This window comes from Anaerostipes stercorihominis, assembly GCF_057535655.1.
Genome location: NZ_BAAJCL010000002.1, coordinates 1 through 53,696, shown reverse-complemented (window position 1 = coordinate 53,696; position 53,696 = coordinate 1). Strand labels below are relative to the sequence as shown.

62 protein-coding genes, 7 tRNA genes, 1 pseudogene and 1 other annotated feature are annotated in these 53,696 nt (G+C 40.3%); of the genes and pseudogenes, 11 read left to right on the top strand and 59 right to left on the bottom strand.

The features are described from left to right. The 11 genes from AC27EF_RS02340 to AC27EF_RS02290 form a co-directional block, all read right to left on the bottom strand. On the bottom strand, window positions 1-334 hold a 334-nt coding region (locus AC27EF_RS02340), incomplete at its 3' end, for a DUF7666 domain-containing protein (RefSeq protein ID WP_487108593.1). Window positions 335-384: 50 nt separating this feature from the next. Beyond that, complete coding sequence (locus tag AC27EF_RS02335) at window positions 385-777, bottom strand: transposase (protein WP_487108591.1); 393 nt, start codon at window positions 775-777, stop codon at window positions 385-387. 67 nt (window positions 778-844) lie between these two features. Continuing rightward, window positions 845-1,291: a VRR-NUC domain-containing protein gene (locus AC27EF_RS02330; protein ID WP_487108589.1), complete on the bottom strand. Its 447-nt coding sequence runs from the start codon at window positions 1,289-1,291 to the stop codon at window positions 845-847. Further along, window positions 1,288-2,040: a rolling circle replication-associated protein gene (locus tag AC27EF_RS02325; protein ID WP_487108588.1), complete on the bottom strand. Its 753-nt coding sequence runs from the start codon at window positions 2,038-2,040 to the stop codon at window positions 1,288-1,290. The genes AC27EF_RS02330 and AC27EF_RS02325 overlap by 4 nt, the downstream gene beginning before the upstream one ends. Before the next feature lie 194 nt (window positions 2,041-2,234). Next, a complete protein-coding gene (locus tag AC27EF_RS02320; RefSeq protein ID WP_487108586.1) occupies window positions 2,235-2,396 on the bottom strand; it encodes a hypothetical protein in 162 nt (53 codons plus the stop codon). A 26-nt stretch (window positions 2,397-2,422) separates the two neighbouring features. After that, a complete protein-coding gene (locus AC27EF_RS02315) occupies window positions 2,423-2,572 on the bottom strand; it encodes a hypothetical protein (protein WP_487108585.1) in 150 nt (49 codons plus the stop codon). Between the two features lie 24 nt (window positions 2,573-2,596). Further along, complete coding sequence (locus AC27EF_RS02310) at window positions 2,597-2,728, bottom strand: hypothetical protein (protein ID WP_487108584.1); 132 nt, start codon at window positions 2,726-2,728, stop codon at window positions 2,597-2,599. A 65-nt stretch (window positions 2,729-2,793) separates the two neighbouring features. Next, the gene (locus AC27EF_RS02305) at window positions 2,794-3,003 is read right to left on the bottom strand and encodes a hypothetical protein (protein ID WP_487108583.1); all 210 of its coding nucleotides are present in this window, start codon (window positions 3,001-3,003) and stop codon (window positions 2,794-2,796) included. Next, window positions 2,996-3,313, bottom strand: coding sequence for a sporulation initiation factor Spo0A C-terminal domain-containing protein (locus tag AC27EF_RS02300; protein ID WP_487108581.1), 318 nt, complete (start codon window positions 3,311-3,313; stop codon window positions 2,996-2,998). The genes AC27EF_RS02305 and AC27EF_RS02300 overlap by 8 nt, the downstream gene beginning before the upstream one ends. A 46-nt stretch (window positions 3,314-3,359) precedes the next feature. Then, window positions 3,360-3,851, bottom strand: coding sequence for a phage baseplate protein (locus AC27EF_RS02295; RefSeq protein WP_487108580.1), 492 nt, complete (start codon window positions 3,849-3,851; stop codon window positions 3,360-3,362). Window positions 3,852-3,879: 28 nt separating this feature from the next. Further along, the gene (locus AC27EF_RS02290; protein ID WP_487108579.1) at window positions 3,880-4,089 is read right to left on the bottom strand and encodes a hypothetical protein; all 210 of its coding nucleotides are present in this window, start codon (window positions 4,087-4,089) and stop codon (window positions 3,880-3,882) included. 97 nt (window positions 4,090-4,186) lie between these two features. Between AC27EF_RS02290 and AC27EF_RS02285 the strand changes: the two genes are divergently transcribed. Then, window positions 4,187-4,348, top strand: coding sequence for a hypothetical protein (locus tag AC27EF_RS02285; protein WP_487108577.1), 162 nt, complete (start codon window positions 4,187-4,189; stop codon window positions 4,346-4,348). A gap of 3 nt (window positions 4,349-4,351) precedes the next feature. Here AC27EF_RS02285 and AC27EF_RS02280 read toward each other — a convergent pair whose 3' ends face one another. The 3 genes from AC27EF_RS02280 to AC27EF_RS02270 all read right to left on the bottom strand — a co-directional run bounded on the left by AC27EF_RS02280 (window position 4,352) and on the right by AC27EF_RS02270 (window position 5,274). Next, window positions 4,352-4,489 carry a hypothetical protein gene (locus AC27EF_RS02280; RefSeq protein ID WP_487108576.1) on the bottom strand — a complete coding sequence of 46 codons (138 nt, stop codon included), beginning with the start codon at window positions 4,487-4,489 and terminating at the stop codon, window positions 4,352-4,354. A 288-nt stretch (window positions 4,490-4,777) separates the two neighbouring features. Next, a complete protein-coding gene (locus AC27EF_RS02275; RefSeq protein ID WP_487108574.1) occupies window positions 4,778-4,972 on the bottom strand; it encodes a helix-turn-helix domain-containing protein in 195 nt (64 codons plus the stop codon). Between the two features lie 176 nt (window positions 4,973-5,148). Continuing rightward, window positions 5,149-5,274, bottom strand: a complete 126-nt coding sequence (locus AC27EF_RS02270) for a hypothetical protein (RefSeq protein WP_487108573.1) — start codon at window positions 5,272-5,274, stop codon at window positions 5,149-5,151. Between the two features lie 141 nt (window positions 5,275-5,415). On the opposite strand from AC27EF_RS02270, the gene AC27EF_RS02265 reads away from it, so the two are divergent. Together AC27EF_RS02265 and AC27EF_RS02260 are read left to right on the top strand one after the other, a co-directional pair. Then, the gene (locus tag AC27EF_RS02265) at window positions 5,416-5,643 is read left to right on the top strand and encodes a helix-turn-helix domain-containing protein (RefSeq protein WP_487108572.1); all 228 of its coding nucleotides are present in this window, start codon (window positions 5,416-5,418) and stop codon (window positions 5,641-5,643) included. 13 nt (window positions 5,644-5,656) lie between these two features. Further along, a complete protein-coding gene (locus tag AC27EF_RS02260; RefSeq protein WP_487108571.1) occupies window positions 5,657-6,028 on the top strand; it encodes a PBECR3 domain-containing polyvalent protein in 372 nt (123 codons plus the stop codon). Window positions 6,029-6,201: 173 nt separating this feature from the next. Here AC27EF_RS02260 and AC27EF_RS02255 read toward each other — a convergent pair whose 3' ends face one another. Together AC27EF_RS02255 and AC27EF_RS02250 are read right to left on the bottom strand one after the other, a co-directional pair. Further along, window positions 6,202-6,363: a hypothetical protein gene (locus tag AC27EF_RS02255; protein ID WP_487108569.1), complete on the bottom strand. Its 162-nt coding sequence runs from the start codon at window positions 6,361-6,363 to the stop codon at window positions 6,202-6,204. 173 nt (window positions 6,364-6,536) lie between these two features. Beyond that, window positions 6,537-6,665: a hypothetical protein gene (locus AC27EF_RS02250; RefSeq protein ID WP_487108567.1), complete on the bottom strand. Its 129-nt coding sequence runs from the start codon at window positions 6,663-6,665 to the stop codon at window positions 6,537-6,539. Window positions 6,666-6,793: 128 nt separating this feature from the next. On the opposite strand from AC27EF_RS02250, the gene AC27EF_RS02245 reads away from it, so the two are divergent. Continuing rightward, window positions 6,794-7,165, top strand: coding sequence for a helix-turn-helix domain-containing protein (locus AC27EF_RS02245; RefSeq protein WP_487108566.1), 372 nt, complete (start codon window positions 6,794-6,796; stop codon window positions 7,163-7,165). A gap of 85 nt (window positions 7,166-7,250) precedes the next feature. Further along, window positions 7,251-7,634 (top strand): helix-turn-helix domain-containing protein, encoded by a 384-nt coding sequence (locus AC27EF_RS02240; protein ID WP_487108565.1) that lies wholly within the window; start codon window positions 7,251-7,253, stop codon window positions 7,632-7,634. Window positions 7,635-7,887: 253 nt separating this feature from the next. Here the strand turns inward: AC27EF_RS02240 and AC27EF_RS02235 are convergent, their stop codons facing one another. Continuing rightward, entirely contained in the window at window positions 7,888-8,100 is a 213-nt protein-coding gene (locus tag AC27EF_RS02235) for a helix-turn-helix transcriptional regulator (RefSeq protein WP_487108563.1), read from the bottom strand. Between the two features lie 82 nt (window positions 8,101-8,182). On the opposite strand from AC27EF_RS02235, the gene AC27EF_RS02230 reads away from it, so the two are divergent. From AC27EF_RS02230 to AC27EF_RS02215, 4 genes and pseudogenes are all read left to right on the top strand, one after another. Then, a complete protein-coding gene (locus AC27EF_RS02230; protein WP_487108562.1) occupies window positions 8,183-8,452 on the top strand; it encodes a hypothetical protein in 270 nt (89 codons plus the stop codon). A 420-nt stretch (window positions 8,453-8,872) separates the two neighbouring features. Then, on the top strand, window positions 8,873-9,712 hold the full coding sequence (locus AC27EF_RS02225) for an HNH endonuclease signature motif containing protein (RefSeq protein ID WP_487108561.1): 840 nt from the start codon (window positions 8,873-8,875) through the stop codon (window positions 9,710-9,712). Window positions 9,713-9,763: 51 nt separating this feature from the next. Then, entirely contained in the window at window positions 9,764-11,179 is a 1,416-nt protein-coding gene (locus AC27EF_RS02220) for a recombinase family protein (protein WP_487108560.1), read from the top strand. 51 nt (window positions 11,180-11,230) lie between these two features. Beyond that, window positions 11,231-11,617, top strand: a pseudogene (locus AC27EF_RS02215) (peptidoglycan-binding domain-containing protein); the annotation flags it as partial. Window positions 11,618-11,676: 59 nt separating this feature from the next. Here the strand turns inward: AC27EF_RS02215 and AC27EF_RS02210 are convergent. From AC27EF_RS02210 to AC27EF_RS02115, 20 genes are all read right to left on the bottom strand, one after another. Beyond that, window positions 11,677-12,375, bottom strand: a complete 699-nt coding sequence (locus AC27EF_RS02210; RefSeq protein WP_487108558.1) for a M15 family metallopeptidase — start codon at window positions 12,373-12,375, stop codon at window positions 11,677-11,679. A gap of 115 nt (window positions 12,376-12,490) precedes the next feature. Next, the gene (locus AC27EF_RS02205; protein WP_487108976.1) at window positions 12,491-13,561 is read right to left on the bottom strand and encodes a branched-chain amino acid aminotransferase; all 1,071 of its coding nucleotides are present in this window, start codon (window positions 13,559-13,561) and stop codon (window positions 12,491-12,493) included. A gap of 77 nt (window positions 13,562-13,638) precedes the next feature. Then, entirely contained in the window at window positions 13,639-14,127 is a 489-nt protein-coding gene (locus AC27EF_RS02200) for a dihydrofolate reductase (protein WP_487108556.1), read from the bottom strand. 9 nt (window positions 14,128-14,136) lie between these two features. After that, entirely contained in the window at window positions 14,137-14,985 is an 849-nt protein-coding gene (thyA, locus tag AC27EF_RS02195) for a thymidylate synthase (RefSeq protein ID WP_487108555.1), read from the bottom strand. Then, window positions 14,986-16,125: a sporulation integral membrane protein YtvI gene (gene ytvI / locus AC27EF_RS02190; RefSeq protein WP_487108554.1), complete on the bottom strand. Its 1,140-nt coding sequence runs from the start codon at window positions 16,123-16,125 to the stop codon at window positions 14,986-14,988. A gap of 90 nt (window positions 16,126-16,215) precedes the next feature. Then, on the bottom strand, window positions 16,216-17,094 hold the full coding sequence (locus AC27EF_RS02185; RefSeq protein ID WP_487108553.1) for a DUF5688 family protein: 879 nt from the start codon (window positions 17,092-17,094) through the stop codon (window positions 16,216-16,218). Between the two features lie 248 nt (window positions 17,095-17,342). Beyond that, a complete protein-coding gene (gene hisC / locus AC27EF_RS02180; RefSeq protein WP_487108552.1) occupies window positions 17,343-18,392 on the bottom strand; it encodes a histidinol-phosphate transaminase in 1,050 nt (349 codons plus the stop codon). Between the two features lie 12 nt (window positions 18,393-18,404). Continuing rightward, entirely contained in the window at window positions 18,405-19,592 is a 1,188-nt protein-coding gene (locus tag AC27EF_RS02175; RefSeq protein ID WP_487108551.1) for a pyridoxal phosphate-dependent aminotransferase, read from the bottom strand. 85 nt (window positions 19,593-19,677) lie between these two features. After that, on the bottom strand, window positions 19,678-20,466 hold the full coding sequence (trpA, locus tag AC27EF_RS02170; protein ID WP_487108550.1) for a tryptophan synthase subunit alpha: 789 nt from the start codon (window positions 20,464-20,466) through the stop codon (window positions 19,678-19,680). After that, window positions 20,456-21,646 (bottom strand): tryptophan synthase subunit beta, encoded by a 1,191-nt coding sequence (gene trpB, locus AC27EF_RS02165; RefSeq protein WP_487108549.1) that lies wholly within the window; start codon window positions 21,644-21,646, stop codon window positions 20,456-20,458. Before trpB ends, trpA begins: the two co-directional genes overlap by 11 nt. Then, entirely contained in the window at window positions 21,643-22,260 is a 618-nt protein-coding gene (locus tag AC27EF_RS02160) for a phosphoribosylanthranilate isomerase (protein WP_487108548.1), read from the bottom strand. The genes trpB and AC27EF_RS02160 overlap by 4 nt, the downstream gene beginning before the upstream one ends. Next, complete coding sequence (trpC, locus tag AC27EF_RS02155; protein ID WP_487108546.1) at window positions 22,257-23,036, bottom strand: indole-3-glycerol phosphate synthase TrpC; 780 nt, start codon at window positions 23,034-23,036, stop codon at window positions 22,257-22,259. The genes AC27EF_RS02160 and trpC overlap by 4 nt, the downstream gene beginning before the upstream one ends. Before the next feature lie 9 nt (window positions 23,037-23,045). After that, on the bottom strand, window positions 23,046-24,686 hold the full coding sequence (locus AC27EF_RS02150; protein ID WP_487108544.1) for a bifunctional anthranilate synthase component II/anthranilate phosphoribosyltransferase: 1,641 nt from the start codon (window positions 24,684-24,686) through the stop codon (window positions 23,046-23,048). Then, window positions 24,683-26,140, bottom strand: coding sequence for an anthranilate synthase component I (gene trpE / locus AC27EF_RS02145; RefSeq protein ID WP_487108542.1), 1,458 nt, complete (start codon window positions 26,138-26,140; stop codon window positions 24,683-24,685). Before trpE ends, AC27EF_RS02150 begins: the two co-directional genes overlap by 4 nt. Window positions 26,141-26,314: 174 nt before the next feature. After that, window positions 26,315-26,588 (bottom strand) — a binding site (T-box leader). Window positions 26,589-26,647: 59 nt separating this feature from the next. After that, a complete protein-coding gene (locus AC27EF_RS02140) occupies window positions 26,648-27,253 on the bottom strand; it encodes a TetR/AcrR family transcriptional regulator (protein WP_487108541.1) in 606 nt (201 codons plus the stop codon). 98 nt (window positions 27,254-27,351) lie between these two features. Continuing rightward, the gene (locus tag AC27EF_RS02135) at window positions 27,352-28,638 is read right to left on the bottom strand and encodes a homoserine dehydrogenase (protein ID WP_487108540.1); all 1,287 of its coding nucleotides are present in this window, start codon (window positions 28,636-28,638) and stop codon (window positions 27,352-27,354) included. Window positions 28,639-28,875: 237 nt separating this feature from the next. Further along, window positions 28,876-30,960, bottom strand: coding sequence for a BglG family transcription antiterminator (locus tag AC27EF_RS02130; protein WP_487108538.1), 2,085 nt, complete (start codon window positions 30,958-30,960; stop codon window positions 28,876-28,878). A gap of 34 nt (window positions 30,961-30,994) precedes the next feature. Beyond that, window positions 30,995-32,407, bottom strand: coding sequence for a PTS transporter subunit EIIC (locus AC27EF_RS02125; RefSeq protein WP_487108537.1), 1,413 nt, complete (start codon window positions 32,405-32,407; stop codon window positions 30,995-30,997). A 359-nt stretch (window positions 32,408-32,766) separates the two neighbouring features. Beyond that, window positions 32,767-33,531 carry a DeoR/GlpR family DNA-binding transcription regulator gene (locus AC27EF_RS02120; protein WP_487108536.1) on the bottom strand — a complete coding sequence of 255 codons (765 nt, stop codon included), beginning with the start codon at window positions 33,529-33,531 and terminating at the stop codon, window positions 32,767-32,769. Between the two features lie 9 nt (window positions 33,532-33,540). Further along, window positions 33,541-34,800, bottom strand: a complete 1,260-nt coding sequence (locus tag AC27EF_RS02115) for a zinc-binding dehydrogenase (protein WP_487108974.1) — start codon at window positions 34,798-34,800, stop codon at window positions 33,541-33,543. 210 nt (window positions 34,801-35,010) lie between these two features. On the opposite strand from AC27EF_RS02115, the gene AC27EF_RS02110 reads away from it, so the two are divergent. Beyond that, entirely contained in the window at window positions 35,011-35,403 is a 393-nt protein-coding gene (locus AC27EF_RS02110; protein WP_487108535.1) for an ArsR/SmtB family transcription factor, read from the top strand. Continuing rightward, complete coding sequence (locus tag AC27EF_RS02105; RefSeq protein ID WP_487108533.1) at window positions 35,387-37,930, top strand: heavy metal translocating P-type ATPase; 2,544 nt, start codon at window positions 35,387-35,389, stop codon at window positions 37,928-37,930. Before AC27EF_RS02110 ends, AC27EF_RS02105 begins: the two co-directional genes overlap by 17 nt. Before the next feature lie 97 nt (window positions 37,931-38,027). Here the strand turns inward: AC27EF_RS02105 and AC27EF_RS02100 are convergent, their stop codons facing one another. From AC27EF_RS02100 to AC27EF_RS01995, 22 genes are all read right to left on the bottom strand, one after another. Further along, window positions 38,028-39,284, bottom strand: coding sequence for an alcohol dehydrogenase catalytic domain-containing protein (locus AC27EF_RS02100; RefSeq protein WP_487108531.1), 1,257 nt, complete (start codon window positions 39,282-39,284; stop codon window positions 38,028-38,030). Window positions 39,285-39,492: 208 nt separating this feature from the next. Further along, on the bottom strand, window positions 39,493-41,097 hold the full coding sequence (gene pyrG / locus AC27EF_RS02095; RefSeq protein WP_487108530.1) for a CTP synthase: 1,605 nt from the start codon (window positions 41,095-41,097) through the stop codon (window positions 39,493-39,495). A gap of 317 nt (window positions 41,098-41,414) precedes the next feature. Beyond that, entirely contained in the window at window positions 41,415-41,660 is a 246-nt protein-coding gene (locus AC27EF_RS02090; protein ID WP_487108529.1) for a hypothetical protein, read from the bottom strand. A 409-nt stretch (window positions 41,661-42,069) separates the two neighbouring features. Beyond that, window positions 42,070-42,708 carry a dihydroxyacetone kinase subunit DhaL gene (dhaL, locus tag AC27EF_RS02085; protein WP_487108527.1) on the bottom strand — a complete coding sequence of 213 codons (639 nt, stop codon included), beginning with the start codon at window positions 42,706-42,708 and terminating at the stop codon, window positions 42,070-42,072. A gap of 121 nt (window positions 42,709-42,829) precedes the next feature. Further along, window positions 42,830-43,828, bottom strand: coding sequence for a dihydroxyacetone kinase subunit DhaK (locus tag AC27EF_RS02080; protein WP_487108525.1), 999 nt, complete (start codon window positions 43,826-43,828; stop codon window positions 42,830-42,832). Between the two features lie 13 nt (window positions 43,829-43,841). Continuing rightward, window positions 43,842-44,699 carry a sugar phosphate isomerase/epimerase family protein gene (locus AC27EF_RS02075; RefSeq protein ID WP_487108523.1) on the bottom strand — a complete coding sequence of 286 codons (858 nt, stop codon included), beginning with the start codon at window positions 44,697-44,699 and terminating at the stop codon, window positions 43,842-43,844. Between the two features lie 12 nt (window positions 44,700-44,711). Continuing rightward, window positions 44,712-45,164 carry a ribose 5-phosphate isomerase B gene (gene rpiB, locus AC27EF_RS02070; protein WP_487108522.1) on the bottom strand — a complete coding sequence of 151 codons (453 nt, stop codon included), beginning with the start codon at window positions 45,162-45,164 and terminating at the stop codon, window positions 44,712-44,714. Window positions 45,165-45,209: 45 nt separating this feature from the next. Further along, entirely contained in the window at window positions 45,210-45,872 is a 663-nt protein-coding gene (locus AC27EF_RS02065; protein ID WP_487108520.1) for an HAD family hydrolase, read from the bottom strand. A gap of 76 nt (window positions 45,873-45,948) precedes the next feature. Continuing rightward, entirely contained in the window at window positions 45,949-46,863 is a 915-nt protein-coding gene (locus AC27EF_RS02060; RefSeq protein WP_487108519.1) for a cupin domain-containing protein, read from the bottom strand. Window positions 46,864-46,900: 37 nt separating this feature from the next. Further along, window positions 46,901-47,938, bottom strand: coding sequence for a PTS fructose transporter subunit IIC (locus AC27EF_RS02055; RefSeq protein WP_487108518.1), 1,038 nt, complete (start codon window positions 47,936-47,938; stop codon window positions 46,901-46,903). Window positions 47,939-47,979: 41 nt separating this feature from the next. Then, window positions 47,980-48,279 (bottom strand): PTS fructose transporter subunit IIB, encoded by a 300-nt coding sequence (locus AC27EF_RS02050; RefSeq protein ID WP_487108517.1) that lies wholly within the window; start codon window positions 48,277-48,279, stop codon window positions 47,980-47,982. Between the two features lie 22 nt (window positions 48,280-48,301). Beyond that, window positions 48,302-48,769: a PTS sugar transporter subunit IIA gene (locus tag AC27EF_RS02045; RefSeq protein ID WP_487108516.1), complete on the bottom strand. Its 468-nt coding sequence runs from the start codon at window positions 48,767-48,769 to the stop codon at window positions 48,302-48,304. A 50-nt stretch (window positions 48,770-48,819) separates the two neighbouring features. After that, complete coding sequence (locus AC27EF_RS02040) at window positions 48,820-49,698, bottom strand: class II fructose-bisphosphate aldolase (RefSeq protein WP_487108514.1); 879 nt, start codon at window positions 49,696-49,698, stop codon at window positions 48,820-48,822. Window positions 49,699-49,735: 37 nt separating this feature from the next. Next, window positions 49,736-51,691: a BglG family transcription antiterminator gene (locus tag AC27EF_RS02035; protein WP_487108512.1), complete on the bottom strand. Its 1,956-nt coding sequence runs from the start codon at window positions 51,689-51,691 to the stop codon at window positions 49,736-49,738. A 367-nt stretch (window positions 51,692-52,058) separates the two neighbouring features. Continuing rightward, the gene (locus AC27EF_RS02030; RefSeq protein WP_487108511.1) at window positions 52,059-52,730 is read right to left on the bottom strand and encodes a C40 family peptidase; all 672 of its coding nucleotides are present in this window, start codon (window positions 52,728-52,730) and stop codon (window positions 52,059-52,061) included. Window positions 52,731-52,887: 157 nt separating this feature from the next. Beyond that, window positions 52,888-52,961, bottom strand: a tRNA-Arg gene (locus AC27EF_RS02025). A 74-nt stretch (window positions 52,962-53,035) separates the two neighbouring features. Beyond that, window positions 53,036-53,121 (bottom strand) — tRNA-Leu (locus AC27EF_RS02020). A 27-nt stretch (window positions 53,122-53,148) separates the two neighbouring features. Continuing rightward, window positions 53,149-53,221 (bottom strand) — tRNA-Val (locus tag AC27EF_RS02015). Window positions 53,222-53,249: 28 nt separating this feature from the next. Continuing rightward, window positions 53,250-53,323, bottom strand: a tRNA-Asp gene (locus AC27EF_RS02010). A gap of 27 nt (window positions 53,324-53,350) precedes the next feature. Then, window positions 53,351-53,424: transfer RNA gene (locus AC27EF_RS02005), tRNA-Ile, on the bottom strand. A 5-nt stretch (window positions 53,425-53,429) separates the two neighbouring features. Beyond that, window positions 53,430-53,502, bottom strand: a tRNA-Thr gene (locus AC27EF_RS02000). A 24-nt stretch (window positions 53,503-53,526) separates the two neighbouring features. Beyond that, window positions 53,527-53,598 (bottom strand) — tRNA-Glu (locus tag AC27EF_RS01995). Window positions 53,599-53,696 lie beyond the last annotated feature (98 nt).

Sequence of the window (53,696 nt, the reverse complement as noted above, 5' to 3'; positions counted from 1 at the left end):
TTCCGTTTTCTTTTCTATTTTCTTTTTTAACCCTGTCCATCGTAAAATCAATTGCAGCCTGAACCAAACCGGAAATTCCTATCTCTGCTCCAATTTTAATTTTTGTCGAGGCAATTTTTGAATCGTCCTTACTCTTACTTATTTCTCCATCTTGTTCGACTTCATGATAGACGCTATCCGTAGGTTTGTAATATCTAAATACATCCAACGGATATTCACACGCATGGAAACCTTTGTTGCATACATCCGCTTCTTTTTCTTCGTATTCTTTTCCCTCTTCGTACTGAAATCCTCTACAAGTCATGTCTTTGTTAAATCCTTTATAACTTTTCATCGTTGTATCTCCTTCTATCAATTCGTAAGTCCCTACGACTTCCTCCGTTATCATTTCCAATATCCTGATCCGGCTCCCGCCCGAACCCATTTCAATGTTTTCTGCTCCGGCTGGTTTTCCGTCTTTTCCTGTTCTTTCTCTTCTTTCAGTTCCTCCATGACTTCCTCAAGCAAACTGCTTTCCCATATTTCCAACGTTTGTTCCCGAATACCGTACTTTTCTTTGACCTCTTTTATCGTTGCGCCGGATAAATGATATTTTACGATTTCTTTTTTCTCTTCCCTGCTGCGCAGTGTTTTGCTTCGTCTTGGTTTTCTCCCATTGACCCAATTACTGACTGCTTTCCCCGATATCCCGTATTTTCTTCCTACAGCTTCATAGCTTTGTTTCGATTCCCGCCAATACTTCACCACTTCTTCACGAAATTCCTTCGTGTAGTTCATGTACGCTCTCCTTTCCATTTTTCCTCCTTTTTTATCTAACATATGTTCGTTTTTTCATTATCTCTATCTAACGTACGTTCGATTTTTGTTTCAACACTGTGTTATTCTTGATGCTCATCTGCTGCCCCGGCTCTAAATTCAGATATTCTCCAATCACCTCCAAGGCAAGCTCCTGCCCATAACACGTCACTGCAAAATTTTTATGTTCTGCCACTAATTGCAACCATTTCTTCTGCGTCTCCTGCAACCTCCCATTTCCATATTTCATTTCAATAAACAGACCGGCATAGATTCCTTTCGGAACCGGCAAATGTAAATCCGGCACTCCTGCTTTGACCCCCTGCCGTTTTAAATTCGCCGCTTCGATTCGGTTTCTGCTGCCGCCATTCGGACAATGATACAACAGCTTCAATTCCGGGTGCTTTCTCTCCATCAGCGTGCAAATTTGAATCACTGCCTCCTGTTCGCTGGCTTCGGTCCGTTTCATGTACTGCATTCTTGTGGCTTTTTTCATTCTCTCTTTACCTCCCTGCCGTCTATTTTTACCTGGATATATTCCATAAACGGGTATCCTGTCATGGTGTATCCTTTCCTGATTCCACCGTTTTCTTCATCGTGGCGCTTATCTATGTAGTAGCCTTTCCTTGATCTGGCGTCTTCCCGGAAAAAGTCCCTGTTCCAGATCACTTGCTTTTTTATGATTGGCTTCTTTAAATTTCTGGAAGCTGAATAAGTTTTTCCTCCGCATTGTTCCATTTTTCTTCGTCCTTTTTCTTTCACAAGGTATGAAGCCAGGTCACCATATTGTCCAGTACTGTCTAATAAATTTATGTGGATGTATCCGCGATCCCAGCACTTTTTTAATGCTCTGGTGTCTATGCTTTTTAAAACCATATGAATATGCGCAGCTCCTCTTTTCCCAATCTCTATCACATATACAAACTTTAACTCTCTTCCTTTGCTTCGGTATGCTTTTCTTAGTTCTCTGATTAGCTTATCTTTGCATTTTATCAACTCCTCGTAAGTGTCTGGTCGTTCTTCTTTTTTGAAAGAAAAGGTTACAAAGAAATCTCCCTCTTCAAAATTACAATTTAAAGTCCATCTCAACTGCTCTATCTGCTTTCTGATATTTACATTGATCTGCTCCGCTCTGGATGGTTTCCCTCTTTTGATTCTCTTGGTCTTTGGCTGGTGTTTCCTGCTGTAGTATTTTTTTGTTTCTTCTGTTTTTCCCGCAATTACAACCCTCTTATAAAATGGCATACTTCCCTCTCCTAAACTTGTAACTATTTCTAAACTTAATACTTTTATCGAGGTTGAAAGGCGGGAAAGTCCGCCGCTTTTTTCTTTTTTTCCTCTTGTCTTTTTGTCTCGACTTTGCTATAATTAAAATACTTCTTAACTTGTAAGTTTTTTAAACTTATGTAAAAGGACCCTATTTTCTCGGGGTCCTTTTTTCATATCTTGCTTTTCTTCTTTAGTTCCTCAAACTCTTCCGGCGTTCCAAGATCTTCATACCATCCAAGCTTATTAATTGCTTCTCCAAATACACTTCCGTTTTCTCGCTGAATCTTGAGTTCTGATAATCTATAGGTATCAGAATTTTGTGGATTTTTCATTGTCATTCGCTCCTGCATTACGTTTTTTAACTCCTTGCTCCAATCCAGATCAATGTCACGCCGATCAGCACCATCACAGCTGCTTGTCCAAAATTCATTGTTCCTCTTTCTATTGCTCCCACGGAACCAAATGCCATAAATACTCCGATTCCAGCGGTTATGATTCTATCTCTCATTCCTATGCTTGTCCTTTCTGCCCATTACAGGGCTTTTTCCTTTGTTTTTCCACCAAGAGCTTTAATCACATTTAAAACAGACTGCTTTTTCTGCTCTCTGGTTAGTTCTTTTACTTCCTTGCCATCTACAAAACGACGAACCTTATATTCTTTCATTCTTCCACCTGCTTCCTTTTTTCTTTTATTCTATGTATCAACGGTTGTACATCTTTCCGAGGAATTTACCTTATGTTCAACATTAAATTCATTGCCGCCTGAAAGCCTCCCACAAAGGCAGCCTCCATATTTTTTACTACATATTGACTAAATGCTTCTTTCATATCCTCTTGCTCCAGTTGATCTGTAATGACTCTGTCTTGAAATCTTTCTTCTCCTGTAATTTGACGATTCTCTTCCCAATCGGTATACAATATTTCCATCTGTCTATTCATCGCGAACCTCCTTTAATTTCCAATATAGAATTGCCAGCAGGTTTCCATTTGTATAGTCATCGGTTTGTTCAAAAAACTCCTGAAACTCTTTTTTGTAACATACTGAATTAAATGCGGATCTTATATTCCTTTCAGCGCAGGCGTAGCTGGTCTTATTTCTTTTCCCCAGTGCCTCATACAGAGCAGTGGTTTGGAATAAATACTCCTCGTCTTCAAAGATCAACTCTATCGCCTCCTGAATATATTTAAATCCCAGAAGATTTGCTTTCATTCCGATTCTTATTAATGTTTTCATGACTCTTTTTCTCATTTGTCCTTCCTTTCTTTGGCTGCCGTTTTGCCATAGCTTTTCTTTTCTATGCGGTCCTTTTCCACATATAACATGTAATATAGGGCGGTAAACTACTGGCTCCTCCGGTGTTTCCGTGGTTATGTGCAGCTCCTCCGCCTGTCTGCCCTGTCCCTTCTACGCCTGATTGTTTATATAAATTTTTCAGCGCGGCTCCTACTGGGTTACTGGTTCCGCCGACAGATATAACATTTCCCTCGTCCGTCTGGTTTCTTATATATTCATGGTCATGCTTCGGTATTTCATTGGTTGTCAGTGTGTGGCTTCCTGTGCTATGCAAGTGCGTTTTATTTCCCCCGGTCTTTTCTGCTGTATTAAAATCGGAATCCGACGCATTAACGCCAAGCGGCACTCTTCCGCTTCCCCACGCTTCCCATGTTCCACCTAATACCCCCCCCGGATTTATTTCCGACGTTGATATATAGATAGACCCGATCGGATACACCAGATCTAAGATGTTCACTCTGTTCTTATTTTCATCAAATGCATATACGTTCATTTTTTCCCTTCCTTTCGCTTGGTTTTTGTTAAAGCATCTTATCCAACTTTGCTTCATTATCAATAGCCAAAATTGTATCTTGGAGTATTTGTTTGGCAACTTTTACTGTAATATCTTTTTTTCTTAAAATTGATATAATTTCCTCTATCATTTCGTCCGCCATTTCTGCTCCTATGGACTCCCCACGTCTTCCCACCGTGTAGTAATCCCATTTTGTATGTTTTTTTATATATCCCATGCTCTCCTCCTATGTCATTGCTTTTTCCGATCCCTTCTTCTATACTTTTTTACAGGCTCCTGCCAGAGCCGAGTTTAAAAGAAAGGAGGGGTAGTTTATGCAACTTCCAGATCCTGCAATATGCAAACTTGCAACAGAAATTACATTAAAGGCTATGGAAACCGGTATTATTCCAAAAGGTACCACATCCAACGAATCTGCTAAAAATATCGTTGATTTCTTTTTTCAGACTTTAAGTCTCATTGAATCAGAACACTAGTCTTTAAAAAGTCCTTGCTTTGACTAATTTTGCAAGGGCTTTTGTCAATTTTGCAACCGCGTCCGCATCCCTTTTTTTAACACTCTCTTCTATTAATTCTGCTATTTTCTTTTCTAATCCTTTTATTTCCTCTATTGTCATGCGCTCCTCCTACATCATTGCTTTTTTGATCCCTTGGGTTATAGACCTAACCCTCTCAGTGTTCTTTGTACAAATTCTTCTCTACAGGATTCTAACTCTTCATCCGTTGGAATCCTGCCTATTCTCTTCAAGTAAATATCTAAGATTTTTATAGAAATGTTTTTTAAAATTACTTGCAGCAATAACACTGCTATAATTATCAACGATATATATGTCCACATATTTTCTCCTCCTACGCCACCGGCGTTTCTTTTTAACTTATAAGGTACAGGTGTACCCTCTAAAGAATCATTCCTCTAAAAGGTTGTCAATTCCACAGTCAAGGATATTTGCAATTTCTTTCCCTACCTGAAGGGACGGATTTTTTGTTCCCCGCTCGATCTGACACAACATTGCCTGCGTAATCCCAGATTGTTTCGCCACGTATGCTTGTGTCAGTCCTTTTTCCTCTCTAATACGACGTATATTTTCCCCTACATTCATTTCTTCCACCTCCCGATAATGTAAACAATAACAGCCAGATAAAAAATCACTTCAATTCCTTTGAATGTCCAGTAAATCATATCCATAATGTTCTTCCTTTCTTTGATATATTTATATTGACAATGAGTTTTGAAAAAGTTATCCTTTTCTCGGGGAGGTTTCCCTCCCCTTTTTGTTTAGTCCAGAATATTCTGGATAATGTCTAACAGCTTGTCTAACAAGTTGAGGACTGCGGTGATGAGAACTATCAGTTTGAGGGTGAAGTTCTCATCACTTTTTTTGTGCTTCTTTTTCTTGCTCATTGCTTTTAACCTCCTTGTTTGTTATAGTTAAGTTAATCACTTAACTTGGTTATATTATAATACAGTTTTTGCTGTATTTCAATAATATTACAGTAATTACTGTATTTTTAGCATTTTGTACAAAAACGGAGGGTTGTATTTGTGAATAATGTACAGTTAGCCAACAAAATTAAATTATTATGTAAGGCAAAAAAGATCACTGTCAAAAGTCTTTTGGAACATTGCAAAATTAATCGGAACTTTATGTATGATTTGACTAAGAAATCACAAGCTCCCGCAGCGGATAAGCTTGAAGCCATCGCCGACTACCTCGACTGCTCCGTTGACTACCTCCTAGACAGAACCGACAACCCGGAAGTCAATAAATAAGGAGGTGGTGTCGATGATCGTTGGTTCTGTTTCAAAAACAATTCAAAACATGCTTGGTATTTCATCCTCTGGTGATAATACTATCTATATGGGAAACACCAACATCTCTCACATGAAAACCTCTCATCCAGCGGATTATGCCAAGTATAAAAACCAAATACGCAATATTCTTGCTCATCCTGATTACGTCGGTTTGAACCCCAAAGACGGCTCGATCGAGTATGTAAAATCCTTTATTGTTGATGATGAATATGTCAAAGTTGCTGTTCGTGTTTCCTCCGGTGGCAAATATTACGCGCGAACCATTTATGTATTAAATAAACGAAGAGTTGAAAACTTTATCAAAAAGGGTACGCTCAAAAAAGTTGACATCTCGGAGTTATGAATGTATAATATAACCAAGTAAAGAATATGCTTACTAATGAGTTATAGGAATTTGAGGACGGAACGGGCAGCCGTCGCCCTTGTTGGAGATGTGGGAAGGTCACCCCACCGAATTCCTATAACTTTTTTATTACCAAAATTCGACTGATCCTGCAGTCCCTCCATGCTCTCCTCCTACGCCACCGGCGTTTCTTTTTTTGTCTGCCCGTCTTTCTTTAACTCTTCCTCTGCCCTTGTTAAATACCCGACAATAAACTGCTTTGTTGCTTCATCGGCTTTTACAAACTTTTGTGCAATTCGTAAAACTAAATCAATCTTTTCTTTTTCTGTATTCATTTTTTCTCCTCCCTAAAATGTAAATAATGACTACCAGATAAAATATTGCTTCCACACCTTTCAGCATCCAGTACAATACTTCCATTGTTCTCCTCCTTCTTCTTTCTTTTTATATTGACAATCAGCTTTGAAAAAGTTATTCTATTAGAGGTCGGGGCTTTTGCCCCTTCCCCTTACTCAATGAGCGTCTTGATGATTTCCATCACGATCTCAATGAGTTGTAAGATTGCGGTTGCAAGAAGTATGTACTCTGTCGGGAGTTGCTTCTTGCAATTTTTTTTGCGCTTCTTTTTCTTGCTCATTGTTTCTTCTCCTTTCATTACTCTGTAAACATCATACCTTACTAAGTAATTTTTGTCAATATTTTTTCGTGTTTCTTCTTTACTCTGTCGATTTTTTATGTTATGTTATATTTGAAAGGAGGTAGTACGTGAATAATCGTTTAAAAGAATTACGTAAACAATTAAATCTTTCTCAAGATTCTTTTGGGGAAAAGGTTGGAGTAACTGGGGGAAGCATATCATTATTAGAAAAAGGAAAAAGAAATATAACTGAGCAAATGTTAAAAGCTATCTGTCGTGAATTTAATGTTGACTATATATGGCTGACTACTGGGGAAGGAGAAATGTTTCTTTCAGATGATTCCGTCTTTATGGATCAAGTTGACCAGATCATGTTTGGTGAGAATCGTCTGCATAAGGCAATTCTTAAGATGGCTATCAACTTATCGGCAGATGAACTGAAAGTCATAGAAAAATTAATCGACGAATATCAGCAATACAAAAAAGAAGAAGACGATTAGTCTTCTCCCTTCCGTGTAAATACATATAGAATGAATTTGTAAATTCGTTTCAACGATGTTATCCCTTTTTCTAGGAGGTGAATATATGACTGTTGGCGAACGAGTTAAACTAATACGAAAATCTGATAAAGTAAATTTGACAATGGAAAAGTTTGGCAAGGTTCTGGGAGTTGGAAAAACAGCAATTAGCCTAATTGAAAGTGGAAAAAATAAATTAACAGATGCAAATGCTAAAGCTATCTGTCGTGAATTTAATGTTGACTATGCATGGCTGACTACCGGAGAAGGGGAAATGTTTCTTTCAGATGATTCCGTCTTTATGGATCAATTTAACCAGATCATGTTTGGTGAGGATCGTCTGCACAAGGCAATTCTTAAAATGGCAATCACCTTATCCACAGATGAACGGAAAGTCATAGAAAAATTAATCGACGAATATCAGCAATACAAAAAAGAAGAAGACGATTAGTCTTCTCCCTCCCGTGTAAATACATATAGAACGAATTTATAAATTCGTTTCAACGCTTTTTCACTATGTATTTTTTCAATTAATTCATAGATTGCTCTTTTGTATTTCATGGTGTCCTCTCCTTTCTTCATCGGTATTAAGAACCATGGTTTTAACACCAGTTTTTTCTTTTGTTGGTCCTCTCTACTTTAATAAACCAATAAGAGGATGAAAAAAGGGAACTTTTTTGGAAATTTGTCCAGTATCTTGGACACTATAAAAGAAATTGATAAGAATAGAGTCTTTCCGGTTTTACTTTTAAGGCTCCGGCAAGTAAACATAACGTCTTGATCGACGGATCATAACGCCCATTTTCGATATTATTAATCGTGCTTTTGCTAACCCCGGACAACTGCTCCAACTGCCGAATACTCAGATTTCTTCGACATCGTAACTCGTAAATATGATATTTTATTTTCACGTTCATAATCTGCCTCCTTGCTTATATAGGATATGCAGTTTATGATAAATTAACCAATTTAACATTTTTATGAAAAGAGACGAAAATTATGATGTATCCATTTATGACACTGAATGATGAAACTGAAATTACCCATTCCGAAATGAAACCGGATGGAAGAGTGAAAGTTTATATCGAAACTCCGGATAATTCCGGCGGATTTCGTGATGCTACGTGCTGGCTTCCTGATTATACTTGGGAAGTTCACGGCTATTCCGAAATGGAAATGGAATATTTCAAAAAATTGGTCCGTGACAATGCCCATCTGTTCATAGAATTTTCACAAGAAGGAGGCGTTTTCAATGCCGAAACTGTTTAGCGTTGGACCATAACATGGATTTCGAAGAAGAAATTGCTGTCTTTGACCATTTTTCCGACGTCAGGAAAATGGTTAATATAGGTTCATACACTACATAAATCACGAATATCAAAATTGACTACGAGCATAATATGAATTATAATAGACTGACAGAGAAGGATTGCCTTTTCTAAATATCGCCCTAGGGGCATTAAAGAAGATATAAGTTTATTATATGAAGACCTCGTAGCAATACGGGGTCTTTTACGTAAAAAGAAAAACCGCCCGGCGGCAACCGGACGGAATTCAGACACTTATCAACCAAGGATGATCGATATCGTTCTACCTCGCAACTAGAATTATATCATACATCCTGCTCAAATGACAAGAAATGATAGGGTGTATTTTTTGTACCCTTTTTTAATATTTTAGGAGGTGTTTATGAATAAAAAACAAGACCTTATAGGAATGCATTTCAATCATCTGACCGTGCTAGAAAAATCTGATTCTCTCAGGGGTAGATCTATGTGGATTTGTGCATGTGATTGCGGTCGCCAAACAATCGTTTCCACTAGCGATCTAAACAGTGGGCACACAAAAACTTGTGGATATTGCATCAGGTCCAATAAACCAAAAAATATTTCAAAAGTAATATTAGAGGATTTATACATTGCTCAAGGGAAAACCATCAAAGAAATATGTGAAATCATCCACGTAAAGAGCCCAATTACTGTTGCAAAATATATGGATATTCACGGAATAAAAAGACGAAACGTTAACAAAATTAGAAAGAGCGAATCAATGCAAGGCTTGTCCGAAGACGAATTTAGAGTTTTTCTTTCAAACAAATATCCATCTATGAGCATTAACCAAATTTCCAGAGAGTTAGACATTTCTCCTAAAACTGTGAAAAAATACTTGACAGAGTTTGGCATAACTACGTTAACACATAAAGAAGCGAACGCAAAATTTAATTCAGGGGAAAACTCTCGGTCTTGGAATGGTGGAAGAAAACATTCAGAGGGATATATATTGGTCTATAACCCTGATCATCCACATAATATAAATGGATATGTTTACGAGCATAGATACTTGATAGAGAAAAAAATAGGTAGATATTTACACAAAAACGAAATTGTTCATCATATAAATGGTGTTCGCGATGATAATAGGTTGGAAAATCTCCTGCTTATGACAGAACAAGAACATGCTCGTTTACACAGAAATGGCAAAAACCGTTTTGAGTCTTTCAAAAAACAAGGGGGTGATGCAGATGAATAAAAGCGAACTTAAAACAGCTGCCGCTTATATTCGCGTCTCGTAAGCACGCATATGCAGGAGGAGCTGTCTCCCGATGCGCAAAAAAGGTTATTGTTAGAGTACGCAAAAAACAATGACCTAATCTTAACAAACGATTGTATATTCTTGGATTCCGGCATTTCCGGGAGAACGGCAGAAAAGCGTCCTGCTTTTATGAAGATGATCGAACTTGCCAAGGCAAAAAAATTTGACGTCATTCTTGTCTGGAAATTTTCACGCTTTGCCAGAAACCAAGAAGAGTCCATTGTTTATAAATCCATGCTCCGCAATAAATGTGGTGTTGAAGTCATCAGTATTACAGAACCCATCACAAACGACATTTACGGAGGTCTGATTGAGCGAATCATTGAATGGATGGATGAATTTTACTCTATCCGCCTTGCAGAAGACGTCACGCGGGGAATGACAGAGAAAGCCCTGCGCGGCGGTTTTCAAGCTTCCCCTGCACTTGGTTATAAGGTCGTGCAAAAAGGATGCCCGCCTGTCATAGATCAGGAGCAAGCCGAGACTGTCAGATTCATTTATAACCGCTATATTCGCACCACAGACGGCTTTTTTGACATTGCCCGTCTTCTTAATCAGCTAGGCTATAAAACTCGAAATAACGGTGATTTTGAAGCACGTACCGTACAGTATATTTTACAAAACCCTATCTATAAAGGGTATATCCGTTGGAACCGAAGTGACGCCAATGGCAGAGTTATCAAAGACGAAAGTGAATGGATTGTCAAAAAGGGGGATTTTGAACCGATTATACCGGAAGAAGTGTGGGAAAAAGCAAACGAACGATTTCGCAGAGAGTATCATCCGAAAGGAAGCCGCCCGGTCTCTAAAAACCGGCATTGGCTTTCCGGTTTAATCAAATGTTCTAATTGCGGTCGCAGTCTGGCAACCTCCATCCATAAAGACCGGCGCTACGGAAGATATTACACAAATTTTCAATGCTATGGATACACCAAAGGAAAATGTGCCGTTTCTCATCACATTTCCGAAAAAAGGCTGCTCCCGATCATTTTAGAAACATTAAAAGAGGACGCTTCTAAAAAATCCGTCCCTTTTGAAATCTTAGAACAACCGTCCTTAGATCCTCAAAAAGAACAGATCACAGAACAGCTGCTAAAAATACAGGAAAAAGAAAAACGTATCAAGGCGGCTTATCGAAACGGAATTGATACGTTAGAGGAATATAAAGAAAACAAAGAGATCTTACAAAAAGAACGGGAGCAATTAGAGCAAAAGATCAAAGAGCTTCCATCCAATATCCCAAAAGAGCGGAATCTCCCGAAAGAGATTCATGGAGTTTACGATGTGCTTGTCAGTGATTCCACATCAAAAGAAGAAAAAGCTGCTGCCATTCGCTCTATTGTCAATAAAATCGTTTTTAATAAAGAAACACAGACTATTGACATCTATTACCATCTGTTATAAGCTTCCATTGTCAGCTGGTTTCAGTGTACTACATAGGTTCTTGCAATAAGGATGACCCAATGGGGATCAAAATATCTGGGTGATCAGGGATATACTCCCATTGAGATCCTCCGCTACTATTATGGAGAAAACATGTACATCAATACCGCCGAACAAATTGCCGGAATTCCAAGCTCTTGGCCCGGAAATGATCTCACCATCGGTTCCAGCGGAGCAAAGGTACGCCAGATGCAGGAACAATTAAACCGCATTGCCAAAGATTATCCATCCATTCCCACCATTGCAGCCGATGGTGTTTACGGACAGCAGACCCAGAATTCCGTACGCAAATTTCAAAATATATTCGGTCTTCCTCAGACTGGCGTCGTTGACTACCCAACCTGGTATAAAATCAGTGAAATTTATGTTGCAGTCAGTCGCATTGCTGAACTTAATTAAATTCCAAAATAAAAACTCTCTGATTTTCCGGAGAGTTTTTTCGTTGCCAAAGCCTCTGTCTATCGACCATGCTTCCATTCAAAATGCTGGTAATCTTTCGATGATTTCCAGTCTCCGCCCCATGAGAATCCGTATTTCTTAAAAATTTTATAAATTTTGTCATTTTTATGAATCATATAGTTTCGATATTTCCCCCTGCACTTCTTCGTCTTTCTTTGACGATATACCGTTCCGTTTGATGGAGAAACGCTCTTTCCTTTTACCCATGGATTAATTCTTGGATTCACATCAATCGCAAATCCATAAGCATGATTGGATAATTTTGAAGAACCGCTGATCTTGCGGTAATTAAAAGCAGATGAATTATTTGCTCTCATCGACCGACTATCATTGGCATGATAATGATCAATCAATTTCATTTTCTGAATTGGATATTTTGCCTGATAAAGCTCGTAAAAAATTTGCACAGTCTTCTTGGCAATCTTCTTATGAACAATCAATTCCCCCTTTTTTACTTTTCCGTCGAATCCATAATGAAGAACTTTCACATAACGCAAATCCTTTAGTTTTATATGGCGATTTTTCCGATAAGATTTCCCGGTGATCTGTTTTTTCACTGACGAAGATATTGTTTCATAAGAAAATCCTTTTCGATAAGTCTCAATTGCAGCTGCTTCTGCAGTATCTCCGCCTCCGACATTTCCTCCCATCACAGTTAACACAATGAAAATTCCAAAAAAGCTCCACAATTTTTTCATTCCTCTTTCCTTACCAAAAACAGAAAACAACCCTTCGCTGCCCAAAACCAAATACCCTCACCCTGTTAAAAAACCGGCACACAATTTTGCTTTTGTACACCGGTTTTTCTTATTTTTATTCTACAGGAACAACCCATCCATGTTTGTCTTCGATTTTTCCAAGCTGAATTCCTGTGACTGTGTCATATAATTTCTGACTGATTTCCCCGATTCCGCCGTCTTTTACCTGCATAACTTCATCACCCATACGGAATTTTCCCACTGGTGAAATGACTGCGGCGGTACCAGTTCCCCAAACTTCTTCCAGAATTCCTTTTTCCCATGCTTCTTTAATTTCATCAATGGCAATTCGGCGCTCCTCGACTTCCAATCCCCATTCCTTGCAGAGATGAATTACAGAATCTCTTGTAATTCCCGGAAGAATACTTCCATTGAGCATTGGAGTCACTACTTTTCCGTCAATCTTAAAGAAAATGTTCATTGCCCCTACTTCTTCTATGTACTTTCTATGCACGCCATCCAGCCATAATACCTGAGAATATCCTTCATCATGAGCTTTTACTTGAGAAAGAATGCTGGCCGCATAATTTCCTCCGGTTTTTGCTTCGCCAATGCCTCCGCGGACTGCTCTGACATAATCATCCTCAATCCAAATTCCAACCGGGTCCAATCCTTCCGGATAATACGGTCCAACCGGTGAAAGAATCACGATAAATTTATAATAAGCGGATGTTCGCAATCCTAAAAATGGGTCTGTACCGATAATAAACGGACGAATATATAACGAATGGTTCGGCTCACTTGGAATCCAGTCTTTATCCAGTTTTACCAGTTCTTTGATTGCCTGTACATAATCTTCTTCAGGAATTTCCGGAATACACAAGCGGTCAGAGGATCGGTTGGACCGTTTTGCATTCATATCCGGTCGAAAAAGCTGAACCTGTCCATTCGCCCCATTGTACGCTTTCAACCCTTCGAAAACACCTTGTCCATAGTGAAAAATTGTCGCAGCAGGAGGCAGTGCAATATCTCCGTAAGGAACAATTCTGGCGTCATGCCATCCCTTACCTTCCGCATAATCCATCATAAACATATGATCTGTAAAGATCGTTCCAAATAATAACGGATCATCTTTTGCAGGCTTTGCCTTCGGTGTCTTTGTTTTATTAACTTTGATATCTAACATCCTCATCTCTTCCTTCCTGTGATTTGTATTTTATTTTGCATAATATTATGAAACTTTTTTTTTTTAATGTCAATGCTTTATTTCTTTTCATATACAAAAAATTGATATTCAATATCAAAATAGGTCTCTTCTTCACTCTCCCTAATCAATTTCCACTCCGGCATCTCATCCAAATTAGGAAAATAGGTATCTGCATCATAAGCAAAATCTGTCCTGGTTACATACGCCGTATCACAATAAGGAAGCATCATTCGATAAATGCTCTCTCCTCCGATAATGAAAATATCTTCCTTGGGATATTCCTTTAATTCCTCCAGAAGCTCTTCCTTTGTTCCTACTACGATTGCACCCTTTGCATCATAATTTTTATCATGGGTCAGCACAATATTCGTACGTTTTGGAAGCGGCATCCCATTTGGAAAACTTTCTAGCGTTTTTCTTCCCATAACAACGACCTTTCCGGTGGTCATCTGACGAAACATTTTCATATCATTGGGAATATGGACTAAAAGTTCATTATTCTTTCCAATCGCCCAGTTTTTATCTGCATTTACAATCAAATTCATAATCTCCTCCTATATTGCAATTGGTATATTTTTGATTTGCTCTCCGGTCTTATAATGTTCGATCGTAAAGTCATCGGTTGTAAACTCATAAAAATCCTTTACATCCGGGTTGATTGTAACTTTTGGCGCCAGATAGGTTCCTCTTTGTATTAATTTGCGGATAATCGGCACATGACGATCATAAATATGAGCGTCTGCAATAACATGGACCAGTTCACCCGGCTCCATATCACATACCTGTGCAAACATATATATCAGAGCAGCATACTGAACCACATTCCAGTTGTTCGCTGCAAGAACGTCCTGAGACCTTTGATTTAAAACCGCATTCAACGTCAGCTTCTCATGTCCTTCCTTCTTCGTCACATTAAACGTTACGCTGTATGCACAGGGATAAAGATTCATCTCATGAAGATCCTGATGCACATATAAATTGGTCATAATTCTTCTGCTGTATGGATGATGTTTTAAATCATATAGAACACGATCTACCTGATCCATCATCCCTTCTTTATACTGATGCTGAATCCCCATCTGATACCCATATGCTTTTCCAATGGAACCATCGTCATTCGCCCACTCATCCCAGATATGGCTCTTTAAATCTTTGACATTATTGGATTTTTTCTGCCAAATCCACAAAATCTCGTCAATCGCGGACTTAATATAAGTTTTTCGCAAGGTTAAAGCCGGAAATTCTTTGGACAAATCATATCGGTTTACCACCCCAAATTGTTTGATCGTATAGGCAGATTGTCCGTCAGGCCAATGGGGTCTTACCTTTTCTCCCTCTGTACTTGTTCCATGTTCTAAAATATCTCTGCACATATCAATAAAAATCTGATCTGCAAAACTCATTTATGACTTCTCCTTTTCTTCTTCTTCGCTGTTGATCGTAAGCATCTCAATCCGCCGTTTAAAAAATGCAATTTTTCGATCAAACACTCCCAATCGATATAAATTAATAATAAACATTCCAACTACCAAGGCAAGCAGCATTCCGCCAATTCCACCAAGCTTTAATCCCACATAGATCAAAAAAATAGTCGTTAACGCCGATATCCCCATACTGTCTCCCATCATTTTCGGCTGCAGAACCTGTTTTAATATCAAACAAACTGCGTAAATGATCAAAAGAATTACCGCAGTTTTTACATCTCCTGTAATGACTTTAAAAAGCGCCCAGGGGATTAAGACGGTTCCGGTTCCCAAAATCGGAAAAACATCCACAATTCCAACCAACAGTGCAAAAATAAAGGAATATTTGATACCCGCTACGAAAAATCCAATCCATAAAATGACCATTAAAATCATCATAATCTTAATCTGTGCAAGACAGTAGCTGCCCAAAACACCCAGAGTATTATGAGTAAAAACATCCACCTTATGCTTTACCATATCAGGAACAAATTTTCGATACCATGCAACAATTTTTTCCCGTTCTAAAGAAAACATATAGGCAGAAAACAGCATGACAATTACGCCGATGAAACCGCTTGTCACACTTTGTGCCACACTTCCTGCATGAGATACTCCATAGTCCCCAATGGAGGCCGCTGCGTTCTTTGCGATTTCCCCCACAGAATCTGACAGCCGCTCAAACTGTGCGCCCACCGCCGGCGGAAGAATTTTAAGAAAATGCTCTACTTTCTGCTGAAAAAATATAAATTGACTTTGAATCTCCGTTTGAAGATCCGGAAACCCCTGCACAAAATTAATAATCTGTAAAATTAAAGCGCGGCTGACAAAATAAAGAACTGCAAGAATCGCAGTTAATACAACTGCAATCAAAATCGCCGAACCAAACTTCTTCGGAAGCCGAACTTTCTTCTCCAGGTACTCGATCACCGGATGGGCAATCATCGAGATAATCCACCCAACCACAAACGGCCATAAAAATCCCAGACATTTTGGTACTAAATAAACTAAAAAAACTGCGCCGGCAAGAATCACCAACAGTTCCATAATAATATCAAGATAGATTTCCCAACGCTTCATAATTCTTTCACTCCTTGATGCAATTCACGTTCACAGCTCCGTTTTCACATCCTCTTTCTTTTCTAAGTTCTTATTATACGTTACATTTGCCTACTTGGCAATTCTTATCTCATCCTTCCCGCGGTCGTAATAATACACATGATCTGACAGAATTTCCTCCTGATCAACCACCGTACGATTCGTCTCTCTAACCATATAAGATAATTCCTCCACATCTGACGCATCCTCTTCCAACAAAAGAATCACCTCATGAATGCTGCTTGGAAGAATGTAAAGATTACTATTCATTCGTTCTGCAAATTCCCTCAAAACTTCCTGATACAGTATTGCCGAAGCTCCGTTCATATAATCACCGTTGGATAACACAAAAATCGGAACATGATATTCTTCCACCTTTACCGGAATCACAGATTCGATCTTACGAATCACCGGAGGAAAAATTTTTCTTGTATTCTCTCTGGCATCCTGCTGCACCTGTTCACCGGAAATTCCCCATATTGCAAGATCTTTATTCCTTATGATCGCACTTGCCATTCCATCTTTATTCCGATAAGCGGCCCATCGGTAGGTAATCGCCAAATCATGAAACTTCTCAAAAGGACATTCGGTCAGCTGATCCTTATTCTTTTCATAATTCACCAGTCGAAAAAATACCTTTTCTTTTATAAATTGATAATTCTGAATCCTATCCTCCTCTAAGGTAAAACCAAGCCGCTGTTTTTCATAAACCCGCCCGATTTCCAGCAAAATCTCTGACAGCTCCCACCCTGCAAGATAATTCCGGTAAAACGGCTCCAAATACAAAATCGGCAGCAAATGTTCACAGGGCTTTCCGATGGATAATCCCATCATAGATACCTGATTGTTTTTTTTCACTCTCTGGACACGAACTTCCCGATACTCTTCTCCCTCCATATAATCTAAAATATTGCGCTCTACATAATTGTAAAATTCTTTCTCATTTAACATGCTGTTCTCCTTCCTGAAAAGCTCCACCCGACGTCTCTTGGCATCTTTGGATTATTTTGTCATGAAAACACATGCCATACCTTCTTCTCTTCTCCCCTCACAGCTTTCATTTGTAAATTTTTTACAATTATATTTTATGCTATTTTTAACTGTTTGGCAATACAAAAAGAGACAAATCTTAAATCTCTTCATACATTTTAAGATTCATCTCCCCTTGACATATAAGCTTCTGTCTCCGGATTTCAGTTTTATAAAATCAATTTCCTTAAAAACGCAAGCATCGTTTCCATTTCCGCTCTGGTTCCAATGGTAATCCGCAAATAATTATCAATCTTGGGCTGCGGAAAATAGCGCACATAAATCTTTTCTTCTTTTGCCGCTTGAAAAATATCTTTGGCAGGTATGCTTTTATGCGCCGCAAAAAGGAAATTTGCCATAGAATCTACAAACGTAAATCCAAGCTTTTCCATCTCCTGCTTAAACCATTCCCTTGTTTCCATAATTTCTTTTCGAGTTTTCTGGAAATATGCCTCATCTTCTAACACTGCTTTTCCCAGAACAATGGAAGGTTCGTTCATTGTATAAGAATTGTAAGAATATTTCACATCATTCATTGCCTCAATCATTTCTTTATTTCCTATGGCATAGCCAATCCGCAATCCTGCCAACGATCTGGATTTGGAGAAGGTCTGCACCACCAGTACATTATCATATTCTCTTGTCAATTCTTTTGCTGTATCTCCTCCAAAATCAATATAAGCTTCATCAATAATTACCGCAACATCCCGATTGTGTTCAATCATGTCCCTGACAGCATCCAACGAAAGCAGAGCTCCTGTGGGCGCATTGGGATTCGGGAAAATCACACCGCCATTTTCTTCGTAATAATCTTCCGGCACAATCTGAAATTCTTCATTCAAAGATTTTGTCTCATAGGGAATTCCGAACAGATTTGCCCAAACCGGATAAAACGAGTACGTAATATCTGGAAATACAATGGGTTTCTTTCCGCAAAAGAATGTCATAAAAGCAACCGCCAACACATCGTCAGAACCGACCCCTACAAACACTTCCTCCTCGGAAAACCCGTGATAGCGTGCCAAAGCTTCTACCAGGTCGGAGGCCGCAGGGTCCGGATACTTTCGCAGGTTCTGAATTTTCTCCATTGCAGCCTTTATTTTGGCGGACGGCGGATATGGATTTTCATTGGTATTTAATTTTATGATTCCTTTTTCCTTCGGCTGCTCTCCTGGTATATAAGGTTCTACACTTCGTTTTTTATCTCTCCAAGTACTCATATCTTCCCCCATCTAGCGGTATTCATCTCTTAATTTCTGAAATAACGGCAATGCTTTTTCAATCTTCTCGGTAGGAACACAGTAAGAAATTCTGACATATCCCGGACAACCAAAACTATCGCCCGGCACAAGCAGCAAATCGTATTTCTTTGCTCTCTCACAAAAGGCTACCGCATCCGGCTCTAAAGCTTTTGGAAACAGATAAAAAGCTCCTCCCGGTTCCACACATTCATATCCCATATCAATAAGTGCATGATAAAAAATATCTTTATTTCTCTGATAAATTGAAATATCCGATGTTAAATCTACACATTCACCTACAACCTTTTGGTAAAGCGTCGGTACACTGACATAAGACAGCAATCGCCCTGACGCAGTAAATGCGGCAAGGAGATCCTCAAAATCTTCTGCCTCTGTCGGCGCTACAAGATACCCGATTCGTTCTCCCGGCAGTGACAAAGATTTACTAAAGGAATATCCCACCAGAGTATTTTTATAATAATTTGGCACAAACGGAACTTCAAATCCATCGTAAACAATCTCACGATACGGTTCGTCTGTGATAATATAAATACTATGTCCGAATTCTTTTTGCTTTTTTTCCAAAAGCTCCGCCAGTCTCTGGATGGTTTCTTCCGAATAAACGACTCCGGACGGATTGTTCGGAGAATTTATCAAGACTGCTTTTGTATGGGGATTCAAAGCTTTTTCCAGCTCCTCAAAATGAATCTGAAAAGTTGTAGTATCCGGTTTCATAACCCGCAGCTTACAGCCCGCACCCTTGGCATAAACTTGATACTCTGGAAAATACGGCGCAAATGTAATAATTTCATCCTCCGGACCGTCCACAAGACTTTTAAAACAAATCCCCAGCGCAGCGGCAGCTCCAATGGTCATAAAAATATTGGCAGATGTATAATTTGTTTGAAAGCGGCGGTTTAAAGATTCTGCAATCTTTTCCCGCACCTCTAAAATTCCGGCATTGCTTGTATATCCGTGGATATCCACCGGATCTTGGTTTTTTAACATTTCCATTGCTTTTTCATCCACCTGTGCCGGTGCAGGTACACTTGGATTTCCAATACTAAAATCAAACACATTCTCGGAACCGATTTGTCTGGCGCGTTCCATTCCAAACTCAAAAATATCACGGATAACAGAATGTTGCTTTGACAATTCTAATACTTGTTTTGATAACATGATATCGCTCCTTTTCTTCGTTCTATTTTACAGAAAAACACAAAAAAATACAAGATTCCAACCAAAAGTTACAGCTTTTCTCTGTTTATGAATCCATAGCATCTCTTAAACTCTTGGTAAATTCATAGACTTTTTGAGGACTTTTTTCTCCATATTCACGAATCAGTTTTACAATGGCGCTTCCAACAATAACGCCGTCACAATACCGGCTCATTTTTCTCGCCTGTTCCGGTTCCGAAATCCCAAATCCCACAGCACATGGAATCTTTGCATTCTCTCTGACTGCCTCGAAAAACGAATCAAAATCTGTGGAAAATTCCTTTCTGATTCCTGTCACTCCGATCGAAGAGACACAGTACAAAAACCCCTGTGCCTCAGCGGCAATCCTCTGAATACGGTCTCTGGATGCGGGCGTTACCAAACTGATATGCTCCACCTGGTGCGCAGCGGCTTCTCCCTCAATTTCATCCTTTTCCTCCAGCGGCAAATCCGGTACAATCACGCCCTCGATTCCACATTGATGACATAATTTAAAAAATTTCTCTGTCCCGAAACGATAAATGGTATTTAAATATAACATCATCACAAAAGGAACCTCTCTCATCTCTTCTCTCAATTGACTTACCATCTGAAAAATTCCTCTTAAAGTGGTCCCTCCGCTGAGAGAGTGCTGACTGGCCTCCTGAATCACAACCCCTTCTGCGATGGGATCTGAAAAAGGTACTCCGATCTCAATGATATCTGCTCCTGCCCGAACCATTGCCCGAATATTTTCCTTGGTTGTCTCATATCCGTAATCTCCAGATACAATATATGTAATCAGGGCTTTCTCTCCCTTATCTTTTCTATTTTGAAAAGCTTCCTCAATTCTCATTCAGCTGCACTCCTTTATATCTTGCAATTTGGTATACGTCTTTGTCTCCTCTTCCGGAAAGACAGATCACAACGCTTTGTTCTCTGCTCATTTTGGGCACCAGCTCCATCGCCGCTGCCACGGCATGAGATGATTCGATCGCCGGAATAATTCCCTCAGTTTTTGATAAATATTCAAAAGCTGCCACAGCCTGCTCATCCGTTATATCTACATACTCTGCCCTTCCGATTTCATGAAGATAGGCATGTTCCGGACCGATTCCCGGATAATCCAATCCCGCCGAAATGGAATATACCGGATCAATCTGCCCCTCCTCATTTTGTAAAAATAAACTTTTCATCCCATGAAAAATTCCTTTGCTCCCTTTCGTTATCGTCGCAGCATGATCCTTGGTGTGAACGCCTCTTCCCGCCGCTTCTGCCCCTATCAGACGAACGTCTTTTTCTTTTATAAATTCATAAAAAGCCCCTATGGCATTGGAGCCTCCTCCCACACAGGCAATGACTGCGTCAGGAAGTTTCCCTTCCGCTGATTCCATTTGCAGGCGGGTTTCTTCCCCGATAATCTTCTGAAAGTCCCGTACCATCGTTGGATAAGGATGGGGTCCCATAACAGAACCGATACAGTAAAATGTTGTCTCAATATTGGTAGCCCAGTCACGCATCGCCTCATTAATGGCGTCCTTCAGCGTTCTTGTTCCGCTTTCCACCGGACATACCTGCGCTCCTAAAAGTTCCATGCGATAGGCATTTAAGCTCTGTCTTTCTACATCCTCCGCACCCATATAAATCACACATTCCATATCAAACAAAGCTGCTGCTGTCGCTGTCGCCACTCCATGCTGCCCCGCACCAGTCTCCGCGATAATCCTCTTTTTTCCCATTCTTTTCGCCAGAAGAATCTGTCCCAATACATTATTTATTTTATGAGCGCCTGTATGATTTAAATCTTCTCTTTTTAAATATACTTTTGCACCTCCCAAATCTTCTGTCATTTTTTGGGCATAATATAGCAGCGATGGACGATTGGCATACTCTCGGTAGTAACGATGCAGCTCTGCCAAAAATTCCGGTTCCTCCCGATATTTTTCATAAGCTTCCTTCAGCTCATTGACTGCATTCATGACAATCTCCGGCACATACTGACCGCCGTATTCTCCAAATCTTCCAATCTCCTTCATAAGCTCCTCCTGCATATCTCTATAATTTTTTTCATTTTATTCAAATCCTTCTTTCCGCCTGTTTCGATTCCGCTGGATAGGTCAATTCCATCTGGAAGAAGTTCTTGTAAAATTCCTTCCAGATTATCTGGATTTAATCCTCCGGCAAGAAAATATGGCAACTTTATTTTTTGTCTCTTAATCAAAGAAAGATTCAGCACTTTTCCTGTTCCCCCGTAGGCATCCTTACGAAAACTATCCAGCAGCAGCATATCCACCGGGAATTTTTCAGCCTTGGCAATATCCTGTATGCTTTTAACTCTAACGGCTTTCCAAATCTTTTGTTTCATTTGTTTCCGCAGTTTTAAAATATCTTCCAGCTCCTCATCCCCATGCAGCTGGACTGCATCCAAAGACACAGTATCAACAATTTCAGCAATCCTCTCTGGAGTTTCATTGACAAATACCCCTACTGCCTGAATATCGGGACTTAATTGTCTGCGCAGCTGTGTTGCCTGCTCCATCTCTATTTTTCTGAAGCTTTCTGCAAACACAAATCCCACATAATCCGGTTTCACCTGATTGGCATATTGGATATCTTTCAGGCGCCGCAGCCCACACATTTTTACTTTCATAAATCTTCCTGCAGTTCTTCCATTGTTTCTTTTAAGTTTTTGGAGCACATCAGCATCTCACCGATCAAAACTGCATCTGCTCCCTCATTTCTTACCCGGAGTGCATCCGCAGGCTGTTTCATTCCGCTTTCCGAAACCAAAACTGCCTCATAAGGAATTTTTGCCGCCAGTCTGGATGTGATTCCTAAATCAATTTTAAAGGTCTTTAAATCCCGATGGTTTATTCCCAAAATCTCACATTTACATGCCACCGCTTTGTTTAATTCCTCTTCATTGTGTACTTCTACTAGACAGTCCATCTCCAGACTGACGGCCAAATCATAAAACTTGCGCAGCTGATTCTGATCTAAAATCGCTGCAATCAACAAAATCGCATCTGCTCCAAGGACCTTTGCTTCGTAAATTTGATATTCATCAAATATAAAATCCTTCCGAAGCATAGGAATCTGAACTCTTTCTCGAATATCTGCAAAATATTTACTTCCGCCTTTAAAATAAAATTCCTCTGTCAGACAGGAAATTGCCGCAGCTCCATATTTTTCATAACTCACAGCTGTTTCCACCGGTCGAAAATCCTCAGCAATCATTCCTTTGGACGGAGACGCTTTTTTTACCTCTGCAATCACCGACAAACCTTCTCTTTTCAGCGCTTCCTTAAATCCCATGGTCCGATGACCGGCCCTCTTTGCCATCTCCTTTATTTCTTCCAGGGAAACCTTTGACTTTTCCCTTTGGAGCTGTTCTTTCCTTTTTTCCATGATATCATCTAAAATCATACTTCACCTCTAACATGCATTTGTATATAAAATAAATTCGTCCAGCTTTTGAAGCGCCTGACCGGAATCAATGACTTTTCTCGCAAGATCAATCCCTTCTTTTAATGTTCCTGCCTTTCCAATCGTGTAAAGCGCCGCAGCTGCATTTAATAACACAATATCTCTTTTCGCTCCCTGTTCTCTTCCAGAGAGCACCTCTCTTGCGATCACAGCATTTTCATCGGCAGTTCCTCCTGCGATTTCTTCTTTTGGATACAATCTTAGTCCTAATTCTTCAGGATGTATGGTATATTCCCGAAGACTCTTTCCCTGAATTTCACAAACACTGGTGGAAGAAGAAATGGAAATTTCATCCAGACAATCGTCTCCATATACAATCAATGCCCGTTTGACTCCTAAATTTCTCATTACATCTGCCATAGGATGCAGTAATTCTTTTTCGTAGACTCCCAACACAATATAGTTGGTCATTGCCGGATTTGCCAGAGGTCCGAGAACATTAAAAACAGACCGAACACCTAACTGTGCTCTGACAGGTCCCGCATATTTCATAGACTCATGATGCGTCTGTGCAAATAAAAATGCCGCACCGATCTTTTCCAAACAAGCTTTATTTTTTTCGGGAGACAGACCAATTTTAGCCCCCAAAGCTTCTAAGACATCTGCCGCACCGCTTTTAGACGAAACGCTTCGATTTCCGTGCTTTGCTACTTTTGCTCCTGCTGCCGCAATGACGAAAGAAGAAGTTGTGGAAATATTAAAACTATTTGCCAGATCACCGCCGGTTCCCACAATATCAACTGCCTCCGTCTCCTCTGGAACAACCGCCGCCTTTGCCCGCATTACTTTTGCAAATCCAGTGATTTCCTCCGGAGTTTCTTTTTTCATCCGCAATCCGGTCAGAAAACTTCCAATTTGTGCCTCTGTCGCATTTCCTGACATGATGCAGTCCATTGCTTTATAAGATTCCTCCGCCGTCAAGTGCTTACCGTCTACAATCTTCGCCAAATAAGGTTTTAAGGTCTCCTGATTCATCACTGCAATCTTCTCCTTCTTCTCTTTTTTATCACCGATTTTTGCAATCTTTTCCACAAAATTTTGTATCATCTTTTTTCCCATTTCCGTTAATACCGATTCCGGATGAAATTGAATTCCATAAACCGGATATCTTTTATGACAAACTGCCATTACCTGCCCTGCTGGGTCCTCACCGATGATTTTCAAATTTTGCGGAAGTGATTTCCTGTCTAAAATCAGGGAGTGATATCTTGCAGCATAAATTTTAGAATCCAGCCCCTCAAACAAAGGGTTGTTATTATCAATTTGAATTTCGCTCATCTTCCCATGCATCAGCTCCCCGGCAGGAACGACAGACCCTCCATAGACCTCCCCGATTGCCTGATGTCCCAGACAAATTCCAAGAATCGGAACTTTTTTTCCAAAAATACGGATGATCTCTTCCGTAACCCCGGCATCTTTCGGATATCCGGGGCCCGGGGAGAGAATCAACGCCTTTAAGTTTTCCATTTTCTCAATTTCTTCTGCTGTAATCTCATCATTTCTTACCACCTGAATGTCGGGATCGATTTCTCCTGCATACTGATAGATATTAAAAGTAAAAGAATCATAATTGTCAATTAATAAAATCATAATGTCGCCGCCTCCTTCACTGCCTCAATCACTGCCAATGCTTTATTTTTGGTTTCCTCATATTCTTTTTCCGGAATCGAATCTGCTACAATTCCGGCTCCTGCCTGAATATATCCTCTTCCCTCTTGAAACACCACTGTGCGAATGGCAATACAAGTATCAATTCGGCCGTCAAATCCAAGATATCCAACTGTTCCTCCGTATACTCCCCTCTTTTTCGTTTCCAGTTGGTCAATAATTTCCATGGCTCTGACCTTTGGCGCTCCAGATAAAGTTCCTGCCGGCAAAACACTCAAAAGTGCGTCCAACACCGTTTTATCCTCTCTTAAGATTCCATAAACATCGCTGACCAGATGCGTAACCTTAGAATATTTTTCAACGGTCATAAAATTTTTTACCTCAACCGTCCCAAACTGACTGACCTTTCCCACGTCATTTCTTCCGAGATCCACAAGCATCGTATGCTCAGCCCTCTCCTTGGGATCATGAATCAACTGACTGACCAGCATATCATCCTCTTCCTTGGTTTTCCCTCTGACCACCGTTCCGGCAATTGGTTTGGTGGATACAACCCTTTGATCCACACTTACCAGTTTTTCTGGAGAAGCTCCAACCACCTGGTAATCTGCAAAATCAAAATAATATAAATACGGCGATGGATTCGAGGTTCTAAGGCACCGATAGACATTTAAAGGATCCGCTGAAGTTTCTATTTCAAATCTTTGGGAGAGAACCACCTGGAAAATATCTCCGCTGCGAATATAGTTCTTTGCTGTTTTCACAGCTTCCACATATTCTTTTTTTGTTTGATTGGAGACAATCTTTATTTTTTCAGGGACAACACGATCGTTCTGCAGTGATACCTGCCGTCCCATCTTATGGAGAAGCAATTCTGCCCGCTCCTCCATCTGCTGATATTGCTCTCTCACATTTTCACCCCTGTGACAATTTTGGATAATCACTGCTTTCCCCGTCAAATGATCATAGGCAATGATTTCATCATACATAAAAAGGTGTGCGTCCGGCATATGCAGATCATCTTCCGGCACATTGGTCAGCGTCTTTTCCACATGCCGGACCATATCATAACCAAAATATCCGATCAATCCTCCGGTCAGCTTGGGATAATGCTCCATGACCGGAGCTTTACATTCCCGGAGCAGCTTCTGAAGATAAGCGATATGATCCGCTCCTTCATAGCTCCTGCCGTCCACCTCCAGTCGGCTGTCATAAATTTTAATTTCTGATTTTGGGTAAACACCAAGAAAAGAATATCGTCCCCGCTGATCCTTGTTCTCTACACTCTCCAAAATAAAACAAGGGGTTTTTTCTCTCCTTAACGCCTGAAACATACGGATTGGCGTCATATCATCTGCCAGTACTTCATAGAATACCGGCACCCTCTGATAATCTTTTAATAAATTTTCTACTTCCTGCAATGATGGATACAACATATCTGCCTCCTGACTTTCTGAAATCCATTGTATCGCCTGACTCACTTTTGGTACGTGAAACGAAGACTCGGTCTGGTTTGCGTACGGATATGCTCAATTCTTCCTCTGCAAATCGTGTACATCTCACAGCAGTCCTATAAGATCGGGAAACAAAAAAGGCCCATCGTCCCAATCTCTAGGGACGATAGACCGTGGTGCCACCCATATTTAAGAAAATCCTGCCTTGCAAAAGACAGTCTTCTCTCCTTCCTTAAAGTACTCCGCTATTGAAAGCTTTTATACTCCGTTCCCGTAACGTGGGATAACGGCGACAGTTACTAAGTTATAAAACAGTTCTCTGTGCTCCTCACAAATCCATTCATTGACCTCATATCTGCAATTTCACACCTGCCAACTGCTCTCTGAAAGACTGTTTGATCAACTACTTACTTTTGCTCAAAGGATTTATCACTTTACTCTGCTAAAATATTTTTTTATTATTATATGCGCTTCTTTTTCATTTGTCAACTATTTTTTTATTTGATGATTTTGAATAATCAGGCGAACAGCATCATACAAATACGGCCGAAGCTCACCCATTGGAACCGGTTGTTCCATTAAGATGGAATTATAACAGCACCCTGCTGTCATTTCAATAATCAAATAAATCATCATCTCCGGTTCCCGATACTCATACTCCGACTGCTTCATTAAATCCATATAAACATCATGAATATTTCTTTGTGTGTCGTCAATCGGTTCCACCAGGGAATTCTTAAACATTCCCCATCCCAAATGTTTTGTAATCATTTTCAAAACCATAGGATCTTTCTCCAGAGACTGAATCACCTCATTGATCAGAAAAATCATCTGCTCCTCAAACTCTTCAATATGGCGGCAAAGCAGCTGCGCATAAGCTTCCTTAAATATTTGCGCTGATTTTTTTGCAATCAGTTTATAACGAAGATCCAGCTTATCTTTAAAATACAGATAAAAGGTTCCTTTGGCAACTCCTGCTTCCTTTGCAATATCAGAAATGGACGTTTTATGAAATCCTTTTTTTGTAAACAGCTGATATGCTGTGTTTAACAAAGCATCCTGCTTTTTCTTTTTGTTGATTTCAATCTTTTTCAATTCTTTTTCCTCCTCGGCAAAACGGCTGCACAACATGATGTGCAGCCGCTTATGAACGTCTTATTTTGAAGTTTGACTCGATATCACAGTACAAAATTTTAATAAACACGAATTACCGTGGAAATCTCTCTGGTTGTCTCCATTTTTCGGATATGAACAAGAGCGTCCGCAAAATTCTGCTCCAATACCTTATCTGTAATCACAACCAGTTCTGCCAATTCCTGAATTTTATTTTTCTGAATAACCCGCGCAATGCTGACGTCATTCTTTCCGAGTGTATCCGCAATTCTCGCAAGAACCCCCGGCTTATCCTCCACCAGCAAACGCATAAAATATTTACTTTCGATTTCTGTAATCTTTTTAATTGGAAGATCCTTATAACAAGTACAGTGAATTCTTCCATTGCAATGAAACTGAAGATTGCGCGCAACATCTATAATATCTCCCATCACCGCGCTTGCCGTTGGAAATTCTCCGGCACCTCTTCCGTAAAACATTGCGTCATCCACTGCATCCCCATGGACAAACACCGCATTAAAAGCATCATTGACACTTGCCAGCGGATGATTGCTCGGAATCAGCATCGGATGAACTCTGACTTCAATTCCCTCCGGGGTGTTCTTTGCAACGCCAAGCAACTTGATGTCACACCCCATCTCCTTTGCATACTGAATGTCTTTCGAAGTAATATTCGTAATTCCTTCTGTATATACATCATCAAATGTGACACGGGAGTTAAACGCAATGGATGCCATAATCGCAACCTTTCTTCCCGCATCATATCCCTCAATATCTGCCGTTGGGTCTGCCTCGGCATAGCCAAGTTCTGTAGCCAAAGCCAAAGCCTCATCAAATTCCATACCTTCCTGTGTCATCTTTGTCAGAATAAAATTGGTTGTCCCATTGACAATTCCCATGACTTCCGATAAATAATTGCCTGCAAGACATTGTTTCAAAGGCCGGAGAATCGGAATTCCTCCTGCAACCGATGCCTCAAACAGCAGATCGCAATGATTCTGTGAGGCAAGATCCAAAAGTTCTCCTCCATGTGCGGCAATCAGATCTTTATTTGCCGTCACTACATTCTTTCCTGCCTGCAAAGCTTCGGTAATATATGTACGAGCCGGCTCAATTCCACCCATGACCTCCACAACAATCTGTATCTCGTCGTCATGAATAATATCTTCCCATTGATCTGTGAGAAGTTCTGTATTGATTCCTTCTCGTTTTTTATTTTTGTTTCTCACAAGTACTTTTTTTACAGAGAGATTGGCGCCAATCTTATATGGCATCTCATCTTTCTGGCGTTCCACCAGCTTGTACACCCCGGTTCCAACCGTTCCAGAACCAAGGAGCGCCATTTTGACATTCTTTAATTCTTCCATGATACACTTCCTTTTCTTCTTTCTATTTTACTGGATTCTTTTTCAAATCTGATTTTATAGAATTGTATAGATAAATGTAGTATATCATACTTCTTTCAAATATCCTATTACTTTTTCCAAAACGTTCTAAGTACAGCAATCATTCCGTCACGGGGCGGCAACCCAAAACCAATGCAGAACCCCATGGTTTTCGATGCCTCTGCAGCCGGTATTCCAGAGGTTATGCTCCAGTCGTTGCTACATTATTCCACGAATGTGCTCCAAAAACTGAAAACTCAAACACTGTTTGATGCCTTCTTCATCTCCCTGCTCCACCATCTGAATCATATTGGCATCTTCAATAATCAAATCTGTAATGCTTCCGATAAACTCTCGTTCCAGCGAGTCCATCCGCTTCGGATAAAACAGCACTGCCATCGCAGAGATTTTTTCTTCACTCTGCCAATCCTCTACTTCCTCTCCGCCGAAATAACAAACCAAAAGCGCAGGTTTGTCAATACTGCTTAAAAAGCATTCAAAATAACTGACTCTGGTTGCCGGAATTACAAAATAACATTCCCTGACATTTTTGCTTTTATAATAAGCATCCAGTTCATCTTTGGATATGTTCAAACCAATCTGTGCCGTCCATCGACTGATTTTTTCGTAGAGCCTTTCCTGAGTAATCTCTTTGGAAACCCGAAGCACTTTAAAATCTGCCAAAAGATTCATGGAATATTCCGTAAAGCGATTTAATTGTGATAACGCCAGGAATCCATCCATCGCTTCCCATCGTTTTGAATTCTTTTCTCTTTCTTCAATCCGCTTTAACGTCCTATGCTTATGACGTCTGATTTTTTCTTTTACCAAAGCAAGTTCCTGTTGATTTAATAATGGTGAGACTTTCAAATAGGACTCCGCATCCAAATATAATGGAATCGTTGATAAAATCAAATCATAATCATTTAAATCTTCTTTCCCAAGCCCAATCAAAGATACAATCTTTCTCACATAAATTTCCGGGATTTCCCGTTCCAGCCTGCTCGCCAACATCTTGGAAGAGCCCATTCCACTGGAGCAAACCACCAGAATCCGAAATGTCTTTTTGGTGACGTTATCCAAAGATACCGCGAAATACAGCACCAGATATCCGATTTCATCGTCCGGAAAATAATCATCCGGAAATACCGTACTGACACTTTCCTTAATGATTTCAAACAACTGCTTATAATCTTTCTCGATTTCGCGAATCACCGGATTGGAAATGCTCATACCGCTTCTGGCACGCTTGATTGCTTTATCCATATGAGCCAAAAGACCATCCATCAGCTTTTGATCCTGGCTTAGATAAATTCCCAAATGCTCTTCCACCTGCTCAATAAATTCCGTGACCTTTGATCGCAAAAGATAATCTCCCTGCATTTGGGTCTTTCTCGATTTCTGTGCAATGAATATATGCACCAAAAAGACCAGATATTCCAACTCATCCTCATAAAATTCAAAGCCGAATGTCTGCCCTATTGTTTTTCCTACCAGATTTGCAACCTGACGCTCTTCTTTTTTACTTTTTGACAGAAGATACTCCGATTCTATCGGTTCGCTGCCTTCTTCATGACGCCGGATCATCAAAGCCACAAGCATCACAAACTCTAAATACGCCCGATCCTCCATATAAAATCCTCGATGGTCCAACGTTTCCTGGATGGATTGAAACATATGATGACATTTCCGAAAATCATCGGAATATCCCCATTGTTCCAGCTTCAGAAGGAAAGGATGGGACTGTTCTAAGTCCCCTTCCAGCCAAAGCAGACACTGACTCATTTCAATGTTCTCCATCAAAAGATTCACAAGCATGTGATCTTTAGAAATCTGTGTTCCGCTTAGGTACACTCCTTCTCCTTTTTTCTGAACCAATTTCAAGCGATATTCAAGAACTTGATTCTGAACTTTTTTTAAATCATTTCGTATAGTGGGCAGAGAGGTCTCCAAATCAATTGCCAACGACTCTGCTTTGATAAAATCAATTTCATGCAAAAGATCAAATAAAATATACTCCATACGTTCTTTTGGCTCAATCACCTGTACATGCACTTTTTCGCTGAGACTTTCCAGGAGATTCTTCACATCCTGTTCTTCTCCGATAATATGGATTCCTTTTTTGCTGACAGTTTCCAGAGTGATATGATACTCTTTTAATACCTTTGTTATTTCAGGAATCTCACGATATACGGTCCGCTCTGATATATTCATCTTTCCTGCGATATCTTTTATTGTAATATATCCCTGTTCTGAGGTGATAATCTGAATAATTTCTTTGACTCTCGCTGACATTCTTATCATTTTTAAGACCTCTTTAGCCCTTTTTATTTTTTAATTACTGCATCATATTTTTAATTTTTTCTGCAATCGCCTTATGCTCATCCGCATTTAAAAATTCTTTAATTTCAATAATCGTTGTTCCTGCCGGAGCTTCTTTTTTCGCAGCTTCCAATAAATTCGTATTGGTAACTACCACATCCACATCCGTCGGAATCTGATGAATAGATACATGATCCACATCTACAAAGACTCCTGCCTTATTTAACTGTGTCTTCAGCATTGAAGCTCCCATTGCAGAAGATCCCATACCTGCATCACATGCAAAGGCAACTTTTTTTACATCTTTTTTTACAACATCTTCTGCCGCAGCTGCTTTTTCTTCGCTCGGCGCACTGTGACTTTCTACAAACTGACTCATATCAAGACCCTGTACTTCTTCATCTTCATCGATTGATTTATCTCTCTTTAAGAAGAAGGCAACAATCACAAAGGAAACAACTGCCGCAATGACATATCCCATAACGTTAACAAGTAATTTTCCTTTCGGAGACATGATCATCAATGCAACAATGGATCCCGGAGATACGGCTGCTACCGCACCGCCGTCCATAATCTGGAACCAGAATAAAGCTGCAATAGAACCACAAATCGGTCCGAGAATTGTAACTGGTTTAATCAACGCATATGGGAAGGAAACCTCGCCGATACCACCGATGATATGGATGATCGCTGCTCCCGGAGCAGATTTCTTTGCCATTCCTTTTCCAAAGACACAGAATGCCAAAACCAGTCCTGCCCAGTTACCGCCATTGGCTTCTACCAGATACAAAATAGATTTTCCTGTCTGAGCAGCCTGTTCAATCGCCAGCGGTGTAAAAATACCATGATTGATCGCATTATTCAAGAACAATACCTGTCCCGGAACAACGAAAATCGGAGCAAACGGCAAAATATTATGTGAGATCAGGAAGTCTACACCCACAGTTAAAACGCTTGTAATTGCTGCAAATAACGGTGCAACTGCTATAAATCCGGCAATCATAATGATAGCTCCGACAATACCCATAGAAAAGTTATCTACTAACATTTCCAGACCAGGCTTTACATGACCATCCAATGCCTTATCTACCTGCTTGATAATCCATGCGCCAAGAGGTCCCATAATCATACCACCGATCATCATGGTAACATCAGAACCGATGATCACACCGATTGTAGCAATAGAACCTGCAACAGCTCCTCGACGTCCATATACCGCATATCCTCCTGTATATCCAAACAAAATCGGAATCAGGTATGTAAGAGTCGGGCTTACCAGTTCGTTCATTTTTTCATTCGGAAAATATCCAGTAGGAATAAACAATGCAGTAATAATACCCCATGCAATCAGGGCACCAATATTCGGCATTACCATTCCGGAAAGGAATCCACCAAATTTTTGGATTTTGGCTTTCATTTCATTTGCCATAATATAATCCTCCTTGTTCTTCACTTCTCAAAATATAATTTTTTAAATTAAAAAAGTAACATAAAAGGATAACCGGTTATCTTATAGCCTTATTATAGCTTGATTTTTAAGCTTTCGTCCACCATTGCCAGTAGTAAGTTTGTCCAAAAAAATTTTGACAAGTTTTTCATTTTATTTGTCATTATTTTCACAACGCAAGTAAAATATCACAAATTTCAAAAATACAATAACATAAATTTCAAGAAAAGTCACAAGCAATTTTTACCAAATCCATTGCCTGTGACTTTTCATTCTGCATAAGTTCTTTTTTATATCAGCGGTTACAAGACTCAAAGATCAAAATGCTTCTGCAGCATAAATCAGCAGATCACTACTTTTAATCCTAGCTCTTCAATGGCTACGGCATCTTCTTCCCGGATTCCATCATCCGTAATTATATGAGAAAATTCTTTCAGATCCGCAAACTTACAAAACGTCTTTTTGCCAATCTTAGAGCTGTCGCATAAAATATACCGTTGAGCCGCTGTTCGAATCATTGCACGTTTCATTGCAGCGGTCTCCTCGTAAGGAGCAGTCAGCCCCTGTGTAATAGACAGCGCATTTGGCGTGACAAAAATTTTATCTACAGAGATCCGATCCAGAAATTCCATCCCAAAGGCCCCGATTGTGCACTCAAATCCATTGCGCACACTCCCTCCAATTAGTACAACATCTACATAAGAAGTCCGCTGCAGCTCCAGAGCAATGGTAAGATCATTGGTAACCACTTTTAGATTTCGGAAGGTGGTAAGACCAGAGGCAAACTCTGCCGCTGTTGTTCCACTGTCAATTAAAATAATATCCCCTTCCTCCACAAAATCTCTGGCTCTCTTCCCAATTCTGCGTTTCTCTCCGGCATACACTTCATGACGCAATGCAAGCTTACTTTCTTTTTCTACCGTATCCTGGTTCAAAATTGCGCCCCCATGGGTCCGAATCAACAATCCTTCTCCTTCTAATTCTCTTAAATCCGTTCGGATTGTCGCTCCAGTCACACTAAATTCTCCTGATAATTCACGGATACTCGCTTTCTTATGCTGCTGCATATAAATTAACAGGGCTTCTTTCCGCTCTCGTGCAAACATACTCTTTACCTATAGTTCAACCTTAAAATGTTTTAATAAAATATCTTCTGCTTCTTTATTCCACAACCCCTGATGCCGATCACAGGCATCTGCAAGTTCTGCAAATAATTCATTCTTCTCTCCCATTTTACGAAAATCTTCAATGGCTGTCAATGGCATGTGAAACTGAGTATAAATCAACTTTTTGCCTCCCGGAATCTCCGGTAAATGAAGGGTTGTATCGGCATAAGCGTCCAATCCTCCAATATGTGTAATCATAACTGCAGGCTTCACTTTCTTCTTGGAAATCAGATCCAGCGCCTCCTCAAGATCAGCCTTAATTCCCCCGGAAGAACCAAGAATTTTTGTATTTTTGTAATGTGCATCGTAAAGATTCATATCGGCTGAAAATCCGCTGTCTGACGGTCCCGCAAACAAATTCATACATCCGTCAAACGCCAGAACTTTATTTCCTGTCTCAGCAATCTTTTGTACCGGAGCATAGACAAAAACATCATGGTAGCCCTCTCCGTCTGTTAAATCCATTAATTCCTTTACTTCATCTTCCATTTTCGCAGTATTTACATAATGAAGTTCTACACCTGCTGCCTTTGCTTCTTCCTCAGAGATGACTTCTCTTGCTCGATTTAATCGTTCATCATTGATCTCTGTCACAACAACTCTCTTCGGTTGATTCTCCATCGCCAACGCATAGCTCACGGCTCCAAGCCCCATCGGTCCGCATCCTCCGAGAATCAGAATATTTCCATCTTCTTTCGCTCCGATAAAATGCTCGTGAGTCTCCGATTTCGTATGATAGTTTGCATGATACCCCCCGATAATACAATACATCGGTTCGGAAACCGATACTTCAAAAAAAGAATCTCCATGATAATGCAGCAGACACCCCTTTTCAATGACATCATTTGGAACAATACAATAAGTTACCGCTCCTCCAAAATATTCATACGAATATCCCGGAGCTCCCATTTGGTCCGGAATTCCCGGAAGTACCACAAATCGTTCGCCTTCCCGGTATTCCTGTGCCCATTTAGCTCCAACCTTTGCAATCACACCGGAAAATTCGTGTCCAATCAGAACTGGTTTCACTGCAATATCTTCCGGAACCCGTATATGTTCAGACCCAAGCTTGACTTCTTTCCATGTTGACATACAAATACTGTCGCTCATCACTTTCAGCAGTACCTCATCGTCTTTGATCTGTGGGAGCTCAAATTCTTCTAATCGAATATCCTTTGCCCCATACATTCTTACACCTTCGACTTTCATCATGTCCTCCTTTTAAAATCAAAATTTTATTTTTATATTTTTTTATTTCAAAAATACCATAACACTATTTCTTTCGAATCGCAAGATTATTTTTTATTTATTTTTATTTAAAAAAATTTTTTTCTTCTCTTGACTTTTCTCATCATCCGTATTATATTCAAAACATAAACAATTAAGCAATTATTTAATCATTAAGAAAGGATGATTTTTATGGATAAAGTCAAAGAACCAAAGATTACCTCTGTGGATATTCATGGTCATGGCTGTGATGTTACAGAGTTAAAAAAAATACTTCCTCCGGAAGAATTTTCCATTGAAACAGCCAGCTTATTTGGCCTGTTAAGTGACAGCACCCGGCTGCGGATTTTATATTTACTATATGATCGTGAAGTCTGTGTACGTAATATTGCTGCTGCCATTGACATGAGTCCTCCTGCAGTGTCTCATCACCTCCGTTCTTTAAAACAACTGGGGGTTATCAGCAGCCGACGCATCGGCAAAGAGGTTCATTACACCATCTCCGATACTGCAGACGGGGAATTAATTTCTGATATGCTAAAAACAGTGTTCCATAGGAGGGGTATTTATGAAGAAAATTTATGAATTCCAAAACCTTGGCTGTGCCCACTGCACTGCCAAGATGGAAGAGCAAATCAATCGCCTTCCGGAGATTACCAGCGCTTCCATTTCTTTTCCCATGAAAAAACTTTATGTGGAAACAATGAAAGAGGATATTCTTCCTGATCTGGAAAAAATCTGCCGAGACATTGAACCCGACGTGCTTTTAACGGAATCCTCAAAAATTTCTGCTCAGGATAAAAAATCTCAGAAGAACGATCATCCGTGCGGATGTGAAGAACGCCACCACGCACGCAAGGAACACTGCGAATGCGAAGAGCATCACCATGAACACTGCGGATGTGAAGATCACCACCATGAACACAGTGACCACTGCGGATGCGAAGAACATGACCATAAACCAAAATCCATTCCTTTGACTGCTGCCAAGGAAGGAAAACAGTCTGCAACCGTGTTTATGATTGATAACTTAGGATGCGCTCATTGTGCCGGAAAAATGGAAGAGCAAATTTCCAGACTCCCAAATGTTCAGGCTGCCGCTCTTACCTATGCAACCAAACAGCTGAGAGTTTGGGCAGATGACGCTCCATCCTTACTTCCCGAGATTGAAAAAATCTGTACTTCCATCGAACCTGAGGTTAAGATTTCCCTTCGCTCTTCCTCTGTTGGCAAACACAAACAGCAAGACGAAAAAAATAGAATTTCAGAAAATACAAAAGTCATCGCCGAAATCAGCGCCGGAATTCTTTTGTTTGCTGCCGGAAAAATTTTGGAGATGTCTTTTCCATTGCTTGGAAGTCTTTGTTTTGTGCTTGCCTATTTAATTCTCGGAATCAAAATTGTATGGACTGCCATCCGAAACATTGCCAAAGGGCAGGTCTTTGATGAAAATTTTTTAATGAGTATTGCAACCATCGGAGCTTTTGCTATCGGTGAATACGCAGAAGCCGTGGGTGTTATGCTATTTTACCGAATCGGTGAATATTTTGAAGATAAAGCAGTGGCTCGAAGCCGCTCCCAAATTATGGATGTCATTGATATGCGTCCTGAAGTTGTAAATCTTGTAGACTCCAACCATCAGATCAAGATTATTGATGCACAAGATGCACGCATCGGAGACATTTTAATGGTACGACCAGGTGATCGCATACCGCTTGATGGAATCATTACCGATGGAGAAACAATGATTGATACTTCCCCGGTTACCGGTGAACCTGTTCCTGTCTCAGCCAAAGCCGGAACTTGGGTTACCTCCGGATGCCTGAATACCTCCGGGGTAATTCAGATGCAGGTGAAGAAACCCTTGGAAGAGTCTATGGTAACACGTATTATGGATTCTGTTGAAAATGCGGCTGCAAGCAAACCTAAGATGGACCGTTTTATCACTCGCTTTTCCAGAATTTACACCCCATTTGTGGTTCTTTTGGCTCTGGGAACTGCAATTCTCCCATCTCTAGTGACAGGCGACTGGAATTACTGGGTCTACACTGCCTTGACTTTCTTAGTCATCAGCTGCCCATGCGCACTGGTGCTCAGTGTTCCGCTGGCATTCTTTTCAGGGATCGGCGCCGGATCAAAAATGGGAATTTTATTTAAAGGCGGTGCATCTTTAGAAACTTTGAAAAATATTACTTCCGTCGTCATGGATAAAACGGGAACCATTACCAAAGGAAACTTCCAAGTGCAGGAAGTTCTTCCCTTAAGTGCCGTAACAAAAGAACAGCTTTTGTCCCTTGCAGCCTCCTGTGAAGCAGCGTCAACACATCCAATTGGCAAAAGTATTCTGGAAGCAGCAAAAAAACATTCTATTTCTTATGAAAAGCCAAAACAGGCAGAGGAAATTGCCGGACACGGGTCTGTGATTACTTTATCTGGATCTCAAATTCTTGCCGGCAACAAAAAATTAATGGATCGATACCATATTGAGGGAGAATACCCGACTTCCGCTTCTTATGGAACCGAAGTATTTCTGGCAAGAGATGGAATTTTAATAGGCTACATTATCATTGCCGATACCTTAAAAGAAGATGCAAAATCTGCAATCAAAGCCTTAAAGTCACAAAATCTTCATACGGTCATGCTCACAGGAGACTCTGAAACCACTGCAAATGCTATCGCAGAGGAGACCGGAATTGATCAGGTTTATGCCCGGCTGCTTCCAGACGAAAAACTAACAAAGCTTCAGGAAGAACGAGAAAAACATGGCGCTGTCATGTTTATTGGAGACGGAATCAATGACGCACCGGTTCTCGCCGGAGCCGACTGTGGCGCTGCCATGGGAAGCGGTGCAGACGCTGCAATTGAAGCCGCAGATATTGTCTTTATGACCTCCAATGTAGAAGCTATTCCACAGGCAATTTCTATCGGAAAACATGCCAGCACTATTGCATGGCAGAATGTAGTGTTTGCCCTCGTCGTAAAAGCACTGGTCATGATTTTGGGTCTCACAGGATATGCTAATATGTGGATGGCTGTTTTTGCCGACACCGGAGTTGCAATGCTTTGTGTTTTGAATTCTATTCGGACTCTTCAAACTGCAAAGCACCGATAAGCACAAAGCAGAAAATGCCGCCTTCAATTCTCTATATTTGAACATAAAAAGAAGCAAGAGACTATGCGCAGTCCCTTGCTTCTTTTTATGAACATCTTTAGAATGCCTGACAATTTTCTAATAAAATTTTTTCTGCCTCCTGATTCCAAAATCCTCCCTTTCGATCACAGGCATCTGCTAATTTTTCAAATAGTGGATTCTTCTTTCCCAACTTTCTAAAATCCTCAATAGCAGTCAATGGCATTTCCATTTGAGGATAAATGATCTTTTTGGTTCCGTGCATCTGTTTTAAATATAATGTTGTATCCACAATTGCATCAATTCCTCCGATATGACTGATGCCCATAGCAACATCAATTTTTTTCCTATGAATCAAATCTATGGCTTCCTCCATATCCGAACGAAGACCTCCCGAAGAACCAATCAACTTTGTTTTTAGATAATGACTTCCGTAAATATTCATGCCTGCCCGATATTTTTTATCTGCCGTAGCCGCATATATATTCATGCAGCCATCCATCCCCATAATCCGGTTTCCTATCTCTGCAACATTTTTGGGAGGAGCATATACAAATACGTCATCGTACCCTTTTTCACAGGTGACAGCCAGTAAAACGGTTGCAGAATCCGGTACCATGGCCGGATTAATATAATAAAGCTCCACACTATGGCGAGCAGCCTCCTGAACCGGAATTAATTTTCTTGCCCGTTCCAAACGTTTTTGATTGGTGTCCGTCACAACCAACCGCTTCGGCTTTCTTTCCATCTCAAGCACATACCGAACTGCCATCAGCCCCATGGGACCGCACCCTCCCATAATAATGGTGTTGCCGCCTTCTTTAATTCCGGAAATATGTTCATGTGATCCCGGTTTGCTGTGATAATTGGAGTGAAAACTTCCGATAATGCTATATAAAGCCTGTGCCATTGCCGGCTCATAAAAAGACTCCCCTTCATAATGCATCAAACATCCCTTTTCGATCACATCTCCCGGAACAATGCAATAGGTTGCCGCTCCCCCAAAATATTCATAGGAATACCCGGGAGATTCGATTTGATTGGGAATCTCCGGAACAATGACATATTTTTCACCTTTATGATATTGATCTTTCCAGCGACTCCCAACTTCCCAAATCACACCAGAAAATTCATGCCCAATTAAAATTGGCTTCTTTTTGATATTTTTCGGTACCCGTAAATGCCTCTGCGCCAAGGTAATTTCCTTCAAAGTAGACATGGCGATTCCGTTGCAGATAATTTTTAAAAGGATTTCGTCTTCCTGAATCCTTGGAAGTTCAAACTCTTCCAATCGTATGTCTTTGACTCCATAAAGTCTCACGCCTTTCACCTTCATTTCCAGTCTTCCCCCTAACGTTTTTCACTGTCAAATATGCTGCCTTTTGTTCTATTATAACATATTTTCCCATAAAACAAAGCAGACAAGTCCGGCTCTTTTCTGTAATACAATCCTACTAAACCGTTTTGTGAGATCGCACAGGAAAAAACTTTCCCACATTACAAAAAATGGGAATACTGGTCTTTCCCAATACTCCCAATTCTTTTTATTTTTGATGCTGTAAAGCAGCTTCAATAAATCCTCGAAACAGCGGATGTGCTTTATTTGGTCTTGATTTGAACTCCGGATGCGCCTGCGTCGCTACAAACCATGGATGCGCCGGAATCTCTACCATCTCCACAATTCTTCCATCCGGTGAACATCCAGATAACATCATTCCATTCTCCTGCAGAATTTCACGATACTGGTTGTTTACCTCATATCTGTGACGATGTCTTTCGTGAATTTCTTTTTCTCCGTACACCTGATAAGCTCTGGAGCCTTCTGCCAGCACGCATGGATAGGAGCCAAGTCTCAAGGTTCCTCCAAGATCGGTTACTCCGTCCTGATCTGCCATAATATGAATCATCGGATGTTCTGTCTCTGGATTAAATTCCTGACTATGTGCGTCTGCATAACCCAGAACATGTCTTCCGAACTCTACCAGCGTAAGCTGCATTCCAAGACAAATTCCCAGGTACGGAATCTGTTTTTCTCTCGCATACTTAATCGCACAGATCATACCTTCAATTCCTCGATCGCCAAATCCACCCGGAACGAGGATTCCATGAACCCCTCCCAGCATCTCTTCCACATTATAGGAGCTGACTCTCTCAGAATCTACCCATCGAATCTTTACATCTGCAGAATTGGCAACTCCTGCATGTTCCAGTGACTCCACAACGCTAATATAGGCATCGTGAAGAGAAATATATTTTCCGACCAACGCAATCTCCACTTGATGTTTTGGATGCTTCCAACTGTCAATCATCTTTTTCCAGTCATCCAGATCCGGATCCGGGCAGGACATATGAAGACATTCGCAAACTTCTTGCGCCAGATGCTCTTTTTCCATCATAAGCGGAACCTCATACAATACTTCCGCATCCAGATTTTGAATTACACGATCCCGCTCCACATTACAAAATTGTGCAATCTTTTTCTTTATTCCATCGTCCAAAGGATAATCAGAGCGGCAAACTAAAATATCCGGCTGAATTCCCATTCCCTGAAGATCTTTCACACTTGCCTGTGTCGGCTTGGTCTTTAACTCTCCCGAACTTTTCAAATACGGAATCAGCGTTACATGAATCAAAATACAATTTTCATGTCCGACCTCGTGCTGAAACTGCCTTAAGGCTTCCAAAAACGGCTGACTTTCAATGTCACCAACCGTTCCGCCGATTTCAATAATCGCAACTTCCTGACGGCTGGTATCATCACTTCTATAGAAACGGCTCTTGATTTCATTGGTCACATGAGGAATCACCTGTACCGTATTCCCTCCATAGTCACCACGCCGCTCTTTTGATAAAATACTCCAATAGACTTTTCCCGTTGTAACATTCGACTTCTTATTCAATCCTTCATCAATAAATCTCTCATAATGTCCCAAATCCAGATCTGTCTCCGCCCCATCATCTGTTACAAATACCTCTCCATGCTGAATTGGATTCATCGTTCCAGGATCAATGTTGATATAAGGATCAAACTTCTGACTGGTCACATGATAGCCTCTCGCTTTCAGTAATCGTCCCAGAGAGGCCGCTGTAATTCCCTTTCCAAGGCCGGACACAACTCCTCCTGTAACAAATACATATTTCACTGGCATGTTTTTTCCTCCTATATGTGAATTCTCTCTTTGTTTTCTTTCAAAATAACATCATACCATATAAATTTGTATTTGTCATTGTCATTTCAACGGTTTCCAAAGAAAAAGAACTAAAAAGCAGAAAATACCTGCGGCATTATGCTTGTAAGATAGGTAGATGACAATGATTGATTGATGAAAAACACAGTTTTTTAAGAAATTTGGGGGTATGGTCGATGATCTATCATACGAAGGGAATCCAAAGATCTTAAATTAGGAAATTCACACAATGCTGCAGATATCTTCTTTCCATAATTTACCATATTTATTTTATTATGTCAATTATTTCCATTTAATTTTTCAAAAATCAGAGTTTTAGAGCAATCATAGATGGTATCTGTAACATCATCCTGCCGGTATTTCCACCTTCCGAGAACTCCGCTTTTTGGACGATTCTTCATGGAAACGTTCTCCATCCATTGCCTTGTCTCTTGCCTGGAAATTCCCATTTTCACAAAACAAGCTTCTAAAAATGGCTTTTCTGCCTCCGAAATCCCCATACTTTTTTCTGGTTTTCCCAACATAGGATCATTCGTATTATTTGATTGTTTTCAGATACAAAAACGCATTGCTTTTTGCTATGACGTCAGTAGATCACCGGGCTTTAAATATCCCTTCCATGCGGCTTCTTTCATTTGTTCCATAATTTGTTCATAAATTGCCTTGCCGCATTGATTTGAAACACATCTTTCCCTCCTTAATCTCACTGTATCAACTGTACCACTTTATATGGTACAGTTATCATACACAACCCTAACACAAGAAAAACACAGAACCATCTCAAAATGGATTTCTGTGTTTTTCTTGTTTTTGTATGAATATATAGAGGTTCTGCCACCTTAAAGCATGGCCTAATACATGGTTGGATTCAGAAGACAAATCTGTTTTAAAATCTTCTAATTCCAAAGAATATCTCGATGATGTGAAACGAATTTATAACAGTTCTTTTGCCGCTTTTCCAATCGTTGTGACAATGAAATAGCAGCTGGTTGCTCCTGCGTCCAAAACACCTCTGGAACGTTCGCCCAGACGGCTTGCGCGCCCAATTTTTGCCACCAGATCTTTTGTGGACTGCCATCCTGTTTCTGCTGCCGCATTCATAGCGTCCAGACACTCTGCAAAGGGCTTTCCTGCCTCTTTGGCATCTGCAAAGGCCTCCTTGGCAGGAATTAAGGTATCCAGCAAAGATTTATCTCCAACCTTCGCCGGACTGATCTCCTGGATTCCTTCCACTGCACCGGAAATCATTTCCGCAAAAACATTGACATCAATTTCATCCGCATCCTCACATGCCATTGACATCTCATCGAATAACATTCCATAGAGAGGTCCCATGGATCCTCCGATATCTTCCAGCAGAGTTTCTCCGAGAATGGAAAGCCCTTCAGATAAATTATAAGTCTTTCCCTCTAATTTTTTTTCGCACATGGTAAATCCCTTGTTCATATTGATTCCATGATCACCATCTCCGATTTTCCCATCAATTTCACTTAGATAATCTCGCTGCTCCTGAATTGTTTTGATCAGCCGATCTACAATTACACCGGCTTCTGCATTCTTAAAACTTGACATAATTCCACCTCTTCATTTGAACTTTATTTTCTGTTTTTATTGTAGCATAAGGTTTTTTATCTTCCAAATAGTTTTAAGCGCAAATATGGCACAAAAAATTGTGCCATATTTAACTCAATCTTTAAAACTGTTTTAATCCTACGGAGTTTACCGGCATATCCATGCACTCCTTCAGCTCTTCATCCAGCTTCATGACAGTTAGCGTCACGCCCATCATCTCTAAGGAAGTAAAGTAATTTCCTACATAAGAGCGATGAACTTTAATTCCTTTTTCGTTTAATACTTCTTCCACTCTGTCATAAACAATATACTGTTCCATCACCGGAGTAGCTCCAAGCCCGGAAAGAAGTACCACAACTTCATCACCACTTTCAAATGGCAGATCCGGGATGATAATATCCAACATTTCATCCGCAATTTCACTGGCGGTTTTTAATGGCTGCACATTGATTCCAGGTTCTCCGTGGTGTCCAATTCCTACTTCCATTGTTCCGTCTTCAATTTGGAAATTCGGATGCCCTACCGCCGGAATGGTACACGGTGCCGTGCCAATTCCAACAGAGCGGGTATGATTAATTGCTTTTTGTGCAGCGGCAATGACTTCGTCAAGACTTGCTCCCATCGCTGCTTTCGCGCCTCCGACTTTCCACATCAAAACTTCCCCGGCAACTCCCCGGCGCTTCTCTAATTCCGTTTTTGGCGCTGATGCACAGTCATCGTTGGCAACAACTGTCTTCACATCGATTCCAAGTTTCTTTGCCTTGCGCATTGCCATCTTCACATTCATATTATCGCCGGCATAATTTCCATAAAGGCATGCCACGCCTTTTCCTGCATCCGCTTCTTTTATCGCATCCAAAAAGGCCTTTGCTGTCGGTGAAGAAAAAATTTCTCCAACTGCCACAGCATCGCATAAATTTTCACCAATATATCCGATAAAAGCAGGTTTATGTCCGGAGCCTCCTCCGGTAACAATTCCAACCTTTCCCTCCACCGGCGCGTATTTATATTTTAAAACTCTTTCATTGTCTGTAGCTGTTACAAGATCTTTATGTGTTTTCACAAAACCTTTCAGCATATCCTCTACGGCAAAATCCGGGTTGTTTACAATACGGTTCATAGCATCTCCTCCCTTACACAGTCGCTGCAATTTCTTTCAAATTTTTTAATCCTTCAATCGCCAGCTCTTCTCCTGTGTCTGCAAAATTTCTCCAGATTGCGCAGTTTCCTGCCAATTCCTCAAAGCTTGGATCAAAAGATTCAATGACAAGAGGTCCGTCGTAACCAATCTCTTTCAATGCCGTAAAAAATTCCTTAAACGGAACAAGCCCTGTTCCGGGGATTCCACGGTCGTTTTCATTGACATGGACATATCCCAGATATTCTTTTCCGCAGGTTTTTACTGCTCCGGCAAAACTCTTTTCTTCTCGAATCATATGGAAACAATCCAAATGAACCTTCATATTTCCTGTTCCAACATCTTTACAGAATTGTACTGCATCTTCTGCGATATTTAAGAAATGTGTTTCAAATCGGTTGACACATTCTACACAAATCTGAACGTCTCCTGTTTCCTTAGCGTACTGCGCCACTTCTTTCATAGACTCTACGCCCCAGTTCCATTCCTGCTCCGTACGTGGTTTTTTCGTCAAATATCCCCATCCTGCATAATTGACACCGCCTAAAATCGGCGCCCCCAGCTGATTACAAATATCCACGCATTTCTTCATGGCTGCAACGGCTGCCTTCCGAATCTCGGCGTCCGGAGAAATCGGATTTGTCTCCAGTGTCAAAGTTGTTGTACAAACACAGTCGATTCCAACCCGCTCCAGCTCTTCTTTTACTTTTTCTGTGGGAAAGGTATAGGGATTTGAAATTGCAAAATCAATGGTCTCAAAACCTAATTCCTTTGCTTTCGGAATAATCCAGAGATGCTCTTCCCCATAATTTTCTGCCCATATAAATGTATCGACTCCAAATTTAAACTTCATATCAACAACCTCCTATTTCCCGCAAAACTGATTTTCATAATAGGTAATACGCTCTACCTTTTCGGTTGACGGACCATCTTTAAAAGTAAGTCCCATCCAGATATCCAGCAAATAAAGCGCCAGCTGCGGCGCAACCACTCTGGCGCCCATACACATCACATTTCCATTATTGCTGAGAATGGAACGTTCTGTGGAAAACGGATCATGACAGACGGCGGCCCGGATTCCAGGCACCTTATTTGCAGTCATTGCCATACCAATTCCTGTTCCGCATACAAGAATTCCTCTTTCGCATGTTTTATCTGTCACCTTATTGCAGGTACGAACGGCAACATCCGGATACAATTCTACTTCTCCTTCTCCTACACCGTTATCTACAACTTCATGACCCGCTTCCTGAAGATGTTTTTTGATGATTTCTTTTAATTCGTAAGCTGCTTCGTCGCATCCCAATGAAATTTTCATAATGATTTCTCCTTCTGAACCTCGTCCAGAGCAGAATGCACTGAACTAAATAAGACATATGATATCCTCCGGATGATCTGCGATATAAGATGCATCGCTTTTTTCCAATTCTTTTCTATCTCGAAATCCCCAGGTAACGCCTACGGTGTCCATTCCGGCATTTTTGCCTGTTTCCATATCTGTTTTGGAATCCCCAATGTATAAAATTTCATTTGGCTGAATCCCCATAAGCTCCGCAATCTTAAGCGCTGCGGTTGGGTCCGGTTTTTTAGGAATTCCATCCTTTTCCCGCTCTCCGTACACAGCAGCAAATGATATCCTGGCAAAAAATTTCTGAATTAAAGCACTGGTATAATCTTCACGTTTATTAGAATTGACTGCAAGCGCAATTCCTCGTTTCGCAAGTTCATCCACCAGCTCAGGAATCCCCTGATAAGGGCTTGTTTTGCGGAGATAGCGCTCCTGATACGCCTTTGAAAACTGATTTAAAGCTTCGTCAATGAGAGATTCTTCCTGCTGCTTTTCGATTGGCAGCGCTCTTCTTAGAAGGTTGCGAAATCCATTCCCCACCATCTTTTTACAAGCCTTTGTCTCATGGATTGGAAATCCATACCGTTTCATTACCTCATTGACACTGTCGGTCAAATCTTCAATCGTATTCAGCAAAGTGCCATCCAAATCAAAAATAATACCCTTATAATCTTTCATAACTATTGTCTTCCTTTCTGCTGGTTTTTCGTTAATATGGGATGATACAGCTCATGTATCACCCCATATTATACAATTACAGCTCGGTAATAGCAAAGACTACTTTCACTGGTTTATTTTCAAAATTAACTAATTGATACTTTGTTCCTGCCGGTAAGAAGAACGTATCTTCCGGTTCCAGAACAAAACTTTCTTCTGCATCTACTAAATTCACGGTTATCGGTCCGTCAACACAGTACAGCGCCGCATCTCCTGCGTGTACATCCGGATCTGAACATCTTGGTCCATATCCTCCTGCCGGAAGAATCATTTCTCCGAAATGTCCATAATCATTGCTTGTAATAAAGCGCATAAGCATTGGATGAGTAGTACCGTGAACGTTGTTTAATTTTTCAAAGTCACGAACTGCATAGACAGCTCCGGTCTGTCTTGCCTCTGCAGGGTCTACCGGCCAGCACCCAATATCGTCTGTGCATCCCTGACGAGAAATATCTTTAATGGCACCTCTCATATCCGGAAGATTATCATTGTTTGGTCCCTTATAGAATTTTGTCTCCTCTTCTGTCGGAATTACAGCCGGCGGAATATGCTCATCCCATGCCTTTGGTGTAATAAAATAGAGGATTCTTGCTTTCTCATCAGAGAAGTTATGACAGCAATGCCAAGCTCCCTCCGGCATAAATAAACCTTCTCCTGTTTCCAAATATGCAAATTGTCCATTTCCGCTTCTTTGTACCACCGGTCCGTTTAAGATATAATAAGACTCATCTCCAGGATGAATATCAAGCGGTGCAAAGACTCCTCCCGGTCCTAACTCATAAATCCCAAGCATAAAGGTATCGGTTGTTACCAACGTAAATGTATTATCTGATGTAAATGCATTGTTCGGCGGATATAATGCAGTAGAATATTCCCATTTTTTAATTAAGGTAGGTTTTTTATTATCCGGTTCACAAGGAAATCTTCCCTGAATATCAACTAATTTTGCCATTTTTGTTTCTCCTTTTATTTCAGTTTATTGTTTTAACTTATGCTTCCTGTCCTTCAGGTTTTGTAACGAGTACAATCAGTGCCGCAGAAACCACACCGGCAATCAGCAGAGTGATAAAGAACGGAACTACTTTATTCATTGCGAAAACTACGAAGACTCCGCCGTGAGGAGCTCTGATTGTAATTCCCCACAAGTAAGAAATAACTGCTCCTGCTGCTGATCCTGCCATGTAGCATGGAATATATTTTAAATTTTTTGCAGCGTATGGAATCGCGAATTCTGTAATCATACAAAGAGCTCCTGCAAAGCATCCCGGAATTCCCGCACGATCTTCATCTGTAAACTTCTTCGGCGCAATTAACATTGCAAGTGCCATTGCAAGCGGAGGTGCACAGCATGCAATAAAGTTCGCTGCCATCGGCGCATAATTTCCAGTTTCCATACAAGCCAAAGCAAATGCATAAGCTACTTTGTTACATGGTCCACCCATATCAAATGCCAGCATACAACCCTGTACAATTCCCAACAATACCAAGTTTCCTGTTCCGAGATTGTTCAGCAAATCAGTCAGTGCCTGTGTCAGTGCTCCCAAAGGAGTACCGATGACATAGTGCATTAACAGACAAATTACAGCACATCCAATCACCGGAATAATTAATGTTGGAAGTAAGGATCTGATTGCATTCGGCAGAGGAATTTTCTTTAGCCAATTTACTAAATATCCAGCTAAAATACCTGCAATTAACGCTCCGATAAATCCGGACTGATAACCAATTCCCCATGGATCTGTAGCCATCCAGCCGCCAAACATACCTACACAAATTCCAGGTTTATCTGCAATAGAGTACGCTACATAAGCGCCTAAAATCGGAACCATAAAAGTTCCAAGACCGATCTTTCCAATCCAAAAGATCGTGGATGCAAAGGTAGAGCCATATGGTTCTACGCTTGGCACATTATAACCTCCCAGTAAGAACCCAAGTGCTACCAGGATACCTCCTGCTACTACAAACGGTAACATATAGGAGACACCTGTTAAAAATGCTTCTTTAATATCATCGATCACATCTCTCATTTCTCTTCCGTCCTTTCATAAATATTTTCTCTTTCTCTTTTTTATTTTTCTGTAAAAATAATATTCGGGTCCTTAATTACGTCATGTGGTTTTGTCTGAAAAATCTTGTCCTTATAAGGCTCAAAACGTTCTGCTTTGGTAATTCCCACATCATTGGCAAAGACAATCAGATCAGCCTCTTTAATATCTCGGTCTCTTAACTTATCTTCGATTCCAAGAGCTCCCTGCTTCTCTACTTTGCATTTGTGTCCGTTTTGCTTGCAGACCTTCATAATTGCCTCTGCAGCCATGTAGGTATGTGCAATTCCGGTTGCACATGATGTTACTGCTACTACCTTCATAAATCCACCTCCTATGGTATGGTTATAATTCTTTGATGCCATGAATTAAATCTTCATAGCTTGCTGCCTTATCCAAGAGCTCTAAAAATTCTTCATGCGCCAACATTCCGGCTAATGTTGCTAAAACCCTTAAATGGTAATCATTCTCTTGATTTTCAGATATTGCCAATACAAAGACATACTTTACCTCTCCAGTTTCTCCTGCCGACTCATATAAAAATGGAGTTTTGCATCTTACAAAGCCGATTCCCGGCTTTAAGACTTCTTTACACTTTCCATGAGGAATTGCAACAAAATTTCCCATATATGTAGGACCAAGAGATTCTCTGTATTCCAATGCTTCTTTATATGCCTTGGCATCTGATACGAAGCCCGCTTCCTCAAATCTGCGGGTCATCGTATCAAACATATCTGCTTTGTCTTTAAAAGGCTCACAATCAAGGATTACCATTTCATCCAACAGTACATCTGCTAAATTTACACTGCTCATATGAAATGCCTCCTATTTTTCTTTTCATAATTTTAACTATGCAAAAATTTTTATTTTCCGTTTTTGAATGCAAGAATTACATCTTTTGCATAACCTTTCATAAATTCAAATGCAGCTTCCTGAAGTTCATGATAAGCAATTTTTCCTTCTGTCTCAGCTACTTTGTCTGCCACAAATTTTGTCGTAGCTTTTGCCATGTAAGAATAGTAATTTACTTTTGTACATCCTGCTGAAATTGCATTTTGAACCTGATCAAACTCTACACCGGAAGCACCATGCATTACAACGCGGCATGTATCAGGAATTGCAGCACGAAGTGCTTTGACTCTCTCAATATCCAGTACCGGAGGTTCTGCATAAATTCCATGCATTGTTCCAAAGCATACAGCCAGTGCGTCGCATCCTGTCTCCTCTGCGAATGCTTTTGCTTCTTCTGGTTCTGTGAAGAATTCTTTAATATCTTCATTGGTAAGCACACGGCTTTCTGCATCTCCATGTGTATCTTCTTCTGTAGATGCCATAACGCCCAGCTCAGCTTCCACTGTAATTCCTGCCGCATGCGCAATCTGAACAAATTTCTTTACTTTTGCAAGGTTCTCTTCATAAGGAAGCGCGCTGCAGTCATACATAATGGATGGGAATCCGACTTTGATCGCTCTCATTACAAATTCATAATCACTTCCATGATCCAAATGAACACAAACCGGAACTCTTGCTTCTTTTGCATATTTTAACATGACCGGTCCGATTCTCTCGATTGGAATCAAAGAATCATGAACCTGTGCATGATCAATGATAATTGGTGTGTTTAATTCTTCTGCTGCGCCAATTACCGCACGAACTGTTTCTTCATTCGGTGTGTTAATACACGGAATGGCATACCCTTCCTTTTCTGCAACTTCTAAAATTTCTTTCATGTTTACTAACATAGCTACTTCCTCCTAAAAACTTGTTTTTTATTTTCTTCTAATGGAGTTCATCCATTAGGATTTGATAAATTTGTTCAGAGCGATCAGCATCTAAAATTTTTTCTATCGCCTCTCGATTGTCAATTAATGCATATAGGAATTTGAACAGCATTAAAATCTCATTGGAACCTTCCATATTGATTGCCAGAAAAAACACCAGACGGATTTTCGATGTTGTGGACCACTGAACCGGATATTTCATCCGCATAATGACAATACCGCTTTTTTTCACATTGTCTTTATAAACATGTGCCATTGCAATTTGATTTCCTATGGTCGTAGGACGCCGTTCTTCAAGTTCAAATACCTGTTCGGTTACATCATCACTTAAATAGCCTTCTTTCATTAAAAGCTGACTGGCTTGTGCAATGGTTTCTTTTTTTGTCATTGCAACCGCATCCGTTACAATTAACTTTTCTTCAAAGGTCTGTCGAACCGATTCCATTACCTGCTGATTTTGTTCTGTCTTATTATATTCGTCCATTTTTGTGACAATCTTATTCAAGTCCATCTGTGTTACATGTTTTGTAATCTCGATGACATTTTCCTGTTTTTTTTTCAGTGGAACGGTTGATATCACAAGCTTCCCCTTGGTTTTTTCCGGCTGATAGTCTTTAATATGTACATTTTTCACAATTTCAAGATTTCCAATTTCATTTTCAATCTTCATAGCTTCATAATGTGCTGTATATGGATCTGTTGCCGTTACAAAAATTCCCTGCTTCTCACTTGCGCTTTCCACAGAAGCCTGATGAATCAACAATGTAATCCATGCGATATCATCCTGTGTCAGCACAAATCCGAGTTTTTCTTCCAACCGAAACGCATAAGTCAGACAAACTGCATATAAGCTTGGAAGCTGCTGCTGTATATCTTTATGAAGATCATCCCACTCTACCAGCATATAATCGTGTTTAATGCTGAGTGTCTTTAAAAAAGTAGCAATCTGCTTTTCCATTTCCTTATACTGAAATGTATTTTCTTTTTCCATTGCCCGAAAGACAATATTGATGTAATCATTTACCAGGTCCATCAAATCATCATCCTGAACCAAAGCCCGCACTTCACAAGTTTTTGCCACTGCAAGCTTTGCAGCCAGAAACTGATATTCAAGGTCCATCTCTTTTTGATTGGGAAACATCTGATCCAGAATCATCTTTGCCGCATCGAGATACGATTCATCCAGCGCTGTCATTTTTCGATCTGCACAATCCCGAATCTTTTTTCCTTCTTTTATCCTCTTTTGCGTCAGGAGAAGGTATTCTGTGATTCTGCAAAAAGAAATATCTACATATGCAATCTCCAATTCGTTCTCACTTTCTGCCAAATATTTCTGCACCAACATAATATCATCGGCAGAATAATAGTCAGAGAAATAGGTAAATGCCCTTTTACTGATTCTATAATCCAGATCTTTTGGAAGCTCCTCAATATAGGTATGTTTCCAATACTTTTTGTTCTGTGTATCTACGATTGCCTGTCTTACATCAAATTCTCTTCCGAGAATCCGAATTCCCTGGTTCTTTACTTTTGACAACTTCAGATCAAATCTTTCTAAATACTCTTCAATTTTTTTCAAATCTTTTTGTATAATCTTCCGGCTGACACAAAGCTCTTCCGAAAACAGCTGTATTGTATAATTTGCCGGAAAGTGAAACAAAATGTCTAAAATATAATTCTTTCGATAATAGAAAGATTCAGGATCACTATTTGCATAAGCATCCAGAGCTTCCAGGATCTTTTCTCTTTGCTGGTCAGTGACTACCATGCAGATCCCTTTTCTTGGCACTCGCAGGAGTTTTGCTTCATATCCCTCGATGAAGTCAGCGATATCTCCCAAAGAATGCTTGATACTGCTGACGGATACCTCTGTCATCTCAGCCAGCTCTTCTATGGAATAGAATCCATACATTTCCACCATCGCACGGATTACTTTTTCCTGTAAATTATTCATGATAGGCCTCCTCAATGAATAAAACACTTCAAAGTAGTTTGTGTGTTTATGTATTGTTTTTTGTATTGCTGTTACTACTTTATGGGTTTATTATAACTGATTGCACCAATATCTGTACATAGGTGATAAAATCCAATTTTGTACTGTTATTCAAACAATTAGTGCAAAAAAATGAAAAAGAAATGAAAAATATAAAAAATATTGTAAATTAATTGCTCATAAAGCAACTTTTTTACAACTAAAAAGCATTTGTAAAAGATTGGTTCTGATATGTCCTTGCGTATAACGCCTAAATTCTGTCAAAAAAAATCAGGAACCAAAAGAAATATTTCATACTTTTGATTCCTGATTCTTTATTTTTATGTTTTTATTCTACAACTCTTCGAACACATACGACCTTACGATAGTTCGCTCTTGGAGAAATCTTAATTCCTGTCTTTCTTGTACTTGCATGAACAATCTTATTATTGCCAATATAAAGCGCCACATGTCCCTGATAACAGATGATATCTCCCGGCTGTTTTTCCTTATAGGAAACTTTTCTTCCTGCTCTTCTCAAATCATAGGAAGTTCTAGGCAGTCTGTATCCAAACGAACGATACACTGAGCCAATAAAACCGGAACAATCTGCCCCTGTATTTAAATTTGTTCCACCCCATCGGTAAGGATTGCCAACAAATCTTTTGGCAAAGGATGCCACTGTCGCGCCTTTCTCATAAGTACTTCCCTCAAGATTTGGAGCATCTGTATTGATGTACACATATTTTTTTAACACATAGCCAACTTTCCCATTTACAGAAACTTTTCTCCATTTTCCACTGGTGGAATAAACCTGAACGGGTGTCCCTACTTTTAATTTACGAAGCACCTTTGATTTCTTTGATTTACTCTTTCGGAGCTTGCACCAGTGTTTATAAATCTTTCCGCTGTATCCTTCTGCGGCTTTTACTTCCTGCTCTGGAACTGCCATCATGTTTGAGGTAAAAATAAATATAAAGACTAATGAGAAAATTATTATTTTCTTTAATCGAGATTTCATTGGTATTCCTTTCAACTTGTTCCATAAATGTTACGCATCTGTTACATTCCTAAGGAATTTTATCATAAAATGAGATAAATGTAAAGATCATAACAAATTGTTTTAAATTTCATAACATTAGCATAAAAAAAGCACCTATTATCATAGATGCTTTCAACGTGGGCGAGAAGATTCGAACTCCCGACCTTCTGGTCCGTAGCCAGACGCTCTATCCAGCTGAGCTACGCCCACACACTTTATAAAATTGTCATTCCTGACAACTTAGATATCATATCACATTTCCCATATGATGTCAATACCTAAAATGCCGCAGACCGGAATCGAACCGGTACTCGATTTAACTCGAACAGGATTTTAAGTCCTGCGCGTCTGCCAGTTCCGCCACTGCGGCATATGTTCTGAAACCAGAACATACAAATGGGACCAACAGGGCTCGAACCTGTGACCCTCTGCTTGTAAGGCAGATGCTCTCCCAGCTGAGCTATGATCCCACAATAAAATACTGTAAATACAGCAAAACGACCCGGATGGGAATCGAACCCACGACCTCCGCCGTGACAGGGCGGCGCTCTAACCGGCTGAGCCACCGGGCCAAATAATATAATCTATAAACTTTCCAATGGACCCTCGGGGACTCGAACCCCGGACCGATCGGTTATGAGCCGATTGCTCTAACCAACTGAGCTAAAGGTCCTTTGAAGCCGTTGACCGGACTTGAACCGGTAACCTGCTGATTACAAATCAGCTGCTCTGCCAATTGAGCCACAACGGCACATTTGAAGGATACTACCCGTAATGACTCCAACGGGATTTGAACCCGTGTTACCGCCGTGAAAGGGCGGTGTCTTAACCACTTGACCATGGAGCCTTCTTTCATTAACGTAGGCTTCTGCTCCGCCATACACCCGTCAACTAAACTCATACTTCGCTTCCGCTCATACTCGTTAAGGTTCCGTGTGGCTCAAT

Excerpts from the sequence above, each read along its gene's own strand:
- AC27EF_RS02220 (WP_487108560.1), top strand. The coding sequence starts at position 9,764 with ATGCAGGAGGAGCTGTCTCCCGATGCGCAAAAAAGGTTATTGTTAGAG.
- AC27EF_RS02285 (WP_487108577.1), top strand. The coding sequence starts at position 4,187 with ATGCAACTTCCAGATCCTGCAATATGCAAACTTGCAACAGAAATTACA.
- AC27EF_RS02235 (WP_487108563.1), bottom strand. The coding sequence starts at position 8,100 with ATGAACGTGAAAATAAAATATCATATTTACGAGTTACGATGTCGAAGA.
- AC27EF_RS02325 (WP_487108588.1), bottom strand. The coding sequence starts at position 2,040 with ATGCCATTTTATAAGAGGGTTGTAATTGCGGGAAAAACAGAAGAAACA.
- AC27EF_RS02045 (WP_487108516.1), bottom strand. The coding sequence starts at position 48,769 with ATGAGCAGTGTAAATTTAGCAGATGTACTGTTGGATGAAATGGTAATC.
- AC27EF_RS02125 (WP_487108537.1), bottom strand. The coding sequence starts at position 32,407 with ATGGCAAATGAAATGAAAGCCAAAATCCAAAAATTTGGTGGATTCCTT.
- AC27EF_RS02210 (WP_487108558.1), bottom strand. The coding sequence starts at position 12,375 with ATGAAAAAATTGTGGAGCTTTTTTGGAATTTTCATTGTGTTAACTGTG.
- AC27EF_RS02275 (WP_487108574.1), bottom strand. The coding sequence starts at position 4,972 with ATGAATGTAGGGGAAAATATACGTCGTATTAGAGAGGAAAAAGGACTG.
- thyA (WP_487108555.1), bottom strand. The coding sequence starts at position 14,985 with ATGAGTTTTGCAGATCAGATTTTTATTGATATGTGCAGAGATATTTTA.
- AC27EF_RS02240 (WP_487108565.1), top strand. The coding sequence starts at position 7,251 with ATGACTGTTGGCGAACGAGTTAAACTAATACGAAAATCTGATAAAGTA.
- AC27EF_RS02335 (WP_487108591.1), bottom strand. The coding sequence starts at position 777 with ATGAACTACACGAAGGAATTTCGTGAAGAAGTGGTGAAGTATTGGCGG.
- AC27EF_RS02080 (WP_487108525.1), bottom strand. The coding sequence starts at position 43,828 with ATGAACCGTATTGTAAACAACCCGGATTTTGCCGTAGAGGATATGCTG.
- AC27EF_RS02110 (WP_487108535.1), top strand. The coding sequence starts at position 35,011 with ATGGATAAAGTCAAAGAACCAAAGATTACCTCTGTGGATATTCATGGT.
- AC27EF_RS02135 (WP_487108540.1), bottom strand. The coding sequence starts at position 28,638 with ATGGAAGAATTAAAGAATGTCAAAATGGCGCTCCTTGGTTCTGGAACG.
- AC27EF_RS02280 (WP_487108576.1), bottom strand. The coding sequence starts at position 4,489 with ATGACAATAGAGGAAATAAAAGGATTAGAAAAGAAAATAGCAGAATTA.
- trpC (WP_487108546.1), bottom strand. The coding sequence starts at position 23,036 with ATGATTTTAGATGATATCATGGAAAAAAGGAAAGAACAGCTCCAAAGG.
- AC27EF_RS02300 (WP_487108581.1), bottom strand. The coding sequence starts at position 3,313 with ATGAGAAAAAGAGTCATGAAAACATTAATAAGAATCGGAATGAAAGCA.
- AC27EF_RS02130 (WP_487108538.1), bottom strand. The coding sequence starts at position 30,960 with ATGATAAGAATGTCAGCGAGAGTCAAAGAAATTATTCAGATTATCACC.
- AC27EF_RS02225 (WP_487108561.1), top strand. The coding sequence starts at position 8,873 with ATGAATAAAAAACAAGACCTTATAGGAATGCATTTCAATCATCTGACC.
- AC27EF_RS02160 (WP_487108548.1), bottom strand. The coding sequence starts at position 22,260 with ATGAAAGTAAAAATGTGTGGGCTGCGGCGCCTGAAAGATATCCAATAT.
- AC27EF_RS02105 (WP_487108533.1), top strand. The coding sequence starts at position 35,387 with ATGAAGAAAATTTATGAATTCCAAAACCTTGGCTGTGCCCACTGCACT.
- AC27EF_RS02310 (WP_487108584.1), bottom strand. The coding sequence starts at position 2,728 with ATGAAAGAATATAAGGTTCGTCGTTTTGTAGATGGCAAGGAAGTAAAA.
- AC27EF_RS02120 (WP_487108536.1), bottom strand. The coding sequence starts at position 33,531 with ATGTTTGCACGAGAGCGGAAAGAAGCCCTGTTAATTTATATGCAGCAG.
- AC27EF_RS02230 (WP_487108562.1), top strand. The coding sequence starts at position 8,183 with ATGATGTATCCATTTATGACACTGAATGATGAAACTGAAATTACCCAT.
- AC27EF_RS02075 (WP_487108523.1), bottom strand. The coding sequence starts at position 44,699 with ATGAAGTTTAAATTTGGAGTCGATACATTTATATGGGCAGAAAATTAT.
- AC27EF_RS02255 (WP_487108569.1), bottom strand. The coding sequence starts at position 6,363 with ATGAATACAGAAAAAGAAAAGATTGATTTAGTTTTACGAATTGCACAA.
- AC27EF_RS02260 (WP_487108571.1), top strand. The coding sequence starts at position 5,657 with ATGATCGTTGGTTCTGTTTCAAAAACAATTCAAAACATGCTTGGTATT.
- AC27EF_RS02175 (WP_487108551.1), bottom strand. The coding sequence starts at position 19,592 with ATGTTATCAAAACAAGTATTAGAATTGTCAAAGCAACATTCTGTTATC.
- rpiB (WP_487108522.1), bottom strand. The coding sequence starts at position 45,164 with ATGAAAATTTCATTGGGATGCGACGAAGCAGCTTACGAATTAAAAGAA.
- AC27EF_RS02250 (WP_487108567.1), bottom strand. The coding sequence starts at position 6,665 with ATGAGCAAGAAAAAGAAGCGCAAAAAAAATTGCAAGAAGCAACTCCCG.
- AC27EF_RS02055 (WP_487108518.1), bottom strand. The coding sequence starts at position 47,938 with ATGAGAGATGTGATCGATGATATTAAAGAAGCATTTTTAACAGGTGTC.
- AC27EF_RS02115 (WP_487108974.1), bottom strand. The coding sequence starts at position 34,800 with ATGAAAGTCGAAGGTGTAAGAATGTATGGGGCAAAGGATATTCGATTA.
- AC27EF_RS02090 (WP_487108529.1), bottom strand. The coding sequence starts at position 41,660 with ATGTTGGGAAAACCAGAAAAAAGTATGGGGATTTCGGAGGCAGAAAAG.
- AC27EF_RS02205 (WP_487108976.1), bottom strand. The coding sequence starts at position 13,561 with ATGTTAGATATCAAAGTTAATAAAACAAAGACACCGAAGGCAAAGCCT.
- dhaL (WP_487108527.1), bottom strand. The coding sequence starts at position 42,708 with ATGTCAAGTTTTAAGAATGCAGAAGCCGGTGTAATTGTAGATCGGCTG.
- AC27EF_RS02065 (WP_487108520.1), bottom strand. The coding sequence starts at position 45,872 with ATGAAAGATTATAAGGGTATTATTTTTGATTTGGATGGCACTTTGCTG.
- AC27EF_RS02200 (WP_487108556.1), bottom strand. The coding sequence starts at position 14,127 with ATGAATTTGATTGTAAATGCAGATAAAAACTGGGCGATTGGAAAGAAT.
- AC27EF_RS02060 (WP_487108519.1), bottom strand. The coding sequence starts at position 46,863 with ATGGCAAAATTAGTTGATATTCAGGGAAGATTTCCTTGTGAACCGGAT.
- AC27EF_RS02150 (WP_487108544.1), bottom strand. The coding sequence starts at position 24,686 with ATGATTTTATTAATTGACAATTATGATTCTTTTACTTTTAATATCTAT.
- AC27EF_RS02320 (WP_487108586.1), bottom strand. The coding sequence starts at position 2,396 with ATGAAAAATCCACAAAATTCTGATACCTATAGATTATCAGAACTCAAG.
- hisC (WP_487108552.1), bottom strand. The coding sequence starts at position 18,392 with ATGAGTACTTGGAGAGATAAAAAACGAAGTGTAGAACCTTATATACCA.
- AC27EF_RS02305 (WP_487108583.1), bottom strand. The coding sequence starts at position 3,003 with ATGAATAGACAGATGGAAATATTGTATACCGATTGGGAAGAGAATCGT.
- AC27EF_RS02295 (WP_487108580.1), bottom strand. The coding sequence starts at position 3,851 with ATGAACGTATATGCATTTGATGAAAATAAGAACAGAGTGAACATCTTA.
- AC27EF_RS02315 (WP_487108585.1), bottom strand. The coding sequence starts at position 2,572 with ATGAGAGATAGAATCATAACCGCTGGAATCGGAGTATTTATGGCATTT.
- trpE (WP_487108542.1), bottom strand. The coding sequence starts at position 26,140 with ATGTTGTATCCATCATTGCAGGAAGTAGAAAATTTATTAAAAGATTAT.
- AC27EF_RS02100 (WP_487108531.1), bottom strand. The coding sequence starts at position 39,284 with ATGAAGGTGAAAGGCGTGAGACTTTATGGAGTCAAAGACATACGATTG.
- AC27EF_RS02030 (WP_487108511.1), bottom strand. The coding sequence starts at position 52,730 with ATGAAATCTCGATTAAAGAAAATAATAATTTTCTCATTAGTCTTTATA.
- AC27EF_RS02040 (WP_487108514.1), bottom strand. The coding sequence starts at position 49,698 with ATGTTAGTAAACATGAAAGAAATTTTAGAAGTTGCAGAAAAGGAAGGG.
- AC27EF_RS02185 (WP_487108553.1), bottom strand. The coding sequence starts at position 17,094 with ATGTTAAATGAGAAAGAATTTTACAATTATGTAGAGCGCAATATTTTA.
- trpB (WP_487108549.1), bottom strand. The coding sequence starts at position 21,646 with ATGAAGGAGATTGGAAGATTTGGAGAATACGGCGGTCAGTATGTGCCG.
- pyrG (WP_487108530.1), bottom strand. The coding sequence starts at position 41,097 with ATGCCAGTGAAATATGTATTTGTTACAGGAGGAGTTGTGTCCGGCCTT.
- AC27EF_RS02290 (WP_487108579.1), bottom strand. The coding sequence starts at position 4,089 with ATGGGATATATAAAAAAACATACAAAATGGGATTACTACACGGTGGGA.
- AC27EF_RS02330 (WP_487108589.1), bottom strand. The coding sequence starts at position 1,291 with ATGAAAAAAGCCACAAGAATGCAGTACATGAAACGGACCGAAGCCAGC.
- ytvI (WP_487108554.1), bottom strand. The coding sequence starts at position 16,125 with ATGAAGCGTTGGGAAATCTATCTTGATATTATTATGGAACTGTTGGTG.
- trpA (WP_487108550.1), bottom strand. The coding sequence starts at position 20,466 with ATGAGAATTGAGGAAGCTTTTCAAAATAGAAAAGATAAGGGAGAGAAA.
- AC27EF_RS02050 (WP_487108517.1), bottom strand. The coding sequence starts at position 48,279 with ATGAAGGTAGTAGCAGTAACATCATGTGCAACCGGAATTGCACATACC.
- AC27EF_RS02270 (WP_487108573.1), bottom strand. The coding sequence starts at position 5,274 with ATGAGCAAGAAAAAGAAGCACAAAAAAAGTGATGAGAACTTCACCCTC.
- AC27EF_RS02035 (WP_487108512.1), bottom strand. The coding sequence starts at position 51,691 with ATGAATAATTTACAGGAAAAAGTAATCCGTGCGATGGTGGAAATGTAT.